This window comes from Streptomyces sp. NPDC008139 (assembly GCF_042957025.1).
GTDB lineage: Bacteria > Actinomycetota > Actinomycetes > Streptomycetales > Streptomycetaceae > Actinacidiphila.
On record NZ_JBIBHM010000018.1, the window covers coordinates 115344 to 170802 of the forward strand.

Consider the following 55459-nt stretch of genomic DNA (forward strand, 5'->3'; position numbering starts at 1 on the left):
GCGAGGGCGGCGCGGTTGGCGGCGATCTCGGCGGCGATGGTGTCGGTGCCCTCGGCCAGGCCCTTGGCGAGCGTCACGATCTCGGTGGTCTTCTGCGCGGCGAAGGCGAGCCAGCGCAGGATCCGGGGGTCGATGTCGCGTTCGGGCGCGGTGTCGAGCGGGACGTGCAGCAGCGAGCAGGACGCGGCCACGTCGACCCGGTCCGCGAAGCCGAGGAGGGTGGCGAGGGTGGCCAGCGACTTCTCGTAGTCGTTGATCCAGATGTTGCGGCCGTTGACGACGCCCGCGACGAGCCGCTTGCCCGGCAGTCCGCCGACGGCGGCGAGGTCGTCCAGATTCGCGGCGGCGTCGGTGAAGTCCAGCGCCAGGCCCTCGACCGGGGCCTTCGCCAGGACGGGCAGCGCCTCGCCGAGCCGGTCGAAGTACGAGGCGACCAGCAGCTTCGGCCGGTGGGTGAGGCCGCCGAGGTCGCGGTAGGCGCGGGCGACGGCGTTCAGTTCGGCCGGGGTGCGGTCCTGGACGAGCGCGGGCTCGTCGAACTGCGCCCAGGTGGCGCCCGCGGCGCGCAGGTCGGCGAGGACTTCGGCGTAGACGGGCAGCAGCCGGTCGAGCAGCGTCAGCGGCTCGAAGTCGGCGGCGACGCCGGGGGCGGGCTTGGCGAGCAGCAGATACGTGACCGGGCCGACCAGGACGGGCCGGGCGGTGTGGCCGAGCGCGGCGGCTTCCTTGAACTCGGCGACCTGCTTGGCGGAGTCGGCGGTGAAGACGGTGTCGGGGCCAAGTTCGGGGACCAGGTAGTGGTAGTTCGTGTCGAACCACTTGGTCATCTCCAGCGGCGCCACGTCCTGCGTGCCGCGGGCCATCGCGAAGTAGCCGTCGAGCGCGTCCGCGGTGACGGCGGACCGGTGCCTCGGGGGGACGGCGCCGACCATGACACTGGTGTCCAGCATGTGGTCGTAGTACGAGAAGTCGCCGGTCGGCACCTCGTGGATGCCCGCGTCGGCCAGCTTCCGCCAGTTCGAGCGGCGCAGGTCAGCCGCGGTCTCCCGGAGGGCGTCGGCGGTGACGCGGCCCTTCCAGTAGCCCTCGACGGCCTTCTTCAGTTCACGGTTCTCACCCTGGCGGGGGTAGCCGTACACGGTGGCCCGTGCTGCCGCGGCTGCGGACTTCGCTGTCACGGAAATCTCCTTCGCGAGATGACTCCTGGCCTCCCGGCGACGGGCCGCGAGCGCGAAAGGGAGGTGACAGACCCGACGGACCCACAGTGCCCCGGAAAGGCACCGGTCCGTCCGATATGCACGCCGACCCGCCCACGAGGTCACCGGGATATCCGTACGCGAACGGTCGCGTACGGGCGACGGGCAGGTCTTCGGACTCGCGGGCACGTCCGCCTGAGGCGGACACCTACTGACCGTCGCTTCCCAGGTCCGGTACGTCGGACCCAGTGCGTATGACGGCGGTCGTTCCCACTCACCGCTGCGGGGCAGTCCCGGATTCGCACCGGGTTCCCTCTTACGACGCGACCGCCTGGCTGACGGACGCGAACCTGTCGCACCGGCCAGGCTAGAGCGCGGACCACCCTCCGGTCACGTCGGACCACAATCCGGACGGCGGCCCCGGTCCTGAACCAGCCCTCGCCCGGTTCTGGCCCGGTGCGCGCTCTAGCCGGAGGTGGCGCCCGCGCCCGCCGCGACCGCGCCCGTCGCCACCAGCGCGATGATGACCACACCGAGCAGCACCCGGTAGATCACGAACGGCGTGAAGCTGCGGTGGGAGATGTACTTCAGGAACCAGGCGATGGCCGCGTAGCCCACCGCGAAGGCGATGACCGTCGCCAGCAGCGTCGGGCCCCAGGCGGGCGCCGGGCCGCTGCCGAGCTTGAACAGCTCCAGACCGCCGGAGGCCAGTACCGCGGGGATGGCCAGCAGGAACGAGTAGCGCGCGGCGGCCTCGCGGCTGTAGCCGAGGAACAGTCCGGCGCTGATGGTGCCGCCGGAGCGGGAGACGCCGGGGATCAGGGCGAGCGACTGCGCCAGGCCGTACCAGAGGGAGTGCCGGAAGGTCAGTTCGGTGATCGGCTTGGGGCGGCGCACGGCGCGTGTGCGGTCGGCGACCGCCAGGACGAGTCCGAACAGGATCAGGACGGTGCCGGTGATCCGCAGGTCGCGCAGGCCGTTCTCGATGGTGTGCTGGAATGCCGCGCCCAGGACGGCGATCGGGACCGTACCGACGATCACGAACCAGCCCATCCGCGCGTCGTGGTCCTTGCGGCGCTCGGGGTTGAACAGCGACGCGGTCCACGCCCTGACGATGGTGGCGATGTCGCGCCGGAAGTAGATCAGCACGGCGGTCTCCGTGCCCAGTTGGGTGACCGCGGTGAAGGCCGCTCCGGGGTCGTCCCATCCGGCGAGGACGGAGACCACGCGTATGTGCGCGCTCGACGACACCGGCAGGAATTCGGTCAGACCCTGCACAAGGCCCAGGACAGCGGCGGTGAACCAGGACACGGCGGGGTGCTCCGGGGAGAGTTCGAGGGGAGGGTGGGTGAAGCTCGTGACGGCGTGCGGAGCCCGGGCCGGGGCTGCCCGAAGGGAATTCGGGCGGCCCCGGCCCGGCCGAGGACGTCAGCGGCCGACGCGGCGGCCGGCGTCAGAGGTGGTGACGCCGGCACCCACGTCAGATGTTGACGCCGAAGTCGGTGGCGATGCCCGCCAGGCCCGAGGCGTACCCCTGGCCGATGGCGCGGAACTTCCACTCCGCGCCGTTGCGGTACAGCTCTCCGAAGACCATAGCCGTCTCGGTCGAGGCGTCCTCGGTCAGGTCGTACCTGGCCAGCTCCCGCCCGTCGGCCTGGTTCACGATACGGATGAACGCGTTGCGCACCTGGCCGAAGCTCTGGCCGCGCTTCTCGGCGTCGTAGATCGACACGGGGAAGACGACCTTGTCGACCTGCGGGGGCACGGTGGCGAGGCTGACCTTGATCTGCTCGTCGTCGCCGTCGCCGCCACCGGTCAGATTGTCGCCGCTGTGCACCACGGAGCCGTCGGGGCTGCCGAGGTTGTTGAAGAACACGAAGTGCTGGTCGCTGAGGACCTTCCCGCTCACGTCGCACAGCAGCGCGGACGCGTCCAGGTCGTAGTCGGCGCCCGTGGTGGTCCGTACGTCCCACCCCAGGCCGACGGTGACCGCGGTGAGTCCGGGAGCTTCCTTGCTCAAAGAGACATTGCCGCCCTTGGACAGAGTCACGCCCACGAAATTACCTCCGGTTGCTTGGGGGTTGTCGGTAGTCGGTTGTCGATCGCCGGTATGTCGTTGTCCGCGCGCGTCCGCCAGGTCAACGGCGTGCGCGCCACGACAGTTCCACGGTTGCGTAATAGCTTAAGCGTTACGGGTGTGTGCGCAGGTCAGTCGTCCGAGTCGGGTTTGGAACGGGCGGCGGCGTACGCCTGGGTCGGCGTCATCGGGACCCGGTTGATCTGGACGGTCCTGTAGCGGCTGACCTTGGCGCAGGTCTCGGAGTCGTCGGCGGTCTGGGCGTGGGAGTTGCCCAGCGCCACCTTGGTGTCGGCGGGCGGCGCGGAGGACTTCCCGCCGGGGAAGGTGGTGCCGCTCGGCCAGTCCGCCCCGATCACGAGGGTGAGCCCGGCGACGGCGCCCTCCTTGAGGTGGGATGTCGCGATGCCGAGCGTACGGGCGACGGTCCCCGCCTCGGACCGCTGGCCGGGGCCGTAGGTCAGGGTCGTGGTGGCGGCGGGCGCCGGGGCGTTGCCGCCCGCGGTGGCCGGGTTGAAGCCCTTGCCGGTCAGGGTGTCGACGATCTCGGAGGCGCGGCCCCCGATGCCGGTGCCGTTGCGCACCCGCACGGTGATCTGCGAGGCGGGGACGGATGTCGCGGTCGGGCTCGCCGACGCGGTCGCCGAGGCCGCGGCGGACGTGCCGCCCGAGGCGGTGGTCAGCGACTGGTCGTTGGCGATGGTGGCGAACAGCGTCTTCGCGCCGGGGCCGACCACCACCCGGTTGGGGTCGGTCGGGTCGGGCCCGGTCTGCATGGTGGTGAAGGTGATCCGCTTGGACGGGACCTTGTCGAGGTCGGAGGCCAGGCCGATCAGTTTGCTGATGCTGCCGAGGCCGGTGTCGACGGTCAGCGCCTTGGTCGCCGCGTTGGCGAGCTTGTAGACGGCCGCCGGGTTGGTGAGGGTTCCCGCGCTCTTGAACTTGCGGATCAGCGAGCTGAGGTAGATGTGCTGCGCGTACGTACGGCCGAGGTCGCTGCCGTCGCCGAAGCCGTGCCGCGAGCGGAGGAATTCCAGCGCCCCGACGCCCTTGAGGGTGTGGGTGCCCTGGGAGAGCTTCAGATGCGAGTAGGTGTCGTACACGTCGGCGTCCACACAGACCGACACCCCGCCCACGGCGTCGGACATGCTGACGACGCCGGAGAAGTCGACCTGGATGAAGTGGTCGATCGGAATTCCGGTCAACTTGTGGACGGTGGCCACCTGGCACGCCTGGCCGTACGTCAAGGCGCTGTTGATCATGCCGTGGTAGCCGGGGGTGGACGCGCCGGTCTTGGGATTCTCGCAGGCGGGCACGTCGGTGAGGGTGTCGCGCGGGATGCTCATCACGGTGGCGTTGGAGCGGTCGGCGGAGATGTGCACGACCATCTCGACATCGGCGTTGCCCCCGGTCTGGACGCCGGTCTTGGCGCAGCCGCCGCCCAGTTTGCAGTCGGCCTCGGTGGTCCGGCCGTCGCTGCCCATCACCAGGATGTTGATCGGCGTACGCCCGAAGGCGTCGGCCTTCTCCTGGCCCGCGCTGTCCTTCCCCGCGCCGTCGGTCAGGGACACGCTGGTGATGTTGCCGTTGAGGTGCTGGTAGAGCCAGTAGCCCCCGCCCGCGGTCACCAGCAGGAGCACGGCCAGGGATATGCCGCCGATCTTCAGGAACCGCCGGCCCCGGCCGGCCTGCTTGGCGCGCCTGCCCCCGCGGCCCGACGGCCGCGACCGTCCGCTCTCGGCGCGAGCGGCAGCCCGCGCCGCGGCCCGGCCGCTCCAGGGCTCGGTCATCTCCGGTGCTCCCTCTCCCGGGCGGCCCCCGTGGGGTGGTGCGGCCGGATTCGGCGGGTGAAGCGGCGCTTCACCCAAGGATTCATGGTTGCGCAACGCGGCAAGGGTAAATCATGGCTCTGTGGGGTATGCGTGAGCGTCGCACCCGCGGCCGGCTTCCCCACCGGACACAGTTCCTGGTTTACGCAACCTTTAAAGTGTCTGCTATGCCAGAAACGCTACGACGAACCGGAAGGACACCTGTGGCCTGGGAGTGGGCGCATCTCGACGGAGGCCCGGCGGACGGCATGCGGGTACGGGTGACAGGCCCGCCCCGCGTGCTCCAAGTCACATCCGGATGCCAGGCGGAGGACGAGGCCGACGGCGACGGGCGGGGGCTGCGCGTCGAGGCGCTGTACGTCTACCGCCTCAAGCACGGTCAGCCACTGCGCTACGGCTGGGACCACGCCAGCCCCTGATGTCGTACGGGCCCGCGCCCCGGATCACGCGGGCCCGCGGCGCGCCGCGGGAGGGAGGTCAGTCAGTCCCGCGGCGCGCGTTCGGATTCGCGCACAGGGCGCGCGCCAACGGCCTCGCCGGGCGCGGACTTGATCGTGCGGACTTCGGGGTCCGCGCTCGTCTCGGCCGTCGCCGTGCCAGGACCGGGGTCGTCCTTCAACGCCTTGGTCTCGCTCTTGAGGATGCGGAGCGACTTGCCCAGCGCCCGCGCGGAGTCCGGCAGCCGCTTGGAGCCGAACAGCACGATGACCACAAGCGCCACCACCAGCAGGTGCCAGGGCTCCAGTCCGTTTCTGAGCATCAACGTCTCCGCTTCCCCATGCGTCGGTCCGCCGTTGCCGGACGGCGATGTGCCGCCCCGGCTCCAACAGTTGCTACATTGCGCAATTATGAGAGTAGCGGTACCGAGGCGCAATGCCCGCACGGGCCCCCGTCCGGACCGTCCCCGCCCGTGCGCGCACCCTTCTCGGAGGTGACCGAAGGTGATCTTCGACATCGGCCCGCTCAAGCTGCTGACGCTGCTCGCCCTGGCCACGCTGGTCTTCGGCGACAAACTGCCCGACATGATCACGCGGGCGAGAGACCTCATCCGCGCGGTGCGCTCCTTCGCGGACGACGCCAAGGAGGATGTGCGCCGCGAACTCGGCCCGAAGTTCAAGGACTTCGAGTTCGAGGACCTGAACCCGCGGACGTTCATCGCCAAGAATCTGCTCGGCGACGACGACGCGCTCGGCCTGCGCGCGATCCGCGACAGCCTGCGACTGGACGGCGAGGCCGAGGAGTTGCGCGAGGCGGCGCGGACGCTCAGCGACGGCGTGGACCTCACGAAGCCGTCCGCCGCGCCGGTCGCCGCGCGGGCGGGCGACGCGCCCGAGCCGGTCGCGTACCAGCCCGTCGCGTACGACACCGAGGCCACGTAGGACGGGCGCCGGGACCGGGCGCGTGCGCGGCCTTTCAATGGAAGGGCCGGAGCGCACGCGGTCCTTCGACTGAAGGGCCGGAGCGCGCTCGGGGGTCAAGCCCCTTGGCGCGTCAGGCCGTTGTCACCGCTCGCCGTCGTTCGGACTGCTGAAGCCGGGGCTGCTGTAGCCGAGCCGGGGCCGCTGTCGCACCAGGCTCACGCCGTCGCCCGAGCTGAAGCTCGGGCTGCTGTAGCCCAGTCGCGGCCGTTGGCGCACCAGGTCGACGCCGACCGGCGGCGGGCCGACCGCGCGGGGAGCGGCGGCCCCCGCCTCGCGCGCCAACCGGTCGAGCAGATACGGCAGTACGCCCCGCACCAGCAGCGCCTGCCGCCACGCCGCGTGGGCCTCGGTCACGTCCCGGCTCTCGCGCGTGACCGCGCCGTCGCGCCGGGCGGTCAGGGCCAGTCCGGCCAGGCCGATCAGCAGGCTGACGCCGAAGACCGCCGCGCACAGGAAGCCGATGTCGATCAGCGGCGCGCTGATTCCCGCGCCGCTCGCCACGGCCCTGATCCCGTACCCCAGCACCAGGAAGATCGCCGCCGCGATGCCGCTCAGCATCGGGACCAGGACGGCCAGGGTGGCGAGGACGCCGGGGCCGCCGACCGCGCGCACGACCGGGCGGACCCGGCCCCGGGAGTGCGCGCGCAGGCCGGTGTACCGCTCGTACTCGGGCGCCGCGGTGGCACCGATGGCGTCGGCGTCGGCCAGGGCGGCCGTACGCAGTTGCTCGGTGTTGGGCGCGCCCGGCAGGGCGCGGAGCGCGAGCCGGACGCGTTCGCCGCGCAGCGCCTGATCGAGAACCTGGGCGAAGTCAGCCCGGTAGATGTCGTCCGGCCGCTTGCCGCTGTCCATAATCCCCGCCCCGGTGTGTCGACGCGCGGCAAGTCACCTCGTCTGCCCGCGCGTACGCATCAGGATAATCTTCCCAGTTGCATGATTGCATAATTACGCAACTGACTGAGAGTATCATGCCAGCGGCGCGGACCGCGGGCGCCGCATGCGTACTCTGGTGCTCGGAAAAGCCGCTGCGGTCAGGGAGGTTCACGTGACGAGGTCTGCCGCGGAGTTCGGCGACCCCAGCCCGGAGTTGTTCCAGAACGCCGCCGCTTCCTTCGGTTTGCTGGCGTCCACCATGCGACTCCAGATCGTCTGGATCCTGTCCGAGGGCGACTGCGACGTCACGGGGCTGGCCGAGCGGGTCGGCGCGACCCTGCCCGCGGTCAGCCAGCACCTGGCCAAGCTCAAGCTCGCCGGGCTCGTGCACTCACGGCGCGAGGGCCGACGGCAGGTCTATCTGGTGGACGACCCCGATGTCGTCACGGTGGTGCGGGTGATGGTCAGTCAGCTCGACCGCCGCTCCGCCCCCTCGCGTGACGTCCGCGGGCTGGGGGCCTGACAGGCCACGCCCCGGCCCCCTGCCGCGCGGAGGTCACGTACGGCTGGGCGCCGGATCGGCATCCGCGTCCACGTCGATCTCCACCGGCTCGACCGGCTCCACCGACTTGACCAACTCGACCGCGGGAGCGGCGGGCGCGGGTTCCGGGCGGCTGATGGCCCCGGTGAGTTTGCGGGCGATCGGCTCGGTCCAGCGGGCGGTGAGCGGGCCGAGGACGACCAGGATCAGCACATACGCGGTGGCCAGCGGCCCGATCCGGGGCTCGACGCCCACGGCCAGCCCCGCGATGACGATGGAGAACTCGCCGCGCGCGACCAGCATTCCGCCCGCCCGCCAGCGCCCCGCCGACCGGATTCCGGCCCTGCGCGCCGCGTACCAGCCGGTGGCGATCTTGGTGAACGTCGTGACGACGGCCAGGATCAACGCCGGGACCAGGACCGGCGGGATGTCGGCGGGGACGGTGCTCAGGCCGAAGAAGACGAAGAAGACCGCCGCGAACAGGTCCCGCAGCGGGGTCAGGAGGTTGCGGGCGCCTTCGGCGACCTCACCGGAGAGCGCGATGCCGACCAGGAACGCGCCGACGGCCGCGGAGACCTGGAGCTGCTGGGCGACACCGGCCACCAGCAGGGTCAGCCCGAGCACGACCAGCAGCAGCATCTCGGGATTGTCGGAGGAGACGGCGCGGCTGATCAGCCGCCCGTGGCGCAGCGCCACGTACAGGACGATCCCGACCGTGCCGAGCGAGATCAGCAGTGTGAGGGTGCCGCCCGCCAGGCTCACGCCCGCCAGCAGGGCGCTCAGGATCGGCAGATAGACCGCCATCGACAGGTCTTCTAGGACCAGCACACCCAGAATGAGCGGGGTCTCGCGGTTGCCGAGACGGCCGAGGTCCCCGAGGACCTTGGCGATCACACCCGACGAGGAGATCCACGTCACTCCGGCGAGCGCGACGGCGGCGACCGGACCCCAGCCGAGGAGGATCGCGGCGGCGGCGCCCGGCAATGCGTTAAGGACGAAGTCGACCGCGCCGGACGGATATTGGGTCTTGAGGTTGGTGACGAGTTCCGAGGCGCTGTATTCCAGACCCAGGAGGAGAAGCAGCAGTACGACACCGATCTCTGCGCCGGTCGCGACGAATTCCTCGCTGGCCTGGAGCGGGATCAGTCCGCCTTTGCCGAAGGCGAGTCCCGCGAGCAGGTAGAGCGGGATCGGCGAGAAGCCGACACGTCCCGCGAGGCGGCCGAGGATGCCCAGGGCGAGGATGATCGCTCCGAGTTCGATGAGCATGTCGGTCGTGTTGTGCACAGGTTTCTATCCTCCTGTGATCAGTTCGGCGACGGCGCCGACGCCTTCGCGGGTGCCGACGACCACGAGGGTGTCGCCGACGGCGAAGCGGAAGTCGGGGGTGGGCGAGGGCACGGCGGAGGTGCGGCGGAGCACGGCGACGATCGAGGCGCCGGTACGGGTGCGTACCTGCGTGTCGCCGAGCGTGCGGCCCGCGTACGGCGAGCGTTTGCTCACCGTGATGTGTTCGGTGACCAGGTCGATCTCAAGGTGTTGTTGCAGGTGGCCGACGGGGTCGGGGGTCAGCAGGTCGGCCAGCGCGGTCGCCTCGTGGGGCGCGAGCGCGGTCGCGTCCTTGCAGGCGTCGTCGTCCTCGGGGTCATGGAACGCCAGGAACCGCCTGCCGTCCTGGTGCACGACCACCGACAGGTGCCGGCCGGACTCGGTCGTCATGTCATAGCGGGCCCCGACTCCCGGCAGCGGGGTCTTTCGGGCGCGGGCGGTGGGTTCCATGAACGTGCTCCATCGGGACGCGGGTGCGTGAGTGCCGGTCGCGGACGCCGACATGCGCGTCACCCGGCGGAGTTCTGTGCCGGGTGACGACGCGCGTATGCGGTGGCGTGCCGCAGCGCTCCTGCCACAGCGCCCGGCATGGGAGCCGGACGCTGTCAGCAGTAAGGCGCGGAAAGGTCCGTATCAGGTACGGCGTCCCGAGGCGCGTTCTCGACACGCGCGACCCGGGGAAAATACGGCGATGCCGTGGGGAGGACTTCCGACATGGCCGCGGGTGCGCCTACGACGAGGACATCCCGTTCCATGACGTATCCTCCTCGGCTCACCTCTGCGACATACGTAAAGCGTTGGTCAAGACTCTAGCGCATAATAAATGCCGCAAATCCCACATGAGTGGATATAACACCCCAGGTGGATCTCTCATGGCCGGGAATTCACCTGGGCGTCACAGGGCGGGTGGGACCGGCCCGACCTGCCGGTACGCCGGGTCCGGCCGGCCCCGCGAACAATCCGGGTGCGCCCTTCGCCGCCCGGGGGCTAGGGTCCCCGGGGCCTATTACTGAGCGGTTCCGAGGAGACAAAGGGGTGGTCGGTCGTTCCGGCGCGCGCTGACGACGGAGGCGTTCCGGCGAAGGCCGCCGAGCCGCCCGTGGCACCGGAATCGCCCGGGTCGCAGGGATCGCCGAGATCGCCGGGGCTGTGGCGAGACCGGGATTTCCGCCGGTTGTGGGTGGGGCAGACGGTCTCGCAGCTCGGGGAGCACGGGAGCGCGGTGGTCCTGCCGCTGATCGCGGTGCTGCTGCTGGGCGCCGACGGCGGTGAGGTCGGGGTGCTGCGGGCGGTGGGGCAGGCGCCGATACCGCTGCTGTCGCTGTTCGTCGGGGCGTGGGTGGACGGGTGGCGGACCCGTACGGTCATGGTGGCGGCGGACTGCGGGCGGGCGCTGGCGCTGGGCGCGGTGGCCGTGGCGTGCCTGCTCGGCGGGCTCGGTCTGCCGGTGCTGCTGGTGGCCGCGTTCGGCGTCGGAGCGCTGTCGGTCTTCTTCGACGTGGCGTATCAGGCGTCTGTCGTACGGCTGTTGGACCGCGACCGACTGGTCAGCGCCAACAGCGCGCTCGAAGGCAGCAGGTCGGCGGCGCAGATCGGCGGCCCGGCGCTCGGGGGTGTGCTGGTGTCGCTGCTGTCGGCGCCGGTCGCGCTCGCGTCCAGCGCGCTGTTCTTCGCGCTGTCGTTCGTGTCGATCCGGCGGATTCGACGCGGCGAGGCGGTGCCTCGGCGCTCGGGACGTACGCCCGCTGTCCGGCGGCGGATTCGCGAGGGGGTCGGATTCGTCGTCGGTGAACCGTCGTTGCGGGCGGTGTGCCTCGCCTCCGCCGCCTTCCAGTTCGCCTTCGCGGCCACGATGACCGTCTATCTGCTCTTCCTGCCCAGGGAGTTGGGCCTGTCGGGCGCTGCCGTCGGGCTGGTGCTCGCGGCGACGGGGCCCGGCGCGCTGGTGGGTTCGCTGCTGGCGGCCCGGCTGCCGGGCCGGTTCGGCCACGGCCCGGTGCTCGCGTGCGCGGCCGTGCTCGGCGACAGCGTGATGATCGGCGTACCCGCGCTGCACGGCGGCGCGCTGACCGTTCCGGTGCTCGTGGCGGTCAACCTGACGTTCGGCGCGTGCGGTCAGCTGGTCAGTGTGACGCTGATGGCGGTGCGGCAGACCGTCACTCCCGACGGAATGCAGGGCCGCGCGGCGGCGACGATCGGCTTCGTCGGCATGGGGACGGCCCCGCTCGGCTCGCTGCTCGGCGGTCTCCTCGCGGCGCAGTGCGGTCTGCGCACCGGCTTCCTGGTGGCGGCGGCGGGCATGCTGCTCTCCCCGCTGGTGATCTCCCTGTCCCCGCTCGCCCGTCTGGGCCGTACGCTCCCCGTCCGCGGAGCGGCCGACGCGTCGGCCCGGACGTGAGCGCGACGGCGGTGGCGCGGGCACCGAGCCCGCGCCACCTCGGTCACAAGTGCGTTGCGCGCTCTGTCAGTTGAGGGCGAACTTCTGCGCGGCGCTGCCGTTGCAGTCGTAGATCTGGAGCCGGGTGCCGTTCCCGGTGGCGCTGTTGGGGTCGTCGAGGCAGCGGCCCGACTGCGGGTTGAGCAGCGAGCCGTCGGCCTGCTGCTGCCAGACCTGGCCGCCGACGCCGTTGCAGTCCCACAGCTCGACCTGCGTGTTGTTCGCCGTGCCGTTGCCGTTGATGTCCAGGCAACGGCCGATCGTGCTCAGCGAGCCGTTGGCGTTGTGGTACCAGTGCTGGTCGGCGGCCCAGGACTGGCAGTCCCAGAGCTGCACGGCGGTGCCGTTGACGCCCGTGTCGTCGGCGGCGACGTCCACGCACTTGCCGGCGGGCGCGGGCACCGGGGCGCCGCCCTTGACGGCGAATTTCTGCGCGGCGCTGCCGTTGCAGTCGTAGATCTGGAGCCGGGTGCCGTTCCCGGTGGCGCCGCTCGGCGAGTCGAGGCAGCGCCCCGACTGCGGGTTGAGCAGCGAGCCGTCGGAGCGCTGGATCCACTTCTGGCCGCCGACGCCGTTGCAGTCCCACAGCTCGACCTGCGTGTTGTTCGCCGTGCCGTTGCCGTTGATGTCCAGGCAACGGCCGATCGTGCTCAGCGAGTTGTCGGCGTTGTGCGTCCAGTGCTGGTCCTCGGCGTACGTCTGGCAGTCCCAGAGCTGGACGGCCGCGCCGTTGACCCCGGTGTCGTCGGCGGCGACGTCCACGCACTTGCCGCCGGGGCCGGTGATCGTGCCCTGCGGGCCGTTGGGCACATTGGTCTGGCCCGAGTAGCCGACGGAGACGATGTTCGCCTGGACGGCGTTCTCGGCGGCGTCGGTCGGATAGCCGGCGACCATCACGCCCTCGAAGAAGGTGCCCATGTTGCGGTTGCTGTTGTCACCGCCGGTGCCCAGGATGATGCCGCCTTCCTGGTGCATCGGTTTGTAGCCGCCCCGCGTCGGCAGCGACCCGTTCCACCAGGTCGACAGGCCCCCCGATTGGGAGTCGCCGCCCTTGATGGCGTACGTCGTCTGCCCGTTGTTCTTCAGCACCGCCGTGACGTAGGCGCTCTTGTTGCCCGCGTTGGCCGTGTTGGAGCCGTTGTCGCCCTGGAACATGCCGTTCTCCATGTCGGCCTCGACCCAGGGACCCGAGCCGTTGCACGGCGCGAAGTAGCAGGTGGTGGCGATGCTCACGGCGTCCATGTGGCCGTTGCCGGTGTCGGACGGCGTGCTCTCGGCGTTGCCGTAGTCGAAGCAGCAGTCGGAGCCGACGTGGGTGCCGCTGGCGACCATGTAGACGCCCTCGGGCTGGCCGTTGACGGGGACGCCGGAGGCCGCGCCGGTGTAGCGGTAGCCGACGCCCGGCGAGATCCAGATGCCGTACACCTTGTGGCCGCCCGCGTGCACCGCGATCTCGCTCGCGTCCGCCCCCCGGTCCACGCCGCCTGCCGTGCCCGCGGGGCCCGGCAGCAGGTCGTTGTGGCGCGAGGTCTGGTCGTAGACCTTGGAGATGCGGCAGGTGGTGTTGGCACAGAAGATGTCCTGCTGCTCGGCGTTGGCGTAACCGCCCGCGGCCAGCAGCCCGATGTCGGCCTTGCCGCCGTCCGAGGCGCGCGTGACCTGGTACAGCGGGCCGTTGTACGCGGAGAACAGGGCGCGGGTGGTGCTGTGCGCGGCGACGCAGGGGGTGCCCGCCGCGCCGTAGAGGTCGCAGGGCAGCGAACCGGCGGCCTGCGCGGTGCCCGGCAGGCTGATGAAGGCGCTGAAGACCAGGCCGAGGGTGGCCAGGACCGAGGTCAGCAGGGCTTTCCAGCGGGCGGTGTATCTCCTTTTGCGCATGCGGTGCTCCTTGGGGTGGGGGGTGGAGCGGAGACGAGCGGTGCCTGCGGGGACGGGCGGCCCGGGGGGCGTGGGGGCCCGGATCGAACGGGGACGTGACGGGCGCGGGAGGGACGTGAAGGACATGCGGGGTCGACCGGCTCGGAAAGTACGCCCCCTGTTCGACCCCGTCAATATTTGTTGCTTTCTTTGGCTTCGGCCGGGCACGACCTGTCCGAATCTGTGGCCCGGCGAGGAGTGCATTACCTCTGTGACACAAGTCAACTGACGTGGTGTAACACGCCGCTGCGAGATTTCCCCGCGCCATGAGCGAAAGGGGACATGACAGATGACACCGTTCAATCGCCGTGACTTCCTGCGCGCCGTCGGGGCCACCGGCGGCGCCGAGGTCGAGACCGATGGGTGCGGCGAGCCCGAGGAACGCCTTGATGTCGGTACGCCGGCGCGCCTCGCGGAAGGACTGCCCGGTCTCGTCGACCGTCGTCAGCCGGGCGGCGCGGCTGACCGCGGGGCCGACGGCCTCACCCGCGTCGAGCGGCCCGCGGATGACGGCCGCGGCGTACGGCGTGCCGCCGGCTCCGGTGATTCCGACGACCCATGCCACCCGTGGTGTGATGTGGTGATCCATGACAGACCCTTCCATGAGTCGCGAGGAGGGCCCGCGAAGTGCCGGGAGAACCCGCGGGCGTGGGCGGGCGGCCGTGAGCGGAGAGGCGGTGGGTGACGCGATGGCGGTCAACGGGGAGGGCCGGGACGCCCCGCGTGCGTCCGGCCCGCCGCTGACGGCCGGTGAGCGGGAGATCCTGCGGGTGCTGCGCCGGTCGGAGGACCTGGACAGCGTGGCGGCCCGGATCCTGGTCTCGGTCGGCAGCGCGATCATCGAGGGCCGGCTGAAGCCGGGCGACGACCTCAACTCCGTCGAACTCGCCCGGCAGTTCAGCAGCAGCCGGACCCCGGTGCGCGAGGCGTTGCAGACCCTGGAGCGCGAGGGGCTGGTCGAGATCGCGGCCCGCAAGCGCCCCCGCGTGCGCCGCCTGGGCCTCACCGAGGTCCGGGAGATCTACGAGCTGCGGTCCGAGCTGTACGGGCTGGTGAGCCGCCGGATCATCGCCCACCGCACGGCCGGTGAGATCGAGGTCTTCGACGGGGTTCAGGCCCGTCTTGAGGAGGCCGCGGCGGCCGGGGACCTGGAGCGCTACTTCTGGCTGATCGTGGACTTCCGCAACACCGAGGCGCGGCTGGCCGGGAACGAGACCGTGCGCGCGGTCCTCGACTCGGTCGGCATCAGGACCCTGCATCTGCGTCACCTCAGCCTCTCCCTGCCGGGCCGCCTCGACACGTCGGTGGGGGACCACCGCAGGCTGGTCCGCGCGTACGCCGACGGCGAGGCGGAACTGGCCGCCGCGCTCACACGATCCATCGTTCTGCGCGGTCTGGCGGCGGTGGAGCGCTCGGGGTGGACGGGCTCTCCGGCCTGACCCGCCGGTCGACATCAGCGGGCCTCCCCCTCGTGGGCGCTCATGGACCGCGCGGCCCCGCCGGAGGCGTCCGCCGCGGTGCGGGCCCGGTGGAGGGCGACCGCTTCGGGGCGGCGACAGCCAGCGCGATCTCGTCGGCGATGTCGGCGACGGCCGTGCCGCGCTTGATGATCCGCGGCGGCTCCCGCCGCCGGGCGCCGTCGCTCACCGACGGGTGTCGGGCGCAGGCGGGGAGCACGGCGCCGGTACCGGCGGTGAGCGACGGCCGGGCTGTCACCTGGCACCTCCCAGGATGTCCGGCCAGCGGCGTACCACGTGGTCGACCAGTTCCCTGCTGGCCTCCGCGACCCGCGGGAAGTCCTGGAGCCGGGTCCAGGGGCGGCAGGCGTCGATCACGGCGCGGGTGTTGAACGGCGGCAGGCCGGGTGCGCGCAGCGGGTCAACCCTGCTCCCCCACGTCTGCCGCATCGTCTCGATGTCGTCGGCGGGGTCGGTGCGGGTGCAGACCGCCCACATCACGTCGTTGAGGCTGCGCGGGTCGACGTCGGCGTCCACGACGACCACGAATTTGTTCATGTACGCGGCCTGCGGGAGCTGCGAGGTGAGGTAGCCCGCCTGCCGGGCGTGACCCGCGTAGTTCTGGTGGATCGACACGGCGAGCAACTGCCGTCCGCCGCCGACCTCGTGGGCCCAGACGCCCTCGACGCCGGGCAGTCCTGACCGCACCAGCGCGTCCTGGATCATCGCGGACTTCATCACGCTGCGCATGTACGAGTAGTCGTGCGGCGGCTTGCCGGGAGGGGCGCCGAGCAGGATCGGGTCGTGGCGGTGGTAGATCCGCTCGACGTCCATGGTCAGCACGGCCTCGGTGCCGCCGCTGTAGTAACCGGTCCACTCGCCGAACGGCCCTTCCTGCTCCCGACGTTCGGGATACAGCCAGCCCTCGACGGCTATTTCGGCGGTCGCGGGGATCGGCAGCCCGGTGACCTCGCCGCGGATCACCTCGACGGGGCGGCCCAACACGGCCCCGGCGTACTCCAGTTCCGACAGTCCTGTGGGCACCTCGGTGCCCGCGACGACCAGCAGCAGCGGGTCGTGGCCGAGCGAGGCGGTGACCGGCGCCCGGCCCTCACGGGCGAACCACTCGCGGACGTGCGCGGCGCCGTGCTTGCCCGCCTCCATGTTGATGCTCGCCGCCCGCCCTCCGTTCTGCACCTGCATGCGGTACGCGCCCGCGTTGAGGACGCCGGTGGCCGGGTCGGTGGTGAAGACGGCGCAGCCGGTGCCGATGTACCGGCCGCCGTCGTTCTCGTGCCACTTCGGCACGGGGAAGGCGAGCAGATCGGCGTCGGCCGAGGTGATCACGTTCTCGGTGACGGGGCCCCGGTCGACGGCCTCGACGGGGTACTTCCCGGCGTTCTCCACCCACTGGTTGGGGCGGGTGCGCAGCGCCTCGACCAGTCCGCGGTCGTCCAGGTCGGTGCCGAGCCGCAGGGTCATGCCGAGCCTGCGGGCGTTGGCCATGCTGGCGGTGAGCACCCGCTGGCCGGGCCGGTAGCCCTCGATGTCGTCGAAGAGCAGGGCGGGCGGCGAGGGGCGTTTGTAGTTGACCTCGGACGCGGCGCCGATCTCCTTGTCCCAGTGCGCGCCGGAGATGGTGCGGACCTCACCGAGTTCCCCCGCCAGTTCGAGCCAGGTCCGCAGGTCATTGACGTCGTCGAGGGACCTCACGCCACTCGCCTCCCGTTTTCTCATGTGTGTTGCGACGCGATGAAGGTCGAAGAAGCCGCAAGAGTAATCCGCGAGTTGTACGTCGCCGGTGCCGCTGCGCCCGCGGATGTCCGGGTCCCTCCTCGTCGAGGTGAGCGAACACCGCCTTCCCATGAAGTGTCGACACTCGACCATGGGGCTCGATTGAAGCAGTGGGGATAAGCCCTGTCCATGGGCCGGCGATCCTCGCCCCCGCACCGTTGAGTGTCGACACTTCTGATGAATCTGACCGAAGTCTTGTCATGGACCCGCACGGCTCCTAACGTGTCGCCGCGAAGAAATTTGCTCGACTCTGTTCAGTTCCGTTGAGTCAAAGCGTCGAAATGCCAGCGATCCGCACACGATCAGTCCCACGGCGCGCATCCGCGGACCTCCGGTCCGCCTCGCCCACCCCGCGAGCAGAGGATTCTCCATGCCACGACTCGTCCGCAGGCTGCTCGCCTGCGCCACCGCCTGCACCCTGTGGGGCGGCGCCCTCGCGGGCGCGGCCGTCACGGCCGGTGCGGTGGTCACCGCCACCCCCGCCGCCGCACTCGACAACGGCCTCGCCCGTACGCCCCCGATGGGCTTCAACGACTGGAACGCCTTCGGCTGCGACGTCAGCCAGGCCCTGATCGAGCAGACCGCCGACTACCTGGTCAGCTCCGGCCTGAAGAGCGCCGGATACACCTACGTCAACATCGACGACTGCTGGATGACGCACACCCGCGATGCCGACGGCCGCCTGGTCCCCGACCCGGTGAAGTTCCCCGACGGCATCAAGGGCACCGCCGACTACGTGCACAGCAAGGGGCTCAAGCTCGGCATCTACGAGGACGCGGGCACGGCCACCTGCGCCGGGTACCCGGGCAGCCTCGGCCACGAGACGACGGACGCGCGGACCTTCGCGGACTGGGGTGTGGACTACCTCAAGTACGACAACTGCAACAACAACAGCGACGGCACCCGCGAGGACTACGTCAGGCGGTACACCGCGATGCGCGACGCGCTGGCCGCCACCGGCCGCCCGATCGTGTACTCGCTGTGCGAGTGGGGCGTGCAGAACCCGTGGGAGTGGGCCGGTGACGTCGGCAACTCGTGGCGCACCACGGGCGACATCAGCGACAACTGGACGAGCATGCTGTCCATCGCCAAGGACAACATGCCGCTGGCGCCGTACGCGGGCCCCGGCCGCTGGAACGACCCCGACATGCTGGAGGTCGGCAACGGCGGCATGACCGACACCGAGTACCGCACGCACTTCTCGCTCTGGTCGATGATGAACTCGCCGCTGCTGATCGGCACCGACCTGCGCAAGGCGACCCCGCAGACCCTGTCGATCCTCGGCAACAAGGACGTCATCGCCCTCGACCAGGACCCGCTCGGCAGCCAGGCCACCGTGGTCTCCTCCGACGGCGGCCGGTACGTGCTCAGCAAGAAGCTGGCCGACGGCGAGCGGGCGGTCGCCCTGTTCAACTCGGGCGACCAGGCACAGCGGATCTCCACCACCGCGCAGGCCGCGGGACTGCCCAAGCGCGGCAACTACTCGGTGCGCGACCTGTGGTCGCACACCGACTACCAGAGCGCGGGCGGCCTGTCCGCGACCGTGCCCGCGCACGGCACCGTCCTGCTGCGAGTCGGCACCGATCCCCGCGCGGTCCTCGCGCCGCCGCTGTTCGACACCGGGGTCACCGGACCCGACCACATCGAGCCGGGCCACAGCGCGACCGTGTCCACGTACGCCACCGACCTGGGCTCGCTGCCCGCCGCGACGGTGAAGGTACGGCTGACCGGCCCCGACGGCTGGACGGTCCGCGCGACCGGCGCCACCGGCAGCCTGCTGCTGCCCGGCGGCAGGACCCTCACCACACCGTGGACGGTCACCGTGCCCGCCGACGCGCGACCGGGCGCGTATCCGGTCACCGGCACGGTCAGCTACCGCGATCTGGTCAACGGCCGTACCGTCACGGTGCCGTTGGTCGGCAGCGTCGCCGTCAAGGTGCCGCCGCCCGCGGGGACCAGCTACCTCAGCGACCTGCCCTGGACGACGTCGAGCAACGGGTGGGGGCCGGTCGAACGCGACCGGAGCAACGGTGAGACCGGCGCGGACGACGGCAGTCCGATCACGCTCGGGGGCACCGTCTACGCCAAGGGCCTCGGGGTGCACGCGCCGAGCGACATCGCCTACTACCTCGGCGGCATCTGCTCCACGGTGACGGCGACGGTCGGCGTGGACGACGAGAAGAACGGCAAGGGCACCGTCCGCTTCACGGTCGTCGCGGACGGCACGACGGTCGCCGACAGCGGCGTGGTCACCAACGCCATGGGCGGCAAGGCGCTCACGGCCGACGTGACCGGCGCGCAGAATGTGCGGCTCGTCGTGGACGACGGCGGCGACGGCAACGACAGCGACCACGCCGACTGGGCGGACGCGAAGCTCATCTGCTCCTGACCGCCCACGGCCCGGGGCGGCGGCGCGTATCCCTCCCACGCGCCGCCGCCCCGGCCCATGTCAGCCCGTGCGGTGCCGGGCCGTGGCCAGCGCCACCGCGCCCGCCACCGGGGGAACGTCCAGCAGGCGCAGGGTCAGCGAGGGGTGCGCGGCGGCGAGCCGGGCGCGGAGGGCGTCGGCGAGCCGCGGCTGGCGCACGACGACGCTGCCCGCGGCCACCACCGTGTCCCCGACGGCGCCCCGGCCGACGAGCCGGGTGACCAGCAGCGCCAACTGCCGGCTCGCCTCCTCGACCACCGAGGCGGCGAGCGCGGAGCCCACGTCCGCGGCACGGAAGACGGCGGGCGCGGCCGGGCCCCAATTGCCGGGCGTGGGTTCGTCGTTGACGGTACGGGCCAGCGTCTGCGGGTCCGGGTCGCCGAAGTGGTCCAGCAGCGCCGTGAGCAGTCCGTCGTCGGCCCGCCCTGCGTCGTACGCCGCCAGCGCCGATCTGACGGCGTCCCTGACGATCGCGGGCGCGCCGCCCTCGTCGCCCAGCACCCAGCCCCAGCCGCCCGCGAAGAGCGCCTCGCCCGCGGCGTCGGCGCCCACGCCGATCGAGCCGGTGCCCGCGATGACGCCGATGCCGGTGTCGAGACCGGCCGCGGGCACCAGCAGCGCCGCGTCGTTGACCACGACGGCGGGTACGCCGAGGGCTTCGACGGCCGCCGCCAGGTGCGCGCAGTGCCGCTGGGTGTCGCAGCCCTGCGCGCCGATCCCGACGGCGGCGATCTCGTCGCCCTCGGGCACCGCGCCCGTCAACCGTTCCAGCAGCCGGCGCGCGGCGGTTGGCCCGCCCGGATCGCGCGGGCCATCTCCAGGACGCCCACGCCCCGCCCGGCCGGGGCGCCGGTCGCGGGGACGGCCCGCCACGGCGCCTCGGGGGTGATGTCTCCAGCGGGGTCTCGCCGCGGGCGAAGCGGTCCACGAAGTGCCGCATCTCCTGGCTGAAGCCGTAGGCGCGGGCCTCCTCGGGCACCGGGTAGACCCAGCCGGTGTCGGCGTCGGCCTTCTCCACCAGGTAGCCCGCGGGGTTCTCGATGAAGCCCCACACCGGGGTCGCCGAGGTGTCGGTGACCAACCGGCCCGCGCTGCCGACCAGTTCGTGGCGCAGTTGCGTGCCGCCCTTTGCGCGCGGCTCAGCCGTGCGCGCGCGCGAAGGACGTACGCAGCCGGTACCGGTCGCCCGCGTACTGGATCGTGGACTCGAACAGCGGCTCCTCCTCGGAGCCGACCGCGATCTGGTGCATGACCAGAAGCGGATCGCCCGAGGCCATGTCGAGCTGTCCCGCGGCGCGGTCCTCGGCCTTGGTCGCCTCGATCGTGCTGTCCGCGCGGACCGGCTCGACCCCGGCGGCGGAAAGCGTCGCGTACAGCGAACGGTCCGCGAAATCGACGTCCTCGATGCCGGGCACCAGAGCGAGCGGAATTCGCGTCAGGTCCAGCGCTATCGGAACACCGTCGAGCAGCCGTACCCGCTCCAGCCGGAACAGCGGAGTGCCGGGCGCGATACCGAGCCGCTCCGCCTCGTCGATGCTGGCCGGGCTCGCCTGTGCCATTAATACCTTGGAGTGCGGCTTCAACCCCATTCGTGCCGCGGTCTCGCTGAAGGATTCCAGGCTGTTCGGCCATTCCTTCTTCGGCGCCGACTGCGTCACGTACCAGCCACGGCCGTGGGACGCGCTGAGCACGCCCTCCTCCACCAGGTGCCCCAGGGCTTTCCTCAGCGTGACCCGGCTGATGCCCAGTTGACGGCAGAGCTCCCGCTCGGGCGCCAGCCGCATTCCCGGCCTCAGCTCGCCCCGGTCGATTTCGCTGCGGATCAAATTCACTGCCTGGATCCACAGGGGTTCTGGATAGCCCGGCAGGATAACGCCCGCGACCTCGCGAGAGTCGTTCATACGTGAGGCCCCCATAATGACGCGCTCGCGACCTCCGGCCGCCGACGCCGCAACTGTTGAACAGCGACGCTCAGGATAGCTTTCCGCCAGGTGGTCTGACCAGTTCCACGGGTCCCGGCGGCGGGACGGCCGGAACCGGCCGGTGCGAGCGGGTCCGTTCCCGCGCCCCGAATGCTTGAATGCCGGAGTGAATACGACATCGGGCGGCATCGATGTGCTGCGGGTCTTCTGCGGCCCCGACCGGCGGTACGGCAACGCGCTCGGCGTGGTCCGCGACGGCTCGCGCTACCCGGACCGCGCCGCACGACAGGCCCTGGCCGGTGAACTCGGCTTCAGCGAAACGGTGTTCGTGGACGACCCGGAGCGCGGCGCGGTCGACATCTACACGCCGGGGCTGCGACTGCCCTTCGCCGGGCACCCGTTGGTCGGGGTCGCCTGGCTGCTCGACGTGGAGGTGCTCGAACCCGAGGTCGGGGAGGTCTTCACGCGCGACGACGGGGAGTTCACCTGGATCACCGTCCGGGCGGAGTGGGCGCCGCCGCGCACCCTGCGCGAGTACGCGCTGCCCGCCGAGGTCGACGCCCTGGACGTGCCGGAGCCGGGCGAGTGGGTGTACGCCTGGGCGTGGCAGGACGAGGCCGCCGGCCGGATCAGGGCGCGCGCCTTTCCCGGCCGCGGCGACGGCATCGACGAGGACGAGGCGACGGGCGCCGCCGCGCTGCTGCTCACCCGGCAGCTCGGCCGCGCACTGCACATCACGCAGGGCCGGGGCTCGCAGATCCTCACCGCGCCCGGCCCTGACGGCACCGTCGAGATCGGCGGCCGGGTGTATCTGGAGGCGGTCCTTCCCGCGCCGCGGGCCCACTGAGCCCGGCGCGGAGGCCGTCCGCCGGCGTCACAAGTCGCGCGTTCCTCGTACACCGCCTTGACTGGTGGCGTTCGTGGCGTTCGTCGCCGCCGTGTTCGCGGTGCTCGCGGTGCTCGCCCTGTCCGCCCGTCACAGCCGTGTCCGCCGTGTCCGCCGTGGAGGTCGCGTATGGCCGCCGCACCCTCCGGGCCCCCGGGCCATGAGAAGGGCCTGGCCGACCGCGAGAAGGGCCTGGTCGGCCGTACGGTCGCGGGGGCGGCCGGGCGCGCGGCGCGGTGGAAGACGCGCGGGCTGCGGCTGCGCCACGCGGCGGAACGCCGCTTCCCCGTCATCACCGAGCTGACCGCCCGCCTGCTGTCGGTGAATCTGCTGGACGCGGGCACCCGGCTGGCCGCCCAGCTCTTCCTGACCGCCGTCCCGCTGCTGTTCGTCGTCGCGGCCTTCGCGCCGAAGACCGTACGCGACCAGCTCGTGAGCACCGCGCATAACGTCTTCGGCCTCACCGGGGCATCGGACGAGCAGCTCAGGCAGGTCTACAGCGCGAACGGCGGGGATCTGCGGCAGACCATCGGGGTGATCGGCGTCCTGATGGCGCTGCTGTCCGCCACCGCGTGCAGCCGGGCGATGGCGCGGGTGTGCGAGCGGGCGTGGGGGTTGCCGCGCGCCTCGGTGCGGGTGGCGGTGTGGCGCTGGGTGGTGTGGATCGCCGCGTGGATGGTGGCGCTGGTCCTCCAGGGGCCGCTGCGCGACGGCTTCGGCGTCGGGCTGTGGCTCGGCCTGCCGCTGACCTTCCTCGCGGACGTGCTGGTGTGGTGGTGGACCCAGCGGCTGCTGCTGAGCAAGCGCGTCGCGTGGCTGCCGCTGCTGCCCGGCGCGATCCTCACCGCGCTGGCGATGACGGCCCTGTCCGTGACCGCCCGCCTCTACATGCCGACCGCCCTCAACCGCAGCCTGGCCAATTACGGCTCCCTGGGGTCGGTCTTCACGATGCTGTCCTGGCTGATCGCGATCTGCGCGGTGCTGACCTTCACCATCACCGCGGGCGCCGTGCTGGCCTCCGAGCCGCCGCTGGCCTCCCTGCTCGGACCCGCCGGCGGCACGGACCCGGAATCGCGCCGGAATGCCGGTGCGGACCGCGTCATCTAGCGTGGTCAGGGCGGGGGGACGCCTCGCGGCGGGCGCACCGCGGCGGGGGAACGGCGAAAGGTGCCCTCATGCGTCGCTACCCGCCGATCGCGGACCACGGCCTCATCGGAGACCTCCAGACCAGCGCGCTGGTGTCGTCGCGGGGCGTCGTCGACTGGTTCTGCGCGCCGCGCTTCGACTCGCCGAGCGTCTTCGCCTCGCTCCTCGACCACGACCGCGGCGGCTACTTCTCGATCGCGGCCGCGAGCCCGGAGGCGAGGGTCAGGCAGCTCTACCTGCCGGACACCGCGGTGCTCGTCACCCGCTTCATGACCCCCGACGGCGTCGGCGAGGTCATCGACTTCATGCCGGTGGACCGGCCGGAGACCGTGACCGACCGGCACCGGCTGCTGCGCGTCATGCGGGTGGTGCGCGGCACGGTCCGCTTCGCCCTGGAGTGCAGGCCGCGCTTCGACTACGGCCGCTGCGACCACCGACTGCACATGAGCGACGACGGCACGGCCAGATTCGGCGCGCCCGAGGCGTGGGCGTACCTCCAGCCGGTCGGCCCGGTGGACCTCGAACGCGACGAGGAGGACGTACGGGCCACGGTCACGCTGGAGCAGGGCGAGATGGCCGCCGCGGTGCTGACGGTGTGCGCGGCGCACGGCGAGCCGCCCGAGCCGGTGACGGTGGACGGCCTGCGGGCGGAATTCGACGGGGTGCGGGAGTTCTGGCACGGCTGGATCCGGCAGTGCCGCTACCGGGGCCGCTGGCAGCAGGCGGTGAACCGCTCGGCGATCACCTTGAAGCTGCTCACGTACGCGCCGACCGGCGCTCCGGTCGCCGCCGCCACGATGGGCCTGCCGGAGCAGGTCGGCGGCGAGCGCAACTGGGACTACCGCTATACGTGGGTCAGGGACGCGTCGCTGTCGGTGAACGCGCTGGTCGACCTCGGTTTCACCGCGGAGGCGGACGCCTTCCGCCGCTGGCTCGGCGGGCGGCTGCGCGCGGGCGGCACGGTCACCGGTGAGCCGTTGCAGATCATGTACCGGGTGGACGGCGACCCGCACCTGGCCGAGGAGACGCTGGACCACTTCGAGGGCTACTGCGGCTCCGCACCGGTCCGGCTCGGCAACGGGGCCGCCGACCAGCTCCAGCTCGACATCTACGGCGAGGCGGTGCACGCCCTGGCCCGGTCGCAGGACATCGCCCAGCTCGCCGGGTGGGAGGGCTGGCGCGCCTTCTCCGGGCTGCTGGACTGGCTGGCCGCGCACTGGGACCGCGCGGACGAGGGCATCTGGGAGACCCGCGGCGGGCGGCAGGACTTCACGTACAGCCGTCTGATGTGCTGGTCGGCCTTCGACCGCGGCATCCGGCTGGCCGCGGAGCTCGCCAGGCCCGCCGACCTGGCGACCTGGACGACGGCGCGCGACACGATCATGGAACAGGTCATGGACCGCGGCTGGAGCGAGAAGCGGCACGCCTTCGTGCAGCACTACGGCAGCGAGGTGCTGGACGCGTCGCTGCTGCTGATGCCGGAGGTCGGCTTCGTCGCGCCGAAGGAGCCGCGCTGGCTGTCGACGCTGGACGCGATGGACGAGGAGCTGGTCTCCGACAGCCTCGTCTACCGCTACGACCCGGGCGCGTCCCCCGACGGGCTGCGCGGCGGCGAGGGCACCTTCTCGCTGTGCAGCTTCCTGTACGTCGGCGCGCTCGCCCGCGCCGGGCGCCTGGGCCCGGCCCGTTACGCCTTCGACAAGATGCTCACCTACGCCAATCACGTCGGCCTGTTCGCCGAGGAGATCGGACCGACGGGTGAGCAACTGGGCAACTTCCCGCAGGCGTTCACGCATCTGTCGCTGATCACGGCGGCGACGGCGCTGGACGAGGAGCTGGACAGGTCCGAGTCCTGACCGCCGGGCCCTCCCGCCGTCAGGAAGTCGTCGGGCCGCCGCCGTGGACGGTGGTGCTCCCGATGTCGCGGCCCTGGATGACCGGGGCGTGGAACACCCCGTCGTTGACGGTGTTGTTGACGACGCTGACCGAGCCACGGCCGGCCGCCGGGGCCAACTCCTCAAGCAGCAGCCGCAGTTCGGCGGCGGCGGCCGGGTCGTCCCGCAGGACGCGGCGCAGCCGGGTGCGCCAGCCCGCTTCGATGTCGGCGGCGGCGTCCGCGTCCCCCGAGTCCCTGGCGGCCGTCAACTCGGCGCGGGAGAGTTGGAGTTCATCGAGAGCGGCGGTCTCGCCCCCGGCGCGTACGGCGGCCCCCGGCGTACCGTCGTCGGCCGCCGTGCCGTCCTCGGCCGCCGCACCAGCGCTGCCGCCGCTGCCGCGTGCGAAGAACCGCGCCAGCCGGTCCCGTACCTGTGTCCAGGCGTCGGACGCCATCAGTGTGACCACCTGCGTCGCGCCCGACGCGGCCAGTGCCGCCAACTCCGCGTCCACGGAGCCCCCCTTCATCCGCCGCCCCGCTCATCCGCGAGGCCGCCGCCACCAGCGTAGGGCGGGCGGGCCCGCCGCGGCAGACGGTCTCCGGCAGGGGACCGCCCGCGTGATCGCGTACGGGGACGGGGGGTCGCCGGGCGGGACCGCGATACGGCAGCATGTGGCCCATGAGCGACTTCCTGGTGATCGGTGAGTGCGTAGCGGACATCGTCCGGACCCCCGGGCAGCCCGATGTGCCGCATCCCGGCGGCAGTGCCGCCAACGTGGCGTACGGGCTGGCCCGCCTCGACCACGCCACCGCGCTCCTCACGCAGCTCGGCGACGACCCCTCGGGCAAGCTCATCACCGACCACCTGCGGTCGGCGGGCGTACACCTGCTCGCGGACGGCCGGCACGACGTCCGCACGCCGACGGCGGTGGTCACGCTCGACGAACAGGGCGCGGCACGCTACGACTTCGACATCGCGTGGACGCTCGGGCCCGTCGAACCGCCCGCCGCGCTCCGGCACGTCCACATCGGGTCCATCGCCGCTGTGGCGGAGCCGGGCGCGGCCACCACCGTGGATCTCGCCGCGCGGCTGCGCGCGGACGCCACGGTCAGCTACGACCCCAACATCCGGCCGGAGTTGATGGGCACGCACGAGCAAGGGGTCGCCGGAGTCGAGCGGTGCGTGGCGCTGAGCGACCTCGTCAAGGCGAGCGACGAGGATCTGGAGTGGCTGTATCCGGGCGAGCCGGTCGCGGCGGTCGCCGCGCGCTGGCTGGCGGCCGGGCCCGCCGTCGTCTTCGTGACCATGGGCGGGGAGGGCGCCGCCGCCTTCACCCGTGACGTCGAGGTGACGGGCGCGCCGGTGCGGACCGAGGTCGCCGACACCGTGGGCGCGGGCGACTCCTTCATGTCCGCGACGCTGGACGCCCTCACCGGCCTCGGCCTCACCGGCGCCGCCGCCCGGCCCGCGCTCGGGGCCCTCGACAAGGCGACCCTCGCCCATGTGCTGCGCCACGCGGGCACCGCCGCCGCGCTCACCGTCTCGCGGCCCGGCGCCAACCCGCCCACGACAAGGGAGTTGCGGGCGGCGCTCGCGTAGGCCACCGGGCATCGGAGGTGTGACGCCCAACGGCCGGGGACCCGATTCGCCCCGGATCGGGCAGCCCGTACGGCCCGGTCGGACGGCGTGCCCCCTATCACCGTGACACCGCGCTCTTCTAGCCTCCCCTTGAAGATCGATCAGCCCACCGAGGGGGGACTTGCGTGGACGCGTCCGCGTACCGCATGGTCGTGTGGACCGAGCAGGACTACGTCACGGCCGCCGCGACGGCCGACCGGCTGGTCGCGGAGTGGCTCACCGACGCCAAGGGTTATCCGGTCACGGCACTGCACGACGGCCGCAACGAGATAGCCGAGCATGTGACGCTCGACCGCGACACCGATTCGGGGCAGCAGGGCGCGCACAGCCGCTGGCGGTTGCGGGAGAGCCCGCCGACATCGCGGGCGACCTGGCAGTCCACGCTCATCGTCCGTACCGACATGGCCGATCCGGGCCGCACCTGGGTGCAGCTCGATGTCGAACACCGGCCGGACTCGGCGGAGATACCGCAGATCCGCGCGTCCAAGCCGCGGCTGGCCGACGCGATACTCGACGCCCTGGACACGCACAGCGGCATCGCCGAGATCCGCGCCCGCGCCAGCTTCATCTACGCCGGTGACGTGAAGGAGGTGGTCGAGGAGCTGACCGACCGGGAGCGACGGCTGCCCATCGTCGTGGCGAGCGTGCCGTACGGGACCGACGCCGACGAGTGGCTGGAGAAGGTCGTGGACCGCGCCTTCACCCAACTCGTGGGCCGCGCCGTGCTGTACGTGCTGACCCGCGAGGCGCAGGCCGCGTTCAACAAGGCGCTCGAACACCATCCGGTCTTCGGCGGCGGCATCCGTACGTACATGCCGCGCGTCGACCCCGCGTGGGCCGCCGACGGGCAGCGGCACCCGGTGATGTCCCGCGCCACGGTCGAGGCCGATCCGGTACGGGCCGCCACCGTGCTGACCGCGCTGCCGCGCAACCAGGCCGCCCGCATGCCGCTCCCCCAGCCGCTGGCCCGCCTGCACGCCCAGCGCCCGCGGCCCCGGTCCACCGAGCACGGCGACGAGATCGCGCGCCTGCGCGCCGACCACGAGAGCCTGATCGCCCTGCTCGACGAGGCGGCGGAGGCCGAGGCCGCCCGCTACAAGCAGGTCCGCGAGCTCCAGCACGACCTCGCCGACGCCAACTGGCTCGCCGAGGAGTTCTACGCCGAGCGCCGCGCCGCCCAACAGCAGGTCCGCGCGCTCCAGTTACGTCTCCAGCAAGTCGGCGCCTACGAGGCCGCCTTCGCCCCCGTCGAGGAGGACGAGAGCGAGGCGCTGCCCGGCAGCTTCACCGAACTCCACGCCCGGCTGCACCAGTTCCCCACCCTCCTCTTCACCGGGGACGCCAAGGTGATGACCGGTCTCGACGACCGTTCCAAGCCCAACTGGGTCAACGTCTGCTGGGAAGCGCTCCAGGCGCTTGAGGACTTCGCCGCCGCCTCCGTGGCCGGCCGCGCCCGCGGCGACTTCCGCTCCTGGTGCCAGGATCTCCCCTCCGGCTGCCATCCCTTCCCCGCGGGCAAGGTCCTGATGAAGGAGTCCGACACCGTCTGGCGCAATCTCTCCTGGCGCAAGGAGCGCACCCTCCCCGTGCCCCGCGCCGTCGATCCCTCCGGCGCCGTCTACATGGAGGCCCACCTACGGATCGGCGGCGGCAGCACCATCTCCCCGCGGCTGCACTTCTTCGACGACACCGCCAACACCGGTCTGCTCTACATCGGCCACATCGGACCGCACCTCACCAACACCCGCACCTCATAGCGCCGGCAGGTGGGCTTCGACGCGGGCGACGGCCTGCGGGGTGCCGGTGAAGAGGTGGGCGTGCATGCCCGCGGTCTCGGCGGCGGCGGTGTTGGGGGCATGGTCGTCGATGAACAGGCAGTCCGACGGGCGGACTTCGAGGCGTTCGCAGGTGAGCGCGAAGGCGCGGGGGTCGGGCTTGGAGACGCCGGTCTCGTGGGAGTAGACGATCTCGTCGACCAGTGAGTCGAAGCGGTAGCGGGCGGTCTCCCGTTCGCGGGCGCCGACGAAGCTGTTGCTGAGGATGCCGAGGCGGCAGCGGGAGCGCAGGCCGCGGACGTAGTCGATGAGTTCCGTGTTGGGGGCGCCGAGATATTCGGCCCAGAGGTCGGACATGAAGGACTCGACCCGGCGGGCGTCGAGGCCGAAGCGGGCGCCGACCTGGGCGCGTACCTCGGGCTCGGTGATCGCGCCGACGGCCCCGGCCCGCCAGACGTCGTCGAGACGGCGGTCCACGGTGCCCGGCGGGAGGCCGAGACGCTCGTCCCACCGCTCGATCCAGCCCGTCGGCGGTGTGATCTCCAGGACTCCGCCGATGTCGAGGATGACGCAGCGCTCTGTCGTGGAAGGTCGTGTCGTCTTCATGGAAGGTCCTCTCATCCGGTTCCGCGGCGCGCCGGTACGCCCTGCCCACACGGTGGGCCCTCACCTTCGGTGAGGGTCAAGGCGGTGACGGGACCCGCCGACCGCCGCCGGGCCCGAGGACCGCGACCAGGGCCGCCGACCGCCGCCGGGCCCGAGGGTCGCGACCGCGGTGATTCGCGATAGCTTTCGCAAAAGGCGGACCGGCACGGCGGTACGGCCGCCGGGGGCGCGAGCGCGGGAGAGCAGAGGATGGCGGCGGCGGAACCGGGGCATGAAGCCGACGGCGACACGGGCGGCGACACAGACGCAGGCGCGGGTAGCGGCGCGGGCGGTGGGGGTACGACGACGCTCGCCGAGATCGCGCGGCAGGCGGGGGTGTCGGTCTCCACGGTCTCCAAGGTGCTGCACGACCGCTCGGACGTGGCGTCCAGGACCCGCGCCAAGGTCCAGCGGCTGCTGGAGCAGCACGGGTATCTCGCGCGGCACCGCCCCGCGGCGACGGCGCTGGCGGCGGGCGGCCTGATCGACTTCGTGATCAACGAACTGGCCAGCCCGTGGGCGGGCGAGCTGATCCGGGGCGCGGAGGAGGCGCTGCACGCCGAGGGGCTGGGCATGGTGGTGTCGGCGACGCACGGCCGCAGCCGGCTCACCCGGCAGTGGCTGGACTCGCTCGCCACCCGCCGCACGCGCGGCGCGATCCTGGTGCTGCCGGAGCTGACGCCCGCCCAGCACGAGGAGTTGCGCAGGCTCGGCCTGCCCTTCGCGCTGATCGCCCCGGCCGACGAGCCCGCGCCCGGAGTGCCGTGGGTGGGTGCCACGAACTGGCCGGGCGGCCTGGCCGCGACCCGCCATCTCATCGGGCTCGGCCACCGCAGGATCGCCGTCATCAGCGGCCCGCCGGAGCGGCTGGCCTCACGCGCCCGCGTGGACGGCTACCGCTCGGCGCTCGACGAGGCCGGGCTGCCCTTCGACCCGGCGCTCGTCCGCTACGGCGACTTCACCCACGAGCCCGCACACCGGCACGCCCTGGACCTGCTGGGGCTGCCCGACCCGCCGACCGCGGTCTTCGCGGGCAACGACCAGCAGGCGCTGAGCACCTACCGCGCCGCCGCCGCGCTCGGGCTGCGCGTCCCGGCCGACCTGAGCGTCGTCGGCTTCGACGACCTGCCCTTCGCCGACTGGGTCACCCCGCGGCTGACCACCGTACGCACGCCGCTCGCCGACATGGCCGCGCTCGCGGCCCGGATGGTGCTCCAGCTCCTCGGCGGGGAGCAGCCCGCGTCGACCAGGGTGGAGGTCGCGGGCGAGCTGGTCGTCCGCGAGAGCAGCGGGCCGCCGCCCGTACGGTGACCAGGCCGCTGGGCCAGGGGCGGGTCAGCCCTGGGCGAGGGCCGGGTCCAGCCAGAACAGCTCCCAGTGGTGGCCGTCCAGGTCGAAGAAGCTCCGGGTGTACATCGGGCTCTCGTGCTCGGTGCGCTTGGCCGCCGTGCCGCCTCCGGCCACGGCCGCCTCCGCGATCCGGTCGACCTGCTCCTTGCTGTCCAGGCCCAGCGCCACGATGGCCTCGGTCGTGGTGGCGGTGTCCGCGATCTCCTTCTCGGTGAAGGTCCGGAAGAAGGGCTCGACCAGCAGCATCGCGTAGATGTCGTCGCTGATCACCATGCAGGTCGCGTTGTCGTCGGTGAACTGCGGGTTGAAGGTGAATCCGGCGGCGGTGAAGAAGGCCACGGAGCGGTCGAGGTCCTTCACGGGGAGGTTGACGAAGATCTTCGTGGACATGGGTGCCTGCCTTACGTTCCGCTGGTCGGTGTCACGGAAAGGTCGTGCGCTTCACCGGGGTAGACCGGTGCGCGGCGCGGAACTCATCGGTACCCGGAGGCTGTCTTCGCCTCACTCCCCGCGCAGCAGCGTGTCCACGGCCCGGCCGAAGACGAGCCGTCCGGTACGCGCCGTGACCGCGTCGAACGCTCCCGGCAGCCGCCACACCCGCAGTTCCTCGCGCCAGCGCACCCACGAGCCGGTATCCGCGCCCGCGCCCGTAGCGCTGTCGTCCGGCCGTACCTCGATCTCCGCCCAGCCTGTGACGATCCGGCCGGTCTTCTCCAGGCGGCAGAATCCGGGGCCGCCGTCGACCGGCGGCTCCCAGCGCACGATCCGCATCGGGTCGTCGAACCCGGCACCGCCGAGCCCGGTCCGCGCCACGAAGGCCGTGCCGACCCCGTCGGGCGGCGGCGTCAGCACGCTGATCCGGGTCAACGGCACGGTGGCGGTGTGCCGTTCCCAGTCGGTCATCCGCCGCCACGCCTCGGCGACGGGCAGCGGGGTGCGGCGCTCGACCACAAAAGGGGACATACGGCCAGGGTAGAGCGCGCCGCCGTCAGGACCAGCCGGTACGGGTCCGCAGCCAGTCGAGCGCGACGACGCCCTGGGCGTGCTGGAAGGGGCGCAGCGTGGGCAGGCCGGGCGGCGCGGGCCGCCGCGCGTGGCCGAGCAGGAATCCGGCGAAGGCGGCCAGCACCGCCGTGACGCCGTCCGGGTCGGCGCCCGCGGCCACCGGGTGCCGGTCGAAGATCTCGGCGGGAGGCGGTCCGCCCTGCATCCCCACGCTGGGCAGCATCAGCAGCAGGTCGAACCAGGGCGCCGCCAGGCAGGCCCACGGCCAGTCCACGACCATGACGCGGCCGTCCGCGGTGAGCAGCAGATTGTCGGCCCGCAGGTCCGCGTGGGCCAGGGTCTTTCCGGTCGCCGCCGCCGCCCATCCGGCCTCCAGCTCGGCCAGTTCCACCAGATGGCGTACGGCCCAGGGGTCGAGGCCCGTCAGGTCGTCGGCGCCCGCCGCGTGCTCGGCGGCCAGGGCGCGCCAGCCGTGGAAGTTCTCCGCGTTGGCCTCCGCCACAAGCGGGACCACCACGGGGGACGGTGTGAGCAGCGTCGCGAGGTCGCCGACCGCGGTCAGGACGCGCTCCAACTCGGCCGCGTCCCACGGCTGTGCGGGCGTGCGGCCCTCGATGTCCTCGAAGAGCAGGACCACCCAGTCGTCCCGCTCGAAGGAGGCCAGCAGGCGCGGGGCCGGGACTTCGCGGGGAAGCGCGGCGGCCACCTTGGCCTCCGCCCGGTGGATTCCCGGGCTCTCCGGATTCGCCGCCGCGGTCACGGCCTTGACGAACGCCCTCGTCCCGTCCGTCAGCCGCAGGCGGGCCGCCACGCCCGGCGAGAAGCCGCCGGCCTGCGTCTCCGCCGCCGCGATGCGTGCCCCCAGGCGCGCCTCGGCCTCTGCCCGCACCCCCGCGGGCACCTCCCCCCACTCGGCTCGGACACCCTGTGCCCCCACGGCCCCGCTGTCGCTCGTCATCGCCCCATCCTCCCGACCCCCCGGGGCCCGGGGCCACCGCATTTCGGGAGGCGCGGGTCCTGAGGGGGCGGTCGGTCGCGACGGAGACGGGGCCGGGTCAGGGGGTGGGGAGGTAACCGGTGGTGTGGCCGTGGGTGAGGTAGCGGGTGAGGACCGTGTCGGTCAGGGGCGGGAGGTGGACGCCCGCGGCGGCGGCTTGCGCGGCGGTGCGCCGGGAGTCGAAGCGGCGGTGGTGGGAGGGGGCGGAGCCGGCGGGCGGGGAGTCGTCGCCGAGCAGGAGCTGGGCGGCGTTGTCGGGCTGCGCCGCCACGCGGGAGCGCCACCGCGCCACCGGGACGGTGGGCAGGTCGTGGCCCAGGCGGGCGGCCACTTCGAAGACGGTCCGCAGGTCGGGGGCGTCCGGGTTGGTGAGGTGGTACACGGGCATGGCGGTACTGGTCCCGGCGGAGCGGGCCAGTGCCACGACGGCAGCGCTGACGTAGTCGACGGGTATCCAGTCGGTCGAGCCGTGCGGGAGGTCCGGCACCGCTCCGGCCTGGAGGCAGCCCTTGATGAGCTGCCAGAGCAGGTCGCGGTCCTGGCAGGCGCCGGTGGCGGTGTCGCCGCTGATCCGGCCGGGGCGGTAGACGGTGACCGGCAGGCCGCGGGCGCGCGCCAGGTCGACGATCCCCTCGGCCACCCACTTGCTCTGCGCGTAGCCGCCCGGCAGGTCGGCCGCCGGGCCGGTCGGCGTCGACTCCGTGACGGGGGCGGCGTCGGGATCGGCCGACGGGGCGTAGACGCTCGTGGTCGAGATGTAGTGCATGCCCGGTGAGCCGGAGTCGGCGAGCAGCCGCAGCAGTTCCTCGGTACCGGCCACGTTGGGGGCGCGCAGATCGCCGTACGGGGCGGCGAAGTTGACCCGGGCGCCGTTGTGCAGCACCGGGCCGAGGCGGCGGGCCAGGGCGGCGCGGTCGTCGGGCGACAGGCCGAGGCCGGGGGCGGCCAGGTCGCCGGGGACGGGACGGACCAGGTCGGCGTAGGCGGGGCGCCAGAGCCCGTAGCGCTCCAGGTTGGCCCGCAGCCGGCGCGCCGCGTGGTCCGGGCCGTCGGCGCGGACCAGGCAGTCGACGGGGCCGTCCGTGGCCTCGATGAGGTCGCGCAGCAGGAACGCGCCGAGGAAGCCGGAAGCGCCGGTCAGCAGGGGGCGGGCGGTGGGGCGGGAGCGGGTGGGAGCGGGCACCGGTGCGGTCCGGCGCGCACCGCCCGTGATGTCGGGGGCGAGCCGGACCTCCGCGAGGAGGTACGACGCGACCGGGTGCATCGGTCCCTCGCCCAGGCCCTCGCCCGGCCCGGTCGGCGTGGTGTCCGGCGCCGCCGGACCTCTGTCCGCCGCGCCGTCCAGCGACCGGATGACGCCTTCGACCGTCGGCGCCGCGAACAGCGCCCTGAGCGAGGGCCGTCGGCCGCACCGCTCCTCGATCCTGCGGGCCAGGGTCACCGCGAGTAGCGAGTGGCCGCCGAGGGCGAAGAAGTCGTCCGTCACCCCGACCTCGGGCACGCCGAGCGTCTGCGCGAACGCCGCGCACAGCTCGCGTTCGCGGTCGGTGGCCGGGGGCCTGGACGCGGCGGGCGCGGCGTGGCCGGGCGCGGGCAGGGCACGACGGTCGGTCTTCCCGTTGGGGGTGACCGGCAGCGCGTCGAGCCGGACGCACGCGGCCGGAACCATGTGGCCGGGCAGCGTGTCGGCGAGCCGGGCGCGGATCGCCGCCTCGTCGGGGGCCGCCTCGCCGCGCGCGGCCACGGTGTAGGCGACCAGGCGCCGGTCGCCCGGCCGGTCCTCGCGGACGACGACGCAGGCCGCCGCGATGCCGGGCAGGGCTGTGATCGCAGCCTCGACCTCACCGGGTTCCACCCGGAATCCGCGGAGCTTGACCTGGTCGTCGACACGGCCGACGTAGACGATCTGGCCCTCGGCCGTACGGCGCGCCAGGTCGCCGGTGCGGTACATACGGCCGCCGGCGCGGTCGAACGGGTCGGCCACGAAGCGGGACGCGGTGAGGGCGGCCCGGCCGAGGTAGCCGCGGGCCAGTCCCGCGCCCGACACGTACAACTCGCCGATGACGCCGGACGGGACGGGTGCCAGCCGGTCGTCCAGTACGTGCACGCGGGTGCCGTCGACGGGCAGGCCGATGGGGACCGCGCGGTCGGGCGCGAGGGCGCCGTCCGCCTGCTGGAAGCCGCTCATGGTGGCGCAGACGGTCGTCTCGGTGGGGCCGTAGGCGTTGACGAGGTACCGCTCGCGCGCCCAGGCCCGCGCCAGCTCCGGCGGGCACGCCTCGCCCGCGAGCACCAGGGTGATCCCGGTGGGCAGCGAGCCGGGCTCCATCACCGCGAGCGCGGCCGGGGGCAGCGTGAGGTGGGTGATGCCGCGCGTGCGGACGGCGGTCGCGAGGGCGGGTCCCGGCAGCAGTGCCTCGCGTTCCCCGATCTCCAGACAGGCACCGGACAGCAGCCCCATGCACAGCTCCCAGAACGCGGCGTCGAAGCTGACCGACGCCATCTGGAGGACCCGGCTGCCGGGACCGGCCCGGAGCCGGTCGCGCTGCGTCCTGGCCATGGCGCCGACGCCCTGGTGGGTGACGACCACGCCCTTGGGCCGGCCGGTGGAGCCGGAGGTGTAGATGACGTACGCGGGATGCGACGGGAGCGCACGCGGCGGGACTGCGGTGTCCCCGGGCGGCAGGAGAGCCGGACCGTCCGCCTCGGGGCTGTCGAGCACCAGGCGCGGTACGGCGGTCGCGGGGAGGCGGGCGCCGACGTCGGCCGTGGTGAGGAGCAGCCGCGGCCCGGCGTCGTCGAGCATGAAGGACAGCCGCTGGGCCGGGTAGTCGGGGTCCAGCGGCAGATACGCGGCACCGGCCTTGAGGACGCCGAGGAGGGCGACGACGAGGTCGTTGGTCCGGGGCAGCGCGACGGCCACCCGGTCCTCGGGGCCGATCCCCCGCGCGAGGAGACGGCGGGCCAGGGTGTCGGCGCGCGCGTCGAGTTCGGCGTAGCTGAGGGTGGTGGCCGCGTCGCGCACCGCCGGGGCGTCCGGGGCGCGGCGGACCTGTCGGGCGAAGAGTTCGGGGACCGTCGAGCGGGGCAGGTCGTCGGCCGGTCCTGTGCCCAGGGCGGCGATCCGGGCGCGTTCGTCGGGGCCGAGGACGTCGTAGGTCCGCAGCGGGCGGCCGGGGTCGGCGGTGACCTCGCCGAGCAGCACGACGAGGCGCTCGGCGAGCGCGCCGACCGTGGCCTCGGTGAACAGTTCCGTCGCGTAGTCCACGGTCGCGCGCATGCCGCCGGACGGGCCGGACGCGCCGGACGCGGCCTGACCGTCCGCCGTACCCGTACCCGTACCCGTACCGGCGGGTGTCTCGGTGAAGGTGAACGACAGGTCGAATTTGCTGACGCCCGGATCGACGGGCAGGCCGGAGACGGTGAGGCCGGGCAGGTCGAAGCGGGCGGCGGGGGCGTGGTTCTGGAGCACGAGCATGGTCTGGAAGAGCGGGTGGTGGTTCTGCGAGCGCGCGGGGTTGAGCAGTTCGACCAGCCGCTCGAAGGGGACGTCCTGATGGGCGTAGGCCGCGAGGTCGGCGTCCTTGACGCGGTCCAGGAGTTCGAGGAACGTCGGGTCGCCCGTCAGGTCCGTGCGCAGCACGAGGGTGTTCACGAAGAAGCCCACGAGGTCGGTCGCGGCGTCGTCGGTGCGTCCGGCGACGGCCGTGCCCAGCGGGATGTCGTCACCGGCTCCGTGCCGGGACAACAGCAGTGACAGGGCGGCCTGGAGCACCATGAAGACCGTGCAGCCGCGGCTGCGGGCGAGGTCGGTGACGCGCCGGGCCACGGCGGGGTCCAGGACGAAGTCGTGGCTGGCGCCGGTGTGCCGGGGGACGGCGGGGCGCGGCAGGTCCCACGGCAGTTCGACCAGGTGCGGCAGGCCGTCCAACGCCTGTTTCCAGTACCGCAGTTGGCGGGCCATGGCGCTGTCGGGGTCCTGCTCGTCGCCGAGCAGCCGGCGCTGCCAGAGCGTGAAGTCGGCGTAGTCGACGGGCGGTTCGGCCCATGCCGGGGGCCGCCCGCCGACGCGGGCGCGGTAGGCGGCGGCGAGGTCACGGGTGAGGGGCGCCATGGAGGACCCGTCGGAGGCGATGTGGTGGATCACCAGGACCAGGACGTGGGCGTCGTCGGCCAGCCGCAGCAGAGTCGCCCGCAGCGGCAACTGCCGCTCGATGTCGATCGGTTCGGCCGCCGCGGACCTGACCCGGTCGTGCAGCTTGTCCGGCTCGACGGTCTCCGCGGCCAGGACGAGGCGGACGTCGTCGGCCGCCGTGATGAGCTGGCGCGGTCCGCCGTCGTGCTCGGGGAAGACGGTGCGCAGGGCGGAGTGCCGGACGACGACATCGCGCAGGGCCCGGCGCAGCGCGCCGGTGCCGAGGGGCCCGTCCAGGCGTACGGCGAAGGGGATGTTGTACGTCGCCGACGGCCCTTCGAGGCGGTGCAGGAACCACAGGCGGCGCTGGGCGTACGACAGCGGCAGGGCGGCAGGGCGGGGCTGGGGGACGAGCGCGGGCCGCGCCGGGCGCCGCGCGTCCTTCAGCGCGGTCGCGAGGGTCGCGGCGGTGGGGTGGTCGAACAGCGTGCGGATCTCGGTCTCGGTGGCCAGGGCGGTCCGGATGCGGCCCACCAGGCGGGTGGCGAGCAGCGAGTGGCCGCCGAGCGCGAAGAAGCTGTCGTCCGGGCCGACCCGGGGCACCCCGAGGACGTCGGCGAACAGGCCGGTCAGGATCTCCTCGTGGGCGTCGCGCGGGGCCCGGACCGGGGCCAGGTCAGGGTCGGCGGGCGCGGGGAGGGCCGCCCGGTCCAGCTTGCCGTTGACGGTCAGCGGGAAGTCGTCGAGCACCTGGATCGCGGTCGGCACCATGTAGCCGGGCAGGTGGCCGCCGACGTGCGCGGTGAGCAGGTCGGGGTCGGGGGTGCGGCCGGGCGCGGGGACGACGTACGCGGCGAGTCCGCGACCGCCGGGCAGGTCCTCGCGCACCATGACGCAGGCGGACCGCACCGACGGGTCGGCGCGCAGCACCGCCTCGATCTCGCCGGGCTCGATGCGGTGGCCGCGCAGTTTGACCTGCTGATCGGCCCGTGCGACGTACTGGAGGGCGCCGTCTGGCTGTTGGCGCACGAGGTCGCCGGTGCGGTACATGCGGTCCCCGGTGGCGGCGAACGGGTCGGCGACGAAGCGGGTGGCCGTCAGGGCGGGCCGCTCCAGGTAGCCGCGCGCCACGCCGGGGCCCGCGACGTACAGTTCGCCCTCGGCTCCCGGCGGGACCGGGCGCAGCGCGGCGTCCAGGACGTAGGCGCGGGTGCCGTCGGTGGGCCCGCCGATCGGCGGCGCGCCGTCGGGGCCGTCCTCGGGGCGCACCTGGTGGCGGGTGGCGAAGGTGGTCGTCTCGGTGGGCCCGTACACGTTGAGGACGGCGGTGCCGGGGTGGGCGGCGGCCAGGCGTTGCAGGACGCCGGGGGCGGCGGCCTCGCCGCCCGAGGCGGCCGTGCGGAGCAGGCCGAGCGCGTCCGGGTCCGCCTCGGCGACGAGGTTGAACAGGGAGGTGGTCAAGAACGCCGACGTCAGGCCGTGCCGGGCCACGAGGTCCCGGAGCACGGCGGGCTGGAGGGGGCCGGGCGGGGCCACGACGACCCGGCCGCCGCTGAGCAGCGGCGCCCACATCTCGAAGGTGGAGGCGTCGAAGACGTACGCCGAGTGCAGCAGGACGGCGTCGGCAGCGCCGCCGTGCCAGACGCGGTCGGCGGCCAGCGCGGCGATGTCGCCGTGGGTGACGCCGACGGCCTTGGGCAGGCCGGTGGAGCCCGAGGTGAACATCACGTACGCGAGCCGGGCGCCGCCGGTGACCTCGGGCAGGGTTCCGGGGGCGGCGGGCGCGCCTGCGCGGACCCGGCCCGCGGCGTCCACGGTCAGCGTCGGCAGGGCGGTGGCGAGACGGCGGACCCACGGGTGGGTGGCGGCGGTCTCATCGACCACCAGGGCGCGCAGTCCGGCCGCGTCGGCGACACGGGTGAGCCGTTCGTCGGGCCAGCGCGGGTCGAGCGGCACATAGGCGGCGCCCGCGCCCAGCACGGCCAGGGACACGGTGACCTGGGCGGCCGAGCGCTCCGTCATGACGCCGACGCGGCTGCCGGACGCGCTGGTGAGGCCCGTCAGGGCGCGGGCCGTCTCCCCCGCGACGTCGGCCAGTTCGCGGTACGACAACGGCTCGCCCGCGCCGGTCACGGCGGGCCGGTCGGGGTGGTCGGCGGCGTGGCGCAGCACGGTGTCCCAGACGCTGGTGTCCACGGTGCCGACCGGGAGCGGGGCGCCGCGCCCGAGGGCGAGCAGCCGTTCGCGCTCGCCGTCGAGGAGGACGTCGACGGTGTCGGCGCGGCGGTCGAGGCCGTCGGCCATCGCGGTCAGCACGCGCCGCATGCGGGCGACGGTGCGGGCCACGTCGTCGTGGTCGAGGACGGCGGCCCGGTAGCCGAAGGTGATCCTCAGCCGGTCGCCCGGCGCGATGGTGAGGGTGAGCGGGTAGTGGGCGGCGTCCGTGCCGGTGAAGCCGGTGAGGTCGAGGCCGGGCAGTCCGCGCCGGGCGGTGCTCAGCGCGGCGGCGTCCACCGGGTAGTTCTCGAAGACCGCGAGGGTGTCGAAGAGTTCGTCCAGGCCGGTGACGCCGCGGATGTCGGTCAGGCCCAGGTACTGGCTGTCCAGGAGGCGGCCCTGTTCGGCCTGGAGCCTGGTCAGGAGCGCGGCCAGGGTCTCGCCGGGCTCCAGGCGCAGCCGTACCGGCACGGTGTTGATGAACAGGCCGATCATCGATTCGACGCCGGGTATCTCGGGCGGGCGGCCGGAGACGGTGGTGCCGAAGACGATGTCGTCGCGCCCGGTGAGGTGCGTCAGCAGCAGTCCCCAGGCGCCCTGGACCAGGGTGTTGACGGTGAGCCGGTGGGCGCGGGCGGTCTCGCGCAGCCGGGTCGTGGTGGCCGCGTCCAGGTCGAGGGCGAGCGTTCCCGGCAGGTCGTCGGTGGCGGCCGTCCGCGTCCGGCCGGGCCCGGCGAGCAGGGTCGGGGCCTCCAGGCCCGCCAGGGCGGTGCGCCAGGTGTCCAGGGCGGCGGCGCGGTCCTGCCGGGCGAGCCAGGCGAGGTAGGTCCGGTAGGGGGTGGGGCGCGGCAGGGCGGTGTCGTCACCGCGGCTCGCGTACAGCTCGAACAACTCCCGTACCAGCAGCGGTGTCGACCAGCCGTCGAGCAGGATGTGGTGGCTCGTCATGACCAGCCGCGACTGACGGGGGGCGGTGCGCACCAGGGTGAACCGCATCAGCGGCGGGGAGGTGAGGTCGAAGCGCCGGGTCCGGTCGGCGGCGAGGAACGCGCCGAGCCGTTCGCCCGCCGCCGCGCCGTCCCGCCCGGTCAGATCGAGTTCCTCCAGCGGTACGGGGACGTGGGCGGCGACCGCCTGTACGGGCTCGTCCAGGTCCTCGTGCAGGAAGCCGACCCGCAGGTTGGCGTGCCGCCGCAGCAGGGCGCCGACGGCGGCGCGCAGCGCGGCGACGTCGACGGCGCCTTCGAGGTCGAAGACGAACTGCGCGGTGTAGACGTCCACGGCGGCGGAGTCGTACAGCGCGTGGAAGAGCATCCCCGACTGAAGCGGTGTCAGCGGAAGTACGTCCTCCAACTGGAACCCGGTCACTTGTGTCCACCCCACTTGTTCTGAAGCCGGTCGATCTGGGTCTGGTCGAGCGAGACCAGCGGTAGGTCGGAGGGCGTGTAGCCGCCCGCGTCGGGTTGTTCGGTGTGCTCGGCGATGGCGCGCAGGGCGCGGCCGAAGGCGTCGGACAGGGCGTCGATCTCCTCTTCCCCGATCAGGTCGGCGGGCCACGTCCACCGGGTCACCAGGCGCGGGCCGTCGGGCAGGTCCTCGGTGTGCGCGTTGATGTCGAGGACGTGGTGGACGGGCATGTCCGGGTCCTGGGCGCGCGGGCCGCCGCCGTCGAGCAGCACCTCCCAGTCGGCGCCCGCGTCCTGCCGTGCGGCCCCGGCGGTGTCCTGGTGCGAAGTGGTGTACCGGCCGAGGTAGTTGAAGCCGATCTGCGGTTCCGGCAGAGCGGCGAGCCGGGGGCGGGTGGCCGGGTTGAGGTGGCGCAGCATCCCGAATCCGAGGCCGTGGTCGGGCACGGCCCGCAACTGCTCCTTGACGCGTTTGAGCGCGCGGTCCACGAGCGCGGGGCCGAAGCGCGCGGGGTCGCGGGGATCGACGGGTCCCGGATCGACGCTGACCGGGTAGAGGCTGGTGAACCAGCCGACGGTACGGGACAGGTCGACGTGGTCGGCGATCTGCTCGCGTCCGTGGCCCTCGACGTCGAGCAGCACGCTGGTGCCGTCGGGCAACGGGCCGCCGTAGGCCGCCCGTTGGGCGTGCCAGGAGTTCAGGGCGAGGGCGAGGCCGGTGAGCAGGACGTCGCCGACTCCCGCGTGGAAGGCGGCGGGCACGTCGGTGAGCAGCGGCGCGGTCCAGGTGGCGGGCAGCCGGGTGGTCACCGTGCGGGTCCGGTCGGCGGTGTCCAGGTCGGGGTGGAGCGGCCGGTTTCCCAGGCGGGGCGCGGGGGTGCTCAACGCCCTTTCCCACAGCGGAAGTTCCGCTTCGCGCGCCGGTTCCAGCGCCTGGGCGGCGAGCAGCCGCGCCCAGCCGCGGTAGGTCGTGCCGACGGCGGGCAGGCCGTCCTCGGGCGGGCCCGAGGTGACGGCGTGCCAGGCGGTGGCGAGGTCTTCGGCGAGGACGCGCCAGGAGACGGCGTCGACGGCGAGGTGGTGCACGACGAGCAGCAGCCGTCCGCGCGCGTGCGGTCCCGCGTCGCACCAGACCGCCTCGATCACGTGGCCGTGCGCGGGCCGCAGCCGCCGCCGGGCCCGCTCCCCGGCCTCGGCGAGGACGGTGCGGACGGCGTCGGCGTCGAGTCCCGCGACGTCGACGCGGGTGAGGCGCTGACGGATGCTCACGGCGCCGGGCGGCAGCACGTCGAGTACGGGGCCGTCCTCGCCGGTCCTGACGGCCCGCAGCCGGAGCGTGTCGTGGTGGTCGATGAGGCGCTGGAGCGTGGCGGCGACGCTGTCCTCGTCGGCTCCCGCGGGTGTGCGCAGCACCCCTGACTGGTTGTACCCGTCGATGGTGCCGGGCCGTCGCAGCAGCCACGCGGCGATGGGCGTGGGCGGCAGCTCGCCGGAGCCGGGTACGGCCTGGGCCGGCACGTTTTGGCCGAGGGAACGGGCGACGGCCGCGATCGCCTCGGGCGTGCGGTGCGCGAACACGTCGCGCGGTGTGACGCTCAGCCCGGCCTCCCGCGCGCGGCTGACGAGCTGGATCGAGAGGATGCTGTCGCCGCCGAGACCGAAGAAGTCGTCGTCGGTACGGACGGTGTCGGTGTGCAGCAGCGCGGCGAAGACCTCGCAGAGCACGCGTTCGGACGCGGTACGCGGCTGTCCTCCGGGCCGGTCGGCCGTGGGCCGGGCCGGGGCGGGCAGCGCCTTGCGGTCGGTCTTTCCGTTGGGCAGCAGGGGCAGCGCGTCGAGCGGGACGAAGACGGCGGGTGTCATGTAGGCGGGCAGTTCCGAGGCCAGGCGGTCGCGCAGTTCGCGGTCGGTGGGGGCGCCGGGCCGGTCGTGGACGGTGTAGGCGACCAGGCGCCGCTCCCCCGGTGTGTCCTCGCGGACCAGTACGCACGCGGCGGCGATCCCGTCCAGGCCGGTGAGGGCGGCCTCGATCTCGCCGGGTTCGATGCGCAGGCCGTTGAGCTTGACCTGTTCGTCGGCGCGGGCGACGAAGGTGAACTCGCCGTCGGCGCCGTATCTGACGAGGTCGCCCGTGCGGTACATCCGGGCGCCGCCGGGTCCGTGCGGGTCGGCGACGAACCGCGCCGCGGTCAGCGCCGGGCGGCCGAGGTAGCCGCGGGCGAGGCCGTCGCCCGCGAGGTACAGCTCCCCGGTGACGCCGGGCGGCACGGGCTGGAGGCCGCCGTCGAGGACGTAGGCGCGGGTGTTGTCGACGGGGCGGCCCAGCGGGACGCTCTCCCCGTACCCGTCGGTGTCCTGCCGCCCGGCCCACCGGTGGGCGGTGGCGTCGATGGTGGCCTCGGTCGGCCCGTAGAGATTGTGCACCCGCGCCCGCCAGTCGCGGCCGACGCGCTCCGTCAGCGTCCGGGTCAGCGGCTCGCCGCCGCACAGCACCGCCCGCAGGCTCTCGGGCGCGTCGCGGGGGTCGGTCTCGGCCAGCAGGAGCGAGAGGTGGGAGGGCACGAACTGCGCGACGGTCACGTGCGTCTCGCGCATCAGGGCCAGCAGTCCCGCCGGGTCGTGGTTGGCCGCGGGCGGGACGGGGCAGGTGGCACCGCCGTGGAGCAGCGGGAGCCAGGTCTCCCAGACGGAGGCGTCGAAGCTCGGTGAGGTGCGGGCGAGGACCCGGTCGTCGTCGGTGAGTTCGAGGTGGCCGGCCATCCACGCCATGTGGTTGGTGACCGAGCCGTGGGTGACGACCACGCCTTTGGGGCGCCCGGTGGAGCCCGAGGTGTAGATGACGTACGCCGCGTCGCGCGGGTCGGCAGCCGCAGCATTCCGACCGGCCGCGCCGGTCTTCACGGCCCCCAGGTCCACGTCCAGGTCCAGGTCCAGGTCCAGGACGGTTACGGGCAGGTCCTGCGGCGCGGTGGCCCCGCGGGTGAGCAGCAGTGCGGGACGGGCGTCGTCGATCATGAAGGCGATACGGGCCCGCGGGTACTCGGGGTCGACCGCCAGATACGCGGCCCCGGCCTTGGCCACCGCCAGCATGGCGACCGTCTGGTCCGCGGTGCCGGGCATCGCGAGGGCGACCAGGTCGCCGCGGCCGACCCCGCGACCGCGCAGGCGGTCCGCCAACTCGTCGGATAGCGCGTCGAGTTCGGTGAAGGTCAGGGTCCGCGCGCCCGCGCGCACCGCGACGGCCTCCGGGGTCCGGGCGCGCTGCGCCTCGAACGCCGAGGGGATCGTGCCCGCCGCGGGCCGGAGCGGGCCGTGCCCGGCCGCCAGCAGCGCCGCCCGCCGGTCGGCGGCCAGGACGGCGGCGGTGTGCACCGGCCGCTCCGGCTCGGCGGCGAGCGAGCCGAGGAGCCGGGTGAGCCGGTCGGCCAGGCCGTGCGCGGTGGAGTGGGCGAACAGTTCGGTGGAGAACTCCAGGACCGCGTCGAGACCGGCGGGCGCGTTCACCTCGTCCCGCTTCTCGGTGAAGGTGAACGTCAGGTCGAATTTGCTGATGCCGGTGCCGACCTGCTGCCCGGTCACGGTGAGGCCGGGCAGGTCCACGGTGGCGTCGGCCTGGTTCTGCAGCGCGACCATGGTCTGGAAGAGCGGGTGCCGGTTCTGGGCGCGGACCGGGTCGAGGCTGTCCACCAGGCGTTCGAACGGAATGTCCTGGTGGGAGTAGGCGGCCAGGTCGAACTCCCGCACGCGGTCGAGCACTTCGCCGAAGGTGGGGTTCCCCGACAGGTCGGTGCGCAGCACGAGGGTGTTGACGAAGAAGCCCACCAGGTCGTCCAGCGCCTCGTCGGTGCGCCCGGCCACGGGGGTGCCGAGCGGGATGTCCTCGCCCGCGCCGTGCCGGGAGAGCAGCACCGCCACACCGGCCTGGAGCACCATGAACAGGCTGCACCCGCGCGCGCGGGCGAGGTCCGCGAGCGCCTGATGGGTACCGGCGTCCACGGCGAAGGAGAACGCGTCGCCGCGATGCGAGGTGACGTCGGGGCGCGGCCGGTCGTACGGCAGGTCGAGCAGCTCGGGAGCGCCGTCGAGCGCGCCGCGCCAGAAGTCCAGTTGGCGCGCGGCCTGGCTGGACGGGTCGTCCTCGGCGCCGAGCAGTTCCCGCTGCCACAGCGTGTAGTCGGCGTACTGGACGGCGAGTTCGGTCCAGCCGGGCTCCTCGCCCACGATGCGGGCCCGGTACGCCAGACCCAGGTCACGGGCGAGCGGCGCCAGGGACCAGCCGTCGCCCGCGATGTGGTGGACCAGCAGGACCAGGACGTGGGCGTCGTCTGCCAGCCGCAGCAGCCTAGCCCGCAGCGGGAGGCCGGTGCTCACGTCGAAGGTGTGCGCCACCTCCGCGCTCAGCGCCTCCTCCAGCCGCCCGGGGTCGGTGTCACGGGGCGCGAGGTCGATGTCCGCGTCGTCGGCGGCGCGCACCACCTGGCGTGCCACGCCCCGTGTGTCGGGGAAGACCGTGCGCAGGCTCTCGTGCCGCTCGACGACGTCGGCCACGGCGCTCGCGAGGGCCTCCGCGTCGAGCGGACCGTCCAGCCGCAGCACCATCGGCACGTTGTACGTGGCGCTGGGCCCCTCGAACCGGTTGAGGAACCACAGCCGTTGCTGCGCGAAGGACAGCGGCAGCGGGTCGGGGCGGGAGGCGGCCCGCAGCAGCGGCGTCCTGGCCCGCCGCGCGTCGTCGAGAGCGTCGGCGAGCCGGGCCGGGGTGGGATGCTCGAACAGGGCTCTGACCTCGATCTCCACACCGAGCGCGGTGCGGACGCGGGCGGCGAGGCGGGTGGCGAGCAGCGAGTGGCCGCCCAGTGCGAAGAAGTCGTCGTCGGCCGCGGCGGCGGGCAGTCCGAGGACGTCGGCGAACAGGCCGCGGACGATCTCCTCGCGGGCGGTGCGGGCCGCCCGCGTGCGGACCGGCGCGCGGCGGGCGGGTTCGGGGAGCGCGTGCCGGTCGACCTTGCCGTTGGGCGTCAGCGGCAGCGTGTCGACGAGGACGAACGCCGACGGCACCATGTAGGCGGGCAGCGAGTGGCCGAGGGCGCTCGCGAGCGCACCGGCCTCCGGACGGCCGTCGGCCGCGGGCACCACGTAGGCCACGAGCCGGCGGTCACCGGGGGCGTCCTCCCTGACCATGGCGAAGGCGTCGGCGACCCCCTCGCAGCCTGCGAGCGCCCCTTCGATCTCGCCCAGTTCGATGCGGTAGCCGCGCAGCTTGACCTGGCCGTCCGCGCGGCCGACGTACTCCACCTGGCCGCCCGGGGTCCAGCGCACGAGGTCTCCGGTGCGGTACATCCGGCCGCCCCCCGTACCGAACGGGTCGGCCACGAAACGTGTCGCGGTCAGGTCGGGGCGGCCGACGTACCCGCGCGCCACACCGCGTCCGGCCAGGTACAGCTCGCCCGTGACACCGGGCGGCACCGGCCGCAGATGGTGGTCGAGGACGTGACCGCGCATGCCGTCCAGCGGGCGGCCGATGGGCGGCGGCCCGGTCGGCAGATCCTCGGTGACGTGGTGGCGGGTGGCGAAAGTGGTGGTCTCGGTGGGCCCGTACACGTGCAGGAGTCGCGCTCCGGGCGCGACCCGGGCGACGCGCTGCATCAGGTCGGGGGAGGCCAGTTCACCACCGGCGCAGACGAGCCGCAGTCCCGCGAAGGCACCGGGATCGGTCTCCGCGATCACGTTGAACAGGGCGGTGGTCAGGAAGACGGCGGTCACGCCGTGCTCGTGGACGGCGTGGTCGAGGACGTGTGCCTCCAGGGCGCCTTCGGGTGCGACGACGATCCGGCCGCCGCTGAGCAGCGGCGCCCAGATCTCGAACGTCGAGGCGTCGAAGACATACGCCGAGTGCATCAGCACCGCTTCCACCGCGCCGTCGTGCCACGCGGAGTCGGCCGCCAGCGCCAGGACGTCCCCGTGGGTGACGCCGACGCCCTTGGGCAGACCGGTCGAGCCCGAGGTGAACATCACGTACGCCAGGGTCGCGGGGCCGGGCACGGGGGTCGGGACGGCGGGGCGGCGCGCCCCGGACAGCACCCGGCCGAGCCGGTCCACGACGACGACCGGCGTCCCGGCGGCGGCGACCCGGGGCGATCGCGCGGCCTCCTCGCCGACGACAAGGAGGCGGATGTCCGCGATGTCGGCGACCTGGCTGTGGCGTTCGTCGGGCCAGCGCCCGTCGAGGGGGACGTAGGCGGCGCCGGCGCGGACGATGCCGAGGGACACCGTCACCACCGCGGCGGACCGGTCGAGCAGCACACCGACCCGCGTCTCCGGACCGGCCCCGAGACCGGCGAGCACCCCGGCGAGGTCGGCCGAGATCCGGTCGAGTCCCGCGTAGTCGAGAGTGGTGTCGTCGGCGACGACGGCCACGGCGTGCGGCGTGCGCCGCGCCCGGGCGGCGAAGGCGGCGGTCAGGGTGCCGTCCTCCGGACCGGTCGGCAGGGCGCGGCCGGCGCCCCAGCGCGTGATGCGGGTGTGTTCGTCCGGCGTCATCAGGTCGTACGCGGCCAGGCGCAGGTCCGGATCGGCCACGACCTGTTCCAGCAGCCGGACCAGGCGCGCGGCGAGGGTTTCGACGGTGGCACGGTCGAAGAGAGCGGTGGCGTACTCGATTCCGGCGCTCAGCGAGCCGTCCGAATCGGGAGCACCCGCGGGCTCCTCGGTGAAGGCGAAGGTGAGGTCGAACTTGCTCAGGCCGTTGTGGACGAGGCGGTCCTCGACGGCGACGCCGGGCAGGTCGGGGCGGGGGCTGTCCTGGTTCTGCAGGACGAGCATGGTCTGGAACAGCGGGTGGTGGTCGCGCGCTCTGGCGGGGTTGAGCTCCTCCACCAGCCGCTCGAAGGGTATGTCCTGGTGCGCGTAGGCCGTCAGGTCGAACTCCCTGACGCGGGTGAGGAGTTCGGCGAAGGTCGGGTCGCCGGAGAGGTCGGTGCGCAGCACGAGGGTGTTGACGAAGAACCCGACCAGGTCTTCGAGCGCCTCGTCCGTGCGGCCTGCCACCGGGGTGCCGAGGGGGATGTCGTCCCCTGCGCCGTGCCGACTCAGCAGGGTGGCGACGGCCGCCTGGAGCACCATGAACAGGCTGCTCCCCGACTCCCTGGCCAGCTTCAGCAGGCCGTCGCGCACGGCGGGCGGCACGTCGAAGGCGTGGACCGCGCCCCTCGGGTCGACGACGGCCGGGCGCGGCCGGTCCGAGGGCAGGTCGATCAGGACGGGCAGCCCGTCGAGGGCGGCGCGCCAGTGGTCGAGCTGTTCCCGCAGCAGGCTCTCGCCGTGGGCGGCGGGGCCCCCGACGGCGCTGTCGCTTCCGCCGTCGGCGAGAAGGGCATGCTGCCACAGGGTGTAGTCGGCGTACTGGAGCCGCGGGCCGGGCGCCGTGTCGTCCCCTGCGCCCGCCAGGCGCGCCCGGTAGGCGTCGCCGAGATGGCGGGCGAGCGGGGCCAGCGACCAGCCGTCGCCCGCGATGTGGTGCAGCACCAGGACCAGGACGTGGTGTTCGGGCGCGGAGCGCAGCAGCAGCGCGCGCAACGGCAGGTCGGTCCCGACGTCGAACGGCTCCTGCACGGCGTCCAGGACGGCCGCCTCCAGCCGGGAGGGGGCAGTGCTCGTGACGGGCAGCGCGGGCGCGGCCGTGTCGGCCGGCAGGATCAACTGGTGCGGTACGCCGTCCCGTTCGGGGAACACCGTGCGCAGCGCCTCGTGCCGGGCGACGGTGTCGCGCAGCGCGCCGCGCAGGGCGTCCGCGTCCAGGGCGCCCCGCAGTTGCAGGACGAGCGGGATGTTGTACGTGGAGCTGGGGCCCTCCAGCCGGTTGAGGAACCACAGGCGGCGCTGGGCGAACGACAGCGGCAGCGGGTCGGGCCGCCGCGTGACGGGCAGCACCGCGGGTCGGCGGCGTCCCGGCGTGTCCAGGACGCGGGCCAGCTCCTCGACGGTCGGGTGCTCGAACAGCGTGCGCAGGGTGACGTCGGCGTGCAGCAGGGTGCGGATCCGGCTGACGACGCGCATCGCGAGCAGGGAGTGTCCGCCGAGGTCGAAGAAGCTGTCCCCCGGCCGCACTTGGGGCACTTCGAGGACGTCGGCGAAGATCCCGGCGAGCAGTTCCTCCTGGAAGGTGCGCCGTCCCGGTGCGCTCGGGCCGCCGGTGCCCGCGGCGGGCTCGGGCAGGGCGCGGCGGTCCACCTTGCCGTTGGGCAGCAGCGGAAGCGCGTCGAGCACGACGACGGCCGAGGGGACCATGTGGTGGGGCAGCGTCCCGGCGAGCGCGTCGCGCAGGCCGGGACCCTGCGGTGCCGGGTCGCCGGTGACGGCGTACGCGACCAGGACGGGCCTGCCGGGGACGTCCTCGCGGACGACGGCGCAGGCGGCCGTGACGCCGGGCAGGGCCGCCAGTTCGGCCTCGACCTCGCCCAACTCGATCCGGAAGCCCCGGAGTTTGACCTGGTCGTCGGCGCGGCCCCGGTATTCGAGCAGGCCGTCGCGGCTCCACCGCACGAGGTCGCCCGTCCGGTACATCCGGGCACCCGCGGCGGAGGTCGGGTCGGCGGGGTCGGCGGTGGCGGCGAGGTCAGCGGCGGCAGCGGTTGACGCGAGGTCAGCGGTGGCGGCGGTTGCGGCGAGGTCGGCTGCGAAGGGGTCGGCGACGAACCGGGCGGCGGTCAGCCCCGGCCGGTCGAGGTAGCCGCGCGCGAGGTTGGGGCCCGCCAGGTACAACTCCCCGGTGACGCCCGGCGGGACGGGCCGCAGCCGGTCGTCGAGGACGTACCCGCGCATGGTGTCGACGGGGCGGCCGATCGGGACGGTCTCGGACGCGGCGGGCGCGGCGGGCGCGGCGGGCGGCTCGCTGTGCGCTGCGGGCCGGGCGTGCGGGCCGGTGGGCGCGGACGTCGCGTCGGGCACGCGGTGGGCGGTGGCGTCGATGGTCGCCTCGGTCGGCCCGTAGAGATTGTGCGTCGGCACCCGCCATTGGGCGGCGACCTCGGCCGCGACGGCGCGCGGCAGCGGTTCGCCGCCGCACAGCACGGCGCGCAGGTCGGGCAGCGGGGCGTGGCTGCCCGCCTCGGCGAGGACGAGGGCGAGGTGGGAGGGCACGAATTGGGCGAGGGTCACGCCGAACCCGCTCATCCAGGAGACGAGTTCACGGGGTTCCTCGTTGGCCTCGCGCGGCAGCACGCAGACCTCGGCGCCGTTCACCAGCGGGAGCCACACCTCCCAGACGGACGCGTCGAAACTGGTGGAGGTGCGGGCGAGCACCCGGTCACCCGCGGTGACGTCCAAGTGCCGCGTCATCCAGGCCATGTGATTGGCCAGCGCGCCGTGCGGGACGACCACGCCCTTGGGGCGGCCGGTGGAGCCTGAGGTGTAGATGACGTACGCGGGGTCGGCCGGATGGGACGGTCTCGGGTCCCGCGCCATGGGGCCGGCCGCCATGTCGGCCGGGTCGTCGAGCGCGAGCCGGGGCGGGCCGCCGACGGGCAGGTCCTCGCGTATCCGCCCGGTGGTGAGCAGCAGGACGGGCCCGGCGTCGTCGAGCATCTGCCGGATGCGCGCCGCCGGGTACCGCGGATCGACGGGCAGGTAGGCCCCGCCCGCCCGCAGAACCGCCAGCATGGCCACCACGGTGTCCACGGACGGCGGTACGGCCAGGGCCACGACGCTCTCGCGGCCGACCCCCCGCTCGCGCAGCACCTGGGCGAGGCTGTCGGCGCGGGCGTCGAGAGCGGCGTAGGTCAGGCTGGTGCCCGCGTCGCGCACGGCGACGGCGCCGGGCGTGCGCAGGGCCCACTCCCGTACCGCCTCGGGCACGGTACGGGTCGGCAGCGGTCGCCGCTCGCCCTGTCCGCGGCCGAGGAGCCGGGCCCGCGCGCCGGGCGCCATCGGCTCCAACGCGCTGACGGTGAGGCCGGGTTCGGCCACCGCCTGGGTGAGGACACGGACGAAGCCGTCGCACAGGTCGCGGGCGGTGTCCGGGTCGAAGAGGTCGGCGGCGTACTCCAGATACCCGCTGATGCCGCTGGCCTCGGCCGGGTCGCCGACGGGGTCGGGTGCGGCCTCCGTCAGCGAGAGGGTCAGGTCGAATTTGCTGATCCCGGTGTGCGCGGACCGGTCGTGGACGGTGACGCCCGGCAGGTCGAGTCGCGCCTGCCGCTGGCTCTGGAGGACCAGCATGGTCTGGAAGAGCGGGTGGTGGTCGCCCGAGCGCTCGGGGTTCAGCTCCTCCACCAGTCGCTCGAATGGCAGGTCGGCGTGGCCGAAGGCGGCCAGGTCGAACCGCCCCACCCGGTCCAGCAGTTCGCGGAAGGTCGGGTCGCCGGACAGGTCGGTGCGCAGCACGAGGGTGTTGACGAAGAAGCCGACCAGGTCGTCCAGTGCTTCGTCGGTACGTCCGGCCACCGCCGTGCCCAGCGGGATGTCGGTGCCCGCGCCGTACGCGTGCAGCGTCACCGCGAGGGCCGCCTGGAGGACCATGAAAGGGGTACGGCCGCACGCGCGGGCGAGCCGGACCAGCGCCGTGTGCGTGGCGGCGGGCAGTTCGATCGGGTGCGCGCCGCCGCGGTGGGTGGGCACCGCGCGCCGGGGCCGGTCGAGCGGCAGGTCGAGGAGGTCGGGCGCGCCCTCCAACGCCTTCCGCCAGAAGGCGAGTTGGCGTGCGCCCAGGCCGTCCGGGTCGTCGCCGCCGAGCAGTTCGCGCTGCCAGAGCGTGTAGTCGGCGTACTGCACGCGCAACGCGGGCCAGTCGGGGGTGTCAGCGCCCGCGGTCCTGGCCCGGTAGGCGGCACCGAGGTCACGCACGAGCGGGGTCAGCGACCAGCCGTCGGCGACGACGTGGTGCAGTACGAGCACCAGGACGTGCCGGGCGGGGCCCAGCACGAGCAGGTGGGCGCGCAGCGGGGCGTCCCCGGCGAGGTCGAAGGGGAGCGAGGTCAGGTGCCGTACCGTTTCCTCGGCCCAGGCGGCGGCCCGTTCCTGGCCCTGCTCGCTTCCCTTGCCCGCGCCGGCCTCCGTGCCTTCCGCGCGGTCGTCGCGTGCTGCCGCTGCCCCGCCCGCCCCGCCTGCCCCGTCTTTACCGGACGGCGCGTGTGCGACCGTGAGCGGGACGAGCGCCGCCGCGTCGGCGCCGTGCCGGATCACCTGCCGGGCGACGCCGTCCTCCTCGGCGAAGACGGTGCGCAGGCTCTCGTGCCGGTCGACCACGTCGGCCAGCGCCTCGCGCAGGGTCCGCACGTCCAGGTCGCCGTCCAGCGCGAGGACGAGCGGGACGTTGTACGTGCTGCCGGGGCGGCCCTCGACGCGGTTGAGGAACCACAGCCGCTGCTGCGCGAAGGACAGCGGCAGCGGATCGGGGCGCTGTCGCGGGGCGAGGACCGGTCCGCGGGCGCCCGCGGTGTCGAGGACCCCGGCGAGGGAGGCGACCGTCGGGTGGTCGAAGAGGGTGCGCAGGTCGAGTTCGGCCCCCAGCGCCGCCCGTAACCGGCCGGTGAGCCGGGTGGCCAGCAGCGAATGGCCGCCCAGCGCGAAGAAGTTGTCGTCGATGCCGACGGCGGCCACGCCCAGGACGTCGGCGAACAGCCCGGCGAGCACCTCCTCGCGCGGGGTGCGCGGGGCACGGCCGGTCGGGACCGCGGCCGGCGGCACGGGCAGGGCGCGCCGGTCGACCTTGCCGTTGGGGTTCAGCGGCAGCGCGTCCAGCGGGACGAACACCGAGGGCACCATGTACGACGGCAGGGCGCGCGTGACGTGCCGGACCAGGGACTCGTCGTCCGGGCGGACGTCGGCCGACGGCACGACATAGGCGGCCAGCCGCCGGTCGCCCGGCGAGTCCTCGCGCACCACGACGCACGCGGCGCGCACACCCGGCGCGGTGAGCAGCACGGACTCGATCTCGGCGGGCTCGATGCGGTAACCGCGGAGCTTGACCTGGCCGTCCGCGCGGCCGACGTACTCCACCTGGCCGCCCGCGGTCCAGCGCACGAGGTCTCCGGTGCGGTACATCCGGCCGCCCCCCGTACCGAACGGGTCGGCCACGAAACGTGTCGCGGTCAGGTCGGGGCGGCCGAGGTACCCGCGCGCCACACCGGAGCCGCCGACGTACAGCTCCCCCACGACGCCGGGCGGCACCAGGCACAGGGCGTCGTCGAGCACGTACAGGCGCATGCCGTCCAGGGGCCGGCCGATGGGCGGCGGTCCCGGCAGCGGGTCGGCGGTGACGTGGTGGCGGGTGGCGAAAGTGGTGGTCTCGGTGGGCCCGTACACGTGCAGCACCGTCACGTCGGGCGCGCCGACGGCCACGCGTCGCAGCAGGTCGGGGGCGGCGGCCTCGCCTCCGGAGCAGACCAGGCGCAGTCCGGCGAACGCCGTCGGCTCCTCCTCGGCCACGAGGTTGAACAGGGCGGTGGTCAGGAACAGCGCGGTCACCGCGTGGCGCTCGACCATGTCGCGCAGGACCGGTGCGTGCAGGGCGCCTTCGGGTGCGATGACGATCCGGCCGCCGCTGAGCAGCGGCGCCCAGATCTCGAACGTGGAGGCGTCGAAGACGTACGCCGAGTGCATCAGCACCGCTTCCACCGCGCCGTCGTGCCACGCGGAGTCGGCCGCCAACGCGAGAACGTCCCCGTGCGTGACCCCGACGCCCTTGGGCAGACCGGTCGAGCCCGAGGTGAACATCACATACGCGAGCCGGTCGGGATGTCCCGCCCCCGGCGGCGGCGTCGGGGACGGCGGGCCGCCGCGTACGACGGCGCCGGTCCTGTCGACGACGACGACCGGCAGACCGGCCGCCGCCTCCTTCACCCACGGCTGCGCGGCGGCGGCCTCGTCGACCACCAGGGCGCGTACGCCCGCGACGCCGGAGACGCCGCTGAGCCGTTCCGCGGGCCAGGCCGGGTCCATCGGCACATAGGCGGCGCCCGCGCCCACCACGCCGAGGGTGGCGGACACCACCGCGGCCGAGCGTTCCAGGAGCACCGCGACCCGGTCCTCCGCGGCCACGCCCCAGCCCGCCAGGGCGTGGGACAGGGCGTCCGCGGTGTGGGCGAGTTCGCGGTAGGAGAGCGTGCGGGCGCCGTCCACGACGGCCGGCGCGTCCGGGGTCAGGCGCGCCTGGGCGCCGAACGCCTCGGGCAGGCTCGCCGTGGCGGTGCGCGGCGGCAGTTGCGCGCCGCGGCCCTGGGCGAGGACCGCCTCGGCCGCGTCGTCGTCCAGGAACGGCAGGTCGCGCAGCAGTGTGTCGGCGTCCGCCGCCGCCAGCGCGGTGAGGAAGGAGACGAGGGCGTGTTGGTGGAGCAGGACGTCGTCGGGGTGGTAGAGCGCCGGGGCGGCGTCGAGCCCGATCAGCGGCCCGATGCCCTCCGACCGTTCGGAGACGAAGAGGGAGACGTCATCGACGGGTCCGATGGACAGCACACGGGAGGTGGCGGGGCTGCCCGCGAGGTCGAGGTCGAAGTTGTAGGGCATGACGTTGACGACGAGATCGGTCAGGCGCGCGGCGTCGTCGCCCGCGTCCACTTCGCGGGCGAGCTGTTCGCGGGAGTAGCGGCGGTGGCGCAGCGCGCGGGCCATCTCGGCGGCCACCGACCGGATCAGGTCGCCGACGGTCCGGTCGGCGGGCAGGCGCAGCCTGATCGGCAGCACGTTGGCCGTCATGCCGACGGCGTGCCGCAGCGCGCTGTGCCGGCCGTTCGAGGCCAGCCCGACGGTGACGTCCTCGCGGCCGGTGGCCCGCGCGACGTACGCGGCAGCCGCGCTCACCACGACGGCCGTCCAGGTGGTGCGGCGGGCGGAGCCGAGCCGTCGCAGGCCGTCCAGGACGGCGACGGGCAGCGACTCGCCGGTGTGCAGCGGGGCGGCGGGGGCCGTGCCCGGCGGGGTGGCGGGGCCCGCGTCCGGCAGGTCCGCGGCACGGCGGCGGATGAGCGGCGCGCCGCCGCGGGCGTCCGCCTCGTCCGCCGTTCCCGCTGTCCCGGCCGTCCCCGCCGCGTCCGTCCCGCGTTCGGCGGTCGGCCCGGCGAAGGTGTCGATCCAGTACGCCCGGTCCGCGCGGTGGCGCTCCGACCCGAGGTAGGCCAGCTCGTCCGCCACCAGGTCGCGCAGCGAGGCGGCCGGGAGGTCGACCGCGGCGATGTCCTCGCCACGGACCGCACGCGCGTAGAGGTCGGCCACGAGGTGGTTGACCACGCCGCCGCTGAGCCCGTCGATGGCTATGTGGTGGTAGCGCACGTACCAGTAGCGCAGCCGGGGGGCGAGACGCAGCAGCGCGAAGTGGTGGGACGGGGCGTCGAGCCGGTCGACGGTGGCCATGTCCCGTGCCATGTACGCCTCGGCCTCGGCCGCCGGGTCCTCGGCGCCGGACAGGTCGATCAGGCGGACCCGGTCGGTCGCGGTGGCCGGGCGGTCGGCGACGTACTGCCGGACGCCGTCGTCGCCGGTCTCGAACCGCAGGTGGAGATTGTCGCAGTGGGCGACGGCCCGGCCGAGTGCGGCGGCGAAAAGCGCCTCGTCGAGGTCGCCGTGGATCTCCAGGCATTCCCCGATGTTGTACTTCGGACTGTCCGGATCGAGCAACTGCCCGTACCAGACCCCTTGCTGGGCCGACGTCAGTTCGAAGAGATCCCGGGAAACGCTGTCCGCCGGGAAGGAACTGTCTTCTGAGAAGGAGCTGTCTTCATGCATGCCGGTCGACCCCTTCGGGGAGATTCTGGAACGGTGCGGAGAAACGACGAAATCAGCCCGTCGATAAAATGGCCGCCGACGCCGTGCCGATGGCGGCGGGCCGAAAAGCGCGCCCGCGTCATCGCGTCGGGCACTCGGGCCCCGCCGGCGCGGCGATTCGCGGCGAAGGGCGTTCCCTGCCGCGCGCGGCGGATGACGCCGCGAAGGACCGGGTGATGGTCCCGGCGAAACACCCGCGACGAAAGAGAGCATTCACGGACCGAAAGTGACCGCGTGTGGTCACCTTCGGCCGGACCCGCTCACCGAGGCGGCGGGAAGCGCGAGGGACCGGGTCGGGGGCCCCCCCCCCCCGGGGCGGGGGGGGGCCCGGGGGTAGCCGCCCCCCCCGCCGCCGGCCACGCCGCCCCCCCCACCCCGGGGCGCGCGGTGGGGAACCAGCTATAGCA

General features: G+C 73.4%; 32 protein-coding genes, 1 pseudogene and 1 riboswitch (1 of these 34 running past the window's edge). Of the genes and pseudogenes, 12 read left to right on the forward strand and 21 right to left on the reverse strand.

Annotated elements, in window-relative coordinates; genetic code table 11:
- The 4 genes from metE to ACFZBB_RS31255 all read right to left on the reverse strand — a co-directional run.
- Nucleotides 1-1178, reverse strand: the 5' portion of a protein-coding gene (gene metE, locus ACFZBB_RS31240) for a 5-methyltetrahydropteroyltriglutamate--homocysteine S-methyltransferase (RefSeq protein WP_391129468.1). 1129 nt of this gene lie to the left of the window's left edge; only the first 1178 of its 2307 coding nucleotides appear in the window; its start codon is at nucleotides 1176-1178; the stop codon falls past the left edge of the window.
- Nucleotides 1179-1342: 164 nt separating this feature from the next.
- Nucleotides 1343-1546, reverse strand: a riboswitch (cobalamin riboswitch).
- Nucleotides 1547-1661: 115 nt separating this feature from the next.
- The gene (locus ACFZBB_RS31245; RefSeq protein WP_391129471.1) at nucleotides 1662-2507 is read right to left on the reverse strand and encodes an undecaprenyl-diphosphate phosphatase; all 846 of its coding nucleotides are present in this window, start codon (nucleotides 2505-2507) and stop codon (nucleotides 1662-1664) included.
- 169 nt (nucleotides 2508-2676) lie between these two features.
- Nucleotides 2677-3252: a TerD family protein gene (locus ACFZBB_RS31250; RefSeq protein ID WP_391129474.1), complete on the reverse strand. Its 576-nt coding sequence runs from the start codon at nucleotides 3250-3252 to the stop codon at nucleotides 2677-2679.
- 152 nt (nucleotides 3253-3404) lie between these two features.
- Nucleotides 3405-5063, reverse strand: a complete 1659-nt coding sequence (locus tag ACFZBB_RS31255; RefSeq protein WP_391129477.1) for an LCP family protein — start codon at nucleotides 5061-5063, stop codon at nucleotides 3405-3407.
- Between the two features lie 206 nt (nucleotides 5064-5269).
- Between ACFZBB_RS31255 and ACFZBB_RS31260 the strand changes: the two genes are divergently transcribed.
- The gene (locus ACFZBB_RS31260) at nucleotides 5270-5521 is read left to right on the forward strand and encodes a hypothetical protein (protein ID WP_391048328.1); all 252 of its coding nucleotides are present in this window, start codon (nucleotides 5270-5272) and stop codon (nucleotides 5519-5521) included.
- Between the two features lie 62 nt (nucleotides 5522-5583).
- Here the strand turns inward: ACFZBB_RS31260 and tatA are convergent, their stop codons facing one another.
- Complete coding sequence (tatA, locus tag ACFZBB_RS31265; protein WP_391129480.1) at nucleotides 5584-5862, reverse strand: Sec-independent protein translocase subunit TatA; 279 nt, start codon at nucleotides 5860-5862, stop codon at nucleotides 5584-5586.
- 181 nt (nucleotides 5863-6043) lie between these two features.
- On the opposite strand from tatA, the gene ACFZBB_RS31270 reads away from it, so the two are divergent.
- Nucleotides 6044-6481 (forward strand): Sec-independent protein translocase TatB, encoded by a 438-nt coding sequence (locus ACFZBB_RS31270; RefSeq protein WP_391129483.1) that lies wholly within the window; start codon nucleotides 6044-6046, stop codon nucleotides 6479-6481.
- A gap of 123 nt (nucleotides 6482-6604) precedes the next feature.
- On the opposite strand, the gene ACFZBB_RS31275 is transcribed toward ACFZBB_RS31270, so the two are convergent.
- Nucleotides 6605-7375 carry a hypothetical protein gene (locus ACFZBB_RS31275; RefSeq protein ID WP_391129486.1) on the reverse strand — a complete coding sequence of 257 codons (771 nt, stop codon included), beginning with the start codon at nucleotides 7373-7375 and terminating at the stop codon, nucleotides 6605-6607.
- A gap of 145 nt (nucleotides 7376-7520) precedes the next feature.
- On the opposite strand from ACFZBB_RS31275, the gene ACFZBB_RS31280 reads away from it, so the two are divergent.
- On the forward strand, nucleotides 7521-7919 hold the full coding sequence (locus ACFZBB_RS31280; protein WP_188283553.1) for a metalloregulator ArsR/SmtB family transcription factor: 399 nt from the start codon (nucleotides 7521-7523) through the stop codon (nucleotides 7917-7919).
- A 33-nt stretch (nucleotides 7920-7952) separates the two neighbouring features.
- Here the strand turns inward: ACFZBB_RS31280 and ACFZBB_RS31285 are convergent, their stop codons facing one another.
- Nucleotides 7953-9224 (reverse strand): cation:proton antiporter, encoded by a 1272-nt coding sequence (locus tag ACFZBB_RS31285; RefSeq protein ID WP_391129489.1) that lies wholly within the window; start codon nucleotides 9222-9224, stop codon nucleotides 7953-7955.
- A gap of 6 nt (nucleotides 9225-9230) precedes the next feature.
- Nucleotides 9231-9716 (reverse strand): TrkA C-terminal domain-containing protein, encoded by a 486-nt coding sequence (locus tag ACFZBB_RS31290; RefSeq protein ID WP_391129492.1) that lies wholly within the window; start codon nucleotides 9714-9716, stop codon nucleotides 9231-9233.
- A gap of 697 nt (nucleotides 9717-10413) precedes the next feature.
- Here ACFZBB_RS31290 and ACFZBB_RS31295 point away from each other — a divergent pair.
- Nucleotides 10414-11664, forward strand: a complete 1251-nt coding sequence (locus ACFZBB_RS31295; RefSeq protein ID WP_391129557.1) for an MFS transporter — start codon at nucleotides 10414-10416, stop codon at nucleotides 11662-11664.
- Between the two features lie 66 nt (nucleotides 11665-11730).
- On the opposite strand, the gene ACFZBB_RS31300 is transcribed toward ACFZBB_RS31295, so the two are convergent.
- Both ACFZBB_RS31300 and ACFZBB_RS31305 read right to left on the reverse strand, forming a co-directional pair.
- On the reverse strand, nucleotides 11731-13581 hold the full coding sequence (locus ACFZBB_RS31300; protein WP_391129495.1) for an arabinofuranosidase catalytic domain-containing protein: 1851 nt from the start codon (nucleotides 13579-13581) through the stop codon (nucleotides 11731-11733).
- Between the two features lie 403 nt (nucleotides 13582-13984).
- Nucleotides 13985-14209: pseudogene (locus tag ACFZBB_RS31305) on the reverse strand (aromatic acid decarboxylase); the annotation flags it as partial.
- Nucleotides 14210-14297: 88 nt separating this feature from the next.
- On the opposite strand from ACFZBB_RS31305, the gene ACFZBB_RS31310 reads away from it, so the two are divergent.
- On the forward strand, nucleotides 14298-15059 hold the full coding sequence (locus ACFZBB_RS31310; RefSeq protein ID WP_391129498.1) for an FCD domain-containing protein: 762 nt from the start codon (nucleotides 14298-14300) through the stop codon (nucleotides 15057-15059).
- Nucleotides 15060-15099: 40 nt separating this feature from the next.
- Here the strand turns inward: ACFZBB_RS31310 and ACFZBB_RS31315 are convergent, their stop codons facing one another.
- A complete protein-coding gene (locus tag ACFZBB_RS31315) occupies nucleotides 15100-15336 on the reverse strand; it encodes a hypothetical protein (RefSeq protein WP_391129500.1) in 237 nt (78 codons plus the stop codon).
- Nucleotides 15333-16790, reverse strand: coding sequence for a UbiD family decarboxylase (locus ACFZBB_RS31320; RefSeq protein ID WP_391129503.1), 1458 nt, complete (start codon nucleotides 16788-16790; stop codon nucleotides 15333-15335). Before ACFZBB_RS31320 ends, ACFZBB_RS31315 begins: the two co-directional genes overlap by 4 nt.
- Nucleotides 16791-17241: 451 nt before the next feature.
- On the opposite strand from ACFZBB_RS31320, the gene ACFZBB_RS31325 reads away from it, so the two are divergent.
- Nucleotides 17242-19260 carry an NPCBM/NEW2 domain-containing protein gene (locus ACFZBB_RS31325; protein ID WP_391129506.1) on the forward strand — a complete coding sequence of 673 codons (2019 nt, stop codon included), beginning with the start codon at nucleotides 17242-17244 and terminating at the stop codon, nucleotides 19258-19260.
- 60 nt (nucleotides 19261-19320) lie between these two features.
- Here ACFZBB_RS31325 and ACFZBB_RS31330 read toward each other — a convergent pair whose 3' ends face one another.
- Together ACFZBB_RS31330 and ACFZBB_RS31335 are read right to left on the reverse strand one after the other, a co-directional pair.
- Entirely contained in the window at nucleotides 19321-20061 is a 741-nt protein-coding gene (locus tag ACFZBB_RS31330; RefSeq protein ID WP_391129509.1) for a BadF/BadG/BcrA/BcrD ATPase family protein, read from the reverse strand.
- A 377-nt stretch (nucleotides 20062-20438) separates the two neighbouring features.
- Entirely contained in the window at nucleotides 20439-21200 is a 762-nt protein-coding gene (locus tag ACFZBB_RS31335; RefSeq protein WP_391129512.1) for a UTRA domain-containing protein, read from the reverse strand.
- A 187-nt stretch (nucleotides 21201-21387) separates the two neighbouring features.
- Between ACFZBB_RS31335 and ACFZBB_RS31340 the strand changes: the two genes are divergently transcribed.
- From ACFZBB_RS31340 to ACFZBB_RS31350, 3 genes are all read left to right on the forward strand, one after another.
- On the forward strand, nucleotides 21388-22068 hold the full coding sequence (locus ACFZBB_RS31340) for a PhzF family phenazine biosynthesis protein (RefSeq protein WP_391129515.1): 681 nt from the start codon (nucleotides 21388-21390) through the stop codon (nucleotides 22066-22068).
- 168 nt (nucleotides 22069-22236) lie between these two features.
- Nucleotides 22237-23214 carry a YhjD/YihY/BrkB family envelope integrity protein gene (locus tag ACFZBB_RS31345; protein WP_391129518.1) on the forward strand — a complete coding sequence of 326 codons (978 nt, stop codon included), beginning with the start codon at nucleotides 22237-22239 and terminating at the stop codon, nucleotides 23212-23214.
- A 68-nt stretch (nucleotides 23215-23282) separates the two neighbouring features.
- Entirely contained in the window at nucleotides 23283-25109 is a 1827-nt protein-coding gene (locus ACFZBB_RS31350; RefSeq protein WP_391129521.1) for a glycoside hydrolase family 15 protein, read from the forward strand.
- A gap of 19 nt (nucleotides 25110-25128) precedes the next feature.
- On the opposite strand, the gene ACFZBB_RS31355 is transcribed toward ACFZBB_RS31350, so the two are convergent.
- Nucleotides 25129-25641: a hypothetical protein gene (locus ACFZBB_RS31355; protein ID WP_391129524.1), complete on the reverse strand. Its 513-nt coding sequence runs from the start codon at nucleotides 25639-25641 to the stop codon at nucleotides 25129-25131.
- A gap of 167 nt (nucleotides 25642-25808) precedes the next feature.
- Here ACFZBB_RS31355 and ACFZBB_RS31360 point away from each other — a divergent pair, with 167 nt between their 5' ends.
- Nucleotides 25809-26729, forward strand: a complete 921-nt coding sequence (locus ACFZBB_RS31360; protein WP_391129527.1) for a PfkB family carbohydrate kinase — start codon at nucleotides 25809-25811, stop codon at nucleotides 26727-26729.
- Between the two features lie 164 nt (nucleotides 26730-26893).
- Nucleotides 26894-28525: a hypothetical protein gene (locus ACFZBB_RS31365; RefSeq protein ID WP_391129530.1), complete on the forward strand. Its 1632-nt coding sequence runs from the start codon at nucleotides 26894-26896 to the stop codon at nucleotides 28523-28525.
- Here ACFZBB_RS31365 and ACFZBB_RS31370 read toward each other — a convergent pair.
- On the reverse strand, nucleotides 28520-29149 hold the full coding sequence (locus ACFZBB_RS31370; RefSeq protein ID WP_391129533.1) for an HAD-IA family hydrolase: 630 nt from the start codon (nucleotides 29147-29149) through the stop codon (nucleotides 28520-28522). The two genes, ACFZBB_RS31365 and ACFZBB_RS31370, sit on opposite strands and share 6 nt — an antisense overlap.
- A gap of 249 nt (nucleotides 29150-29398) precedes the next feature.
- On the opposite strand from ACFZBB_RS31370, the gene ACFZBB_RS31375 reads away from it, so the two are divergent.
- Nucleotides 29399-30499, forward strand: a complete 1101-nt coding sequence (locus ACFZBB_RS31375) for a substrate-binding domain-containing protein (RefSeq protein WP_391129536.1) — start codon at nucleotides 29399-29401, stop codon at nucleotides 30497-30499.
- 24 nt (nucleotides 30500-30523) lie between these two features.
- Here the strand turns inward: ACFZBB_RS31375 and ACFZBB_RS31380 are convergent, their stop codons facing one another.
- The 5 genes from ACFZBB_RS31380 to ACFZBB_RS31400 all read right to left on the reverse strand — a co-directional run bounded on the left by ACFZBB_RS31380 (nucleotide 30524) and on the right by ACFZBB_RS31400 (nucleotide 55013).
- Complete coding sequence (locus ACFZBB_RS31380; RefSeq protein ID WP_391048396.1) at nucleotides 30524-30928, reverse strand: VOC family protein; 405 nt, start codon at nucleotides 30926-30928, stop codon at nucleotides 30524-30526.
- A 111-nt stretch (nucleotides 30929-31039) separates the two neighbouring features.
- Nucleotides 31040-31501, reverse strand: a complete 462-nt coding sequence (locus tag ACFZBB_RS31385) for an SRPBCC family protein (RefSeq protein ID WP_391129539.1) — start codon at nucleotides 31499-31501, stop codon at nucleotides 31040-31042.
- A 25-nt stretch (nucleotides 31502-31526) separates the two neighbouring features.
- Nucleotides 31527-32501 (reverse strand): phosphotransferase, encoded by a 975-nt coding sequence (locus ACFZBB_RS31390; protein ID WP_391129542.1) that lies wholly within the window; start codon nucleotides 32499-32501, stop codon nucleotides 31527-31529.
- A 97-nt stretch (nucleotides 32502-32598) separates the two neighbouring features.
- The gene (locus ACFZBB_RS31395) at nucleotides 32599-40260 is read right to left on the reverse strand and encodes an amino acid adenylation domain-containing protein (protein WP_391129545.1); all 7662 of its coding nucleotides are present in this window, start codon (nucleotides 40258-40260) and stop codon (nucleotides 32599-32601) included.
- Nucleotides 40257-55013, reverse strand: coding sequence for an amino acid adenylation domain-containing protein (locus ACFZBB_RS31400; protein ID WP_391129548.1), 14757 nt, complete (start codon nucleotides 55011-55013; stop codon nucleotides 40257-40259). Before ACFZBB_RS31400 ends, ACFZBB_RS31395 begins: the two co-directional genes overlap by 4 nt.
- Between the last annotated feature and the right edge of the window lie 446 nt (nucleotides 55014-55459).

What these genes read in the sequence shown, in the direction of transcription:
- ACFZBB_RS31275 (WP_391129486.1), bottom strand. Translation starts at nt 7,375, where the DNA reads ATGGACAGCGGCAAGCGGCCGGACGACATCTACCGGGCTGACTTCGCC.
- ACFZBB_RS31290 (WP_391129492.1), bottom strand. Translation starts at nt 9,716, where the DNA reads ATGGAACCCACCGCCCGCGCCCGAAAGACCCCGCTGCCGGGAGTCGGG.
- ACFZBB_RS31260 (WP_391048328.1), top strand. Translation starts at nt 5,270, where the DNA reads ATGCCAGAAACGCTACGACGAACCGGAAGGACACCTGTGGCCTGGGAG.
- ACFZBB_RS31390 (WP_391129542.1), bottom strand. Translation starts at nt 32,501, where the DNA reads ATGACGAGCGACAGCGGGGCCGTGGGGGCACAGGGTGTCCGAGCCGAG.
- ACFZBB_RS31335 (WP_391129512.1), bottom strand. Translation starts at nt 21,200, where the DNA reads ATGAACGACTCTCGCGAGGTCGCGGGCGTTATCCTGCCGGGCTATCCA.
- ACFZBB_RS31350 (WP_391129521.1), top strand. Translation starts at nt 23,283, where the DNA reads ATGCGTCGCTACCCGCCGATCGCGGACCACGGCCTCATCGGAGACCTC.
- tatA (WP_391129480.1), bottom strand. Translation starts at nt 5,862, where the DNA reads ATGCTCAGAAACGGACTGGAGCCCTGGCACCTGCTGGTGGTGGCGCTT.
- ACFZBB_RS31375 (WP_391129536.1), top strand. Translation starts at nt 29,399, where the DNA reads ATGGCGGCGGCGGAACCGGGGCATGAAGCCGACGGCGACACGGGCGGC.
- ACFZBB_RS31325 (WP_391129506.1), top strand. Translation starts at nt 17,242, where the DNA reads ATGCCACGACTCGTCCGCAGGCTGCTCGCCTGCGCCACCGCCTGCACC.
- ACFZBB_RS31255 (WP_391129477.1), bottom strand. Translation starts at nt 5,063, where the DNA reads ATGACCGAGCCCTGGAGCGGCCGGGCCGCGGCGCGGGCTGCCGCTCGC.
- ACFZBB_RS31345 (WP_391129518.1), top strand. Translation starts at nt 22,237, where the DNA reads ATGGCCGCCGCACCCTCCGGGCCCCCGGGCCATGAGAAGGGCCTGGCC.
- ACFZBB_RS31400 (WP_391129548.1), bottom strand. Translation starts at nt 55,013, where the DNA reads ATGCATGAAGACAGCTCCTTCTCAGAAGACAGTTCCTTCCCGGCGGAC.
- ACFZBB_RS31280 (WP_188283553.1), top strand. Translation starts at nt 7,521, where the DNA reads ATGCGTACTCTGGTGCTCGGAAAAGCCGCTGCGGTCAGGGAGGTTCAC.
- ACFZBB_RS31360 (WP_391129527.1), top strand. Translation starts at nt 25,809, where the DNA reads ATGAGCGACTTCCTGGTGATCGGTGAGTGCGTAGCGGACATCGTCCGG.
- ACFZBB_RS31370 (WP_391129533.1), bottom strand. Translation starts at nt 29,149, where the DNA reads ATGAAGACGACACGACCTTCCACGACAGAGCGCTGCGTCATCCTCGAC.
- ACFZBB_RS31380 (WP_391048396.1), bottom strand. Translation starts at nt 30,928, where the DNA reads ATGTCCACGAAGATCTTCGTCAACCTCCCCGTGAAGGACCTCGACCGC.
- ACFZBB_RS31300 (WP_391129495.1), bottom strand. Translation starts at nt 13,581, where the DNA reads ATGCGCAAAAGGAGATACACCGCCCGCTGGAAAGCCCTGCTGACCTCG.
- ACFZBB_RS31385 (WP_391129539.1), bottom strand. Translation starts at nt 31,501, where the DNA reads ATGTCCCCTTTTGTGGTCGAGCGCCGCACCCCGCTGCCCGTCGCCGAG.